56 protein-coding genes and 1 pseudogene (1 of these 57 only partly in view) are annotated in these 55905 nt (G+C 59.4%); 27 read left to right on the top strand and 30 right to left on the bottom strand.

Translation table 11 applies throughout. The annotated features are described in order from the left end of the window. Positions 1 to 183: 183 nt before the first annotated feature. Both GA830_RS17840 and GA830_RS17835 read right to left on the bottom strand, forming a co-directional pair. Positions 184 to 885, bottom strand: a complete 702-nt coding sequence (locus tag GA830_RS17840) for a response regulator (RefSeq protein WP_374939330.1) — start codon at positions 883 to 885, stop codon at positions 184 to 186. 26 nt (positions 886 to 911) lie between these two features. After that, positions 912 to 1412: a MarR family winged helix-turn-helix transcriptional regulator gene (locus GA830_RS17835; protein WP_195163099.1), complete on the bottom strand. Its 501-nt coding sequence runs from the start codon at positions 1410 to 1412 to the stop codon at positions 912 to 914. A gap of 237 nt (positions 1413 to 1649) precedes the next feature. On the opposite strand from GA830_RS17835, the gene GA830_RS17830 reads away from it, so the two are divergent. The 3 genes from GA830_RS17830 (at position 1650) to GA830_RS17820 (ending at position 3767) form a co-directional block, all read left to right on the top strand. Next, a complete protein-coding gene (locus tag GA830_RS17830; protein ID WP_195163098.1) occupies positions 1650 to 2543 on the top strand; it encodes a branched-chain amino acid aminotransferase in 894 nt (297 codons plus the stop codon). A 149-nt stretch (positions 2544 to 2692) separates the two neighbouring features. Further along, positions 2693 to 2992: a hypothetical protein gene (locus GA830_RS17825; RefSeq protein WP_258045498.1), complete on the top strand. Its 300-nt coding sequence runs from the start codon at positions 2693 to 2695 to the stop codon at positions 2990 to 2992. Between the two features lie 133 nt (positions 2993 to 3125). After that, positions 3126 to 3767, top strand: coding sequence for an MBL fold metallo-hydrolase (locus tag GA830_RS17820; protein ID WP_195163097.1), 642 nt, complete (start codon positions 3126 to 3128; stop codon positions 3765 to 3767). A 58-nt stretch (positions 3768 to 3825) separates the two neighbouring features. On the opposite strand, the gene GA830_RS17815 is transcribed toward GA830_RS17820, so the two are convergent. From GA830_RS17815 to GA830_RS17795, 5 genes are all read right to left on the bottom strand, one after another. Next, a complete protein-coding gene (locus GA830_RS17815; RefSeq protein WP_195163096.1) occupies positions 3826 to 4233 on the bottom strand; it encodes a BA14K family protein in 408 nt (135 codons plus the stop codon). Between the two features lie 247 nt (positions 4234 to 4480). Then, entirely contained in the window at positions 4481 to 4696 is a 216-nt protein-coding gene (locus tag GA830_RS17810; RefSeq protein WP_195163095.1) for a cold-shock protein, read from the bottom strand. 318 nt (positions 4697 to 5014) lie between these two features. Continuing rightward, positions 5015 to 5356, bottom strand: a complete 342-nt coding sequence (locus tag GA830_RS17805) for a hypothetical protein (protein WP_195163094.1) — start codon at positions 5354 to 5356, stop codon at positions 5015 to 5017. 195 nt (positions 5357 to 5551) lie between these two features. Beyond that, positions 5552 to 5782, bottom strand: a complete 231-nt coding sequence (locus GA830_RS17800; RefSeq protein WP_195163093.1) for a cold-shock protein — start codon at positions 5780 to 5782, stop codon at positions 5552 to 5554. Positions 5783 to 6040: 258 nt separating this feature from the next. Beyond that, on the bottom strand, positions 6041 to 7063 hold the full coding sequence (locus tag GA830_RS17795; RefSeq protein WP_195163092.1) for a CapA family protein: 1023 nt from the start codon (positions 7061 to 7063) through the stop codon (positions 6041 to 6043). A gap of 214 nt (positions 7064 to 7277) precedes the next feature. On the opposite strand from GA830_RS17795, the gene GA830_RS17790 reads away from it, so the two are divergent. Then, a complete protein-coding gene (locus tag GA830_RS17790) occupies positions 7278 to 8528 on the top strand; it encodes a hypothetical protein (RefSeq protein WP_308460457.1) in 1251 nt (416 codons plus the stop codon). A 236-nt stretch (positions 8529 to 8764) separates the two neighbouring features. Then, a pseudogene (locus tag GA830_RS20080) lies at positions 8765 to 8998 on the top strand (SH3 domain-containing protein); the annotation flags it as partial. Between the two features lie 52 nt (positions 8999 to 9050). Here the strand turns inward: GA830_RS20080 and GA830_RS20075 are convergent. Next, entirely contained in the window at positions 9051 to 9272 is a 222-nt protein-coding gene (locus tag GA830_RS20075) for a hypothetical protein (protein ID WP_258045707.1), read from the bottom strand. A gap of 38 nt (positions 9273 to 9310) precedes the next feature. Further along, a complete protein-coding gene (locus GA830_RS17780; RefSeq protein ID WP_195163090.1) occupies positions 9311 to 10438 on the bottom strand; it encodes a glycosyltransferase family 4 protein in 1128 nt (375 codons plus the stop codon). 197 nt (positions 10439 to 10635) lie between these two features. Between GA830_RS17780 and uvrB the strand changes: the two genes are divergently transcribed. From uvrB to GA830_RS17740, 8 genes are all read left to right on the top strand, one after another. Next, a complete protein-coding gene (uvrB, locus tag GA830_RS17775; protein WP_195163089.1) occupies positions 10636 to 13689 on the top strand; it encodes an excinuclease ABC subunit UvrB in 3054 nt (1017 codons plus the stop codon). A gap of 122 nt (positions 13690 to 13811) precedes the next feature. Further along, positions 13812 to 14246, top strand: coding sequence for a VOC family protein (locus GA830_RS17770; protein ID WP_195163088.1), 435 nt, complete (start codon positions 13812 to 13814; stop codon positions 14244 to 14246). A gap of 69 nt (positions 14247 to 14315) precedes the next feature. Continuing rightward, complete coding sequence (locus GA830_RS17765) at positions 14316 to 14783, top strand: DUF2569 domain-containing protein (RefSeq protein ID WP_195163087.1); 468 nt, start codon at positions 14316 to 14318, stop codon at positions 14781 to 14783. A gap of 92 nt (positions 14784 to 14875) precedes the next feature. Continuing rightward, positions 14876 to 15361 carry a Kazal-type serine protease inhibitor domain-containing protein gene (locus GA830_RS17760; protein ID WP_195163086.1) on the top strand — a complete coding sequence of 162 codons (486 nt, stop codon included), beginning with the start codon at positions 14876 to 14878 and terminating at the stop codon, positions 15359 to 15361. 217 nt (positions 15362 to 15578) lie between these two features. Then, entirely contained in the window at positions 15579 to 16799 is a 1221-nt protein-coding gene (locus GA830_RS17755; protein ID WP_195163085.1) for an NAD-dependent epimerase/dehydratase family protein, read from the top strand. A gap of 6 nt (positions 16800 to 16805) precedes the next feature. Beyond that, complete coding sequence (locus GA830_RS17750) at positions 16806 to 17624, top strand: glycosyltransferase (RefSeq protein ID WP_195163084.1); 819 nt, start codon at positions 16806 to 16808, stop codon at positions 17622 to 17624. After that, the gene (locus tag GA830_RS17745) at positions 17621 to 18529 is read left to right on the top strand and encodes an NAD-dependent epimerase/dehydratase family protein (RefSeq protein ID WP_195163083.1); all 909 of its coding nucleotides are present in this window, start codon (positions 17621 to 17623) and stop codon (positions 18527 to 18529) included. The genes GA830_RS17750 and GA830_RS17745 overlap by 4 nt, the downstream gene beginning before the upstream one ends. A gap of 279 nt (positions 18530 to 18808) precedes the next feature. After that, positions 18809 to 19459, top strand: coding sequence for a 5-formyltetrahydrofolate cyclo-ligase (locus GA830_RS17740; protein ID WP_195163082.1), 651 nt, complete (start codon positions 18809 to 18811; stop codon positions 19457 to 19459). An 88-nt stretch (positions 19460 to 19547) separates the two neighbouring features. Here GA830_RS17740 and GA830_RS17735 read toward each other — a convergent pair whose 3' ends face one another. Genes GA830_RS17735 through GA830_RS17725 form a run of 3 tightly spaced genes read right to left on the bottom strand, consistent with a single transcriptional unit; the run spans position 19548 to position 23334 of the window. After that, entirely contained in the window at positions 19548 to 20471 is a 924-nt protein-coding gene (locus tag GA830_RS17735; RefSeq protein ID WP_195163081.1) for an NAD(P)-dependent oxidoreductase, read from the bottom strand. Next, positions 20468 to 21682, bottom strand: coding sequence for a mandelate racemase/muconate lactonizing enzyme family protein (locus GA830_RS17730; RefSeq protein ID WP_195163080.1), 1215 nt, complete (start codon positions 21680 to 21682; stop codon positions 20468 to 20470). The genes GA830_RS17735 and GA830_RS17730 overlap by 4 nt, the downstream gene beginning before the upstream one ends. 35 nt (positions 21683 to 21717) lie before the next feature. After that, positions 21718 to 23334, bottom strand: a complete 1617-nt coding sequence (locus GA830_RS17725; protein ID WP_195163079.1) for a GMC family oxidoreductase — start codon at positions 23332 to 23334, stop codon at positions 21718 to 21720. A 181-nt stretch (positions 23335 to 23515) separates the two neighbouring features. Between GA830_RS17725 and GA830_RS17720 the strand changes: the two genes are divergently transcribed. After that, positions 23516 to 23911 carry an acyl-CoA thioesterase gene (locus tag GA830_RS17720; RefSeq protein ID WP_195165030.1) on the top strand — a complete coding sequence of 132 codons (396 nt, stop codon included), beginning with the start codon at positions 23516 to 23518 and terminating at the stop codon, positions 23909 to 23911. A gap of 11 nt (positions 23912 to 23922) precedes the next feature. Here the strand turns inward: GA830_RS17720 and GA830_RS17715 are convergent, their stop codons facing one another. Continuing rightward, a complete protein-coding gene (locus GA830_RS17715; RefSeq protein ID WP_195163078.1) occupies positions 23923 to 24351 on the bottom strand; it encodes a winged helix-turn-helix transcriptional regulator in 429 nt (142 codons plus the stop codon). A gap of 83 nt (positions 24352 to 24434) precedes the next feature. Between GA830_RS17715 and GA830_RS17710 the strand changes: the two genes are divergently transcribed. Continuing rightward, positions 24435 to 25037, top strand: a complete 603-nt coding sequence (locus GA830_RS17710; RefSeq protein WP_195163077.1) for an NADPH-dependent FMN reductase — start codon at positions 24435 to 24437, stop codon at positions 25035 to 25037. Positions 25038 to 25095: 58 nt separating this feature from the next. On the opposite strand, the gene GA830_RS17705 is transcribed toward GA830_RS17710, so the two are convergent. The 4 genes from GA830_RS17705 to GA830_RS17690 all read right to left on the bottom strand — a co-directional run bounded on the left by GA830_RS17705 (position 25096) and on the right by GA830_RS17690 (position 28942). After that, a complete protein-coding gene (locus GA830_RS17705) occupies positions 25096 to 26403 on the bottom strand; it encodes a hemolysin family protein (RefSeq protein WP_195163076.1) in 1308 nt (435 codons plus the stop codon). Positions 26404 to 26519: 116 nt separating this feature from the next. After that, positions 26520 to 27482, bottom strand: a complete 963-nt coding sequence (locus GA830_RS17700; protein ID WP_195163075.1) for an extensin-like domain-containing protein — start codon at positions 27480 to 27482, stop codon at positions 26520 to 26522. A gap of 122 nt (positions 27483 to 27604) precedes the next feature. Further along, positions 27605 to 28237: an extensin-like domain-containing protein gene (locus GA830_RS17695; protein ID WP_195163074.1), complete on the bottom strand. Its 633-nt coding sequence runs from the start codon at positions 28235 to 28237 to the stop codon at positions 27605 to 27607. A 279-nt stretch (positions 28238 to 28516) separates the two neighbouring features. Beyond that, positions 28517 to 28942, bottom strand: coding sequence for a DUF3775 domain-containing protein (locus GA830_RS17690; protein ID WP_195163073.1), 426 nt, complete (start codon positions 28940 to 28942; stop codon positions 28517 to 28519). A 398-nt stretch (positions 28943 to 29340) separates the two neighbouring features. Here GA830_RS17690 and GA830_RS17685 point away from each other — a divergent pair, with 398 nt between their 5' ends. The 3 genes from GA830_RS17685 to GA830_RS17675 all read left to right on the top strand — a co-directional run bounded on the left by GA830_RS17685 (position 29341) and on the right by GA830_RS17675 (position 31658). Continuing rightward, positions 29341 to 29874: a tetratricopeptide repeat protein gene (locus GA830_RS17685; protein WP_195163072.1), complete on the top strand. Its 534-nt coding sequence runs from the start codon at positions 29341 to 29343 to the stop codon at positions 29872 to 29874. A gap of 204 nt (positions 29875 to 30078) precedes the next feature. Next, positions 30079 to 30552: a transcription elongation factor GreA gene (gene greA, locus GA830_RS17680; RefSeq protein WP_195163071.1), complete on the top strand. Its 474-nt coding sequence runs from the start codon at positions 30079 to 30081 to the stop codon at positions 30550 to 30552. A 62-nt stretch (positions 30553 to 30614) separates the two neighbouring features. Continuing rightward, positions 30615 to 31658 (top strand): glycosyltransferase family 4 protein, encoded by a 1044-nt coding sequence (locus GA830_RS17675; RefSeq protein WP_195165029.1) that lies wholly within the window; start codon positions 30615 to 30617, stop codon positions 31656 to 31658. Between the two features lie 6 nt (positions 31659 to 31664). Here GA830_RS17675 and GA830_RS17670 read toward each other — a convergent pair whose 3' ends face one another. Both GA830_RS17670 and GA830_RS17665 read right to left on the bottom strand, forming a co-directional pair. Continuing rightward, the gene (locus tag GA830_RS17670) at positions 31665 to 32462 is read right to left on the bottom strand and encodes a glycosyltransferase family 2 protein (RefSeq protein ID WP_195163070.1); all 798 of its coding nucleotides are present in this window, start codon (positions 32460 to 32462) and stop codon (positions 31665 to 31667) included. Then, positions 32459 to 32953, bottom strand: coding sequence for an Lrp/AsnC family transcriptional regulator (locus tag GA830_RS17665; RefSeq protein ID WP_195163069.1), 495 nt, complete (start codon positions 32951 to 32953; stop codon positions 32459 to 32461). The genes GA830_RS17670 and GA830_RS17665 overlap by 4 nt, the downstream gene beginning before the upstream one ends. Before the next feature lie 250 nt (positions 32954 to 33203). On the opposite strand from GA830_RS17665, the gene trxB reads away from it, so the two are divergent. Both trxB and GA830_RS17655 read left to right on the top strand, forming a co-directional pair. After that, the gene (gene trxB / locus GA830_RS17660; RefSeq protein WP_195163068.1) at positions 33204 to 34178 is read left to right on the top strand and encodes a thioredoxin-disulfide reductase; all 975 of its coding nucleotides are present in this window, start codon (positions 33204 to 33206) and stop codon (positions 34176 to 34178) included. A 23-nt stretch (positions 34179 to 34201) separates the two neighbouring features. Then, a complete protein-coding gene (locus tag GA830_RS17655) occupies positions 34202 to 35098 on the top strand; it encodes a LysR family transcriptional regulator (RefSeq protein WP_195163067.1) in 897 nt (298 codons plus the stop codon). Between the two features lie 544 nt (positions 35099 to 35642). On the opposite strand, the gene GA830_RS17650 is transcribed toward GA830_RS17655, so the two are convergent. Beyond that, complete coding sequence (locus GA830_RS17650) at positions 35643 to 36845, bottom strand: pyridoxal phosphate-dependent aminotransferase (RefSeq protein ID WP_195163066.1); 1203 nt, start codon at positions 36843 to 36845, stop codon at positions 35643 to 35645. A gap of 294 nt (positions 36846 to 37139) precedes the next feature. Here GA830_RS17650 and GA830_RS17645 point away from each other — a divergent pair, with 294 nt between their 5' ends. Continuing rightward, complete coding sequence (locus GA830_RS17645) at positions 37140 to 37994, top strand: EAL domain-containing protein (protein ID WP_195163065.1); 855 nt, start codon at positions 37140 to 37142, stop codon at positions 37992 to 37994. 79 nt (positions 37995 to 38073) lie between these two features. After that, complete coding sequence (locus GA830_RS17640) at positions 38074 to 38697, top strand: glutathione S-transferase family protein (RefSeq protein ID WP_195163064.1); 624 nt, start codon at positions 38074 to 38076, stop codon at positions 38695 to 38697. Positions 38698 to 38921: 224 nt separating this feature from the next. Here the strand turns inward: GA830_RS17640 and GA830_RS17635 are convergent, their stop codons facing one another. Further along, entirely contained in the window at positions 38922 to 39131 is a 210-nt protein-coding gene (locus GA830_RS17635; RefSeq protein ID WP_195163063.1) for a cold-shock protein, read from the bottom strand. Between the two features lie 282 nt (positions 39132 to 39413). Here GA830_RS17635 and GA830_RS17630 point away from each other — a divergent pair, with 282 nt between their 5' ends. Continuing rightward, complete coding sequence (locus GA830_RS17630) at positions 39414 to 39743, top strand: hypothetical protein (protein WP_195163062.1); 330 nt, start codon at positions 39414 to 39416, stop codon at positions 39741 to 39743. A gap of 44 nt (positions 39744 to 39787) precedes the next feature. On the opposite strand, the gene GA830_RS17625 is transcribed toward GA830_RS17630, so the two are convergent. Then, entirely contained in the window at positions 39788 to 40342 is a 555-nt protein-coding gene (locus GA830_RS17625) for a methylated-DNA--[protein]-cysteine S-methyltransferase (RefSeq protein WP_195163061.1), read from the bottom strand. Between the two features lie 255 nt (positions 40343 to 40597). Between GA830_RS17625 and GA830_RS17620 the strand changes: the two genes are divergently transcribed. Further along, entirely contained in the window at positions 40598 to 41293 is a 696-nt protein-coding gene (locus tag GA830_RS17620; RefSeq protein WP_195163060.1) for a lytic transglycosylase domain-containing protein, read from the top strand. 47 nt (positions 41294 to 41340) lie between these two features. Here the strand turns inward: GA830_RS17620 and GA830_RS17615 are convergent, their stop codons facing one another. The 7 genes from GA830_RS17615 to GA830_RS17585 form a co-directional block, all read right to left on the bottom strand. After that, positions 41341 to 41712 carry a VOC family protein gene (locus tag GA830_RS17615; RefSeq protein ID WP_195163059.1) on the bottom strand — a complete coding sequence of 124 codons (372 nt, stop codon included), beginning with the start codon at positions 41710 to 41712 and terminating at the stop codon, positions 41341 to 41343. A 108-nt stretch (positions 41713 to 41820) separates the two neighbouring features. Beyond that, positions 41821 to 42045, bottom strand: coding sequence for a hypothetical protein (locus tag GA830_RS17610; RefSeq protein ID WP_195163058.1), 225 nt, complete (start codon positions 42043 to 42045; stop codon positions 41821 to 41823). 103 nt (positions 42046 to 42148) lie between these two features. After that, the gene (locus GA830_RS17605) at positions 42149 to 42874 is read right to left on the bottom strand and encodes a TetR/AcrR family transcriptional regulator (protein WP_258045497.1); all 726 of its coding nucleotides are present in this window, start codon (positions 42872 to 42874) and stop codon (positions 42149 to 42151) included. 615 nt (positions 42875 to 43489) lie between these two features. Further along, entirely contained in the window at positions 43490 to 44611 is a 1122-nt protein-coding gene (locus GA830_RS17600; RefSeq protein ID WP_195163057.1) for a baeRF11 domain-containing protein, read from the bottom strand. 278 nt (positions 44612 to 44889) lie between these two features. Beyond that, a complete protein-coding gene (locus tag GA830_RS17595; protein WP_195163056.1) occupies positions 44890 to 45228 on the bottom strand; it encodes a hypothetical protein in 339 nt (112 codons plus the stop codon). Between the two features lie 131 nt (positions 45229 to 45359). Then, entirely contained in the window at positions 45360 to 48857 is a 3498-nt protein-coding gene (gene carB / locus GA830_RS17590; protein WP_195163055.1) for a carbamoyl-phosphate synthase large subunit, read from the bottom strand. Positions 48858 to 49093: 236 nt separating this feature from the next. Continuing rightward, entirely contained in the window at positions 49094 to 50692 is a 1599-nt protein-coding gene (locus GA830_RS17585; RefSeq protein ID WP_195163054.1) for a BCCT family transporter, read from the bottom strand. A 238-nt stretch (positions 50693 to 50930) separates the two neighbouring features. Between GA830_RS17585 and GA830_RS17580 the strand changes: the two genes are divergently transcribed. Continuing rightward, positions 50931 to 52106, top strand: a complete 1176-nt coding sequence (locus GA830_RS17580; RefSeq protein ID WP_195163053.1) for an MFS transporter — start codon at positions 50931 to 50933, stop codon at positions 52104 to 52106. A 189-nt stretch (positions 52107 to 52295) separates the two neighbouring features. On the opposite strand, the gene GA830_RS17575 is transcribed toward GA830_RS17580, so the two are convergent. Further along, positions 52296 to 53135, bottom strand: a complete 840-nt coding sequence (locus GA830_RS17575) for an AraC family transcriptional regulator (RefSeq protein ID WP_195163052.1) — start codon at positions 53133 to 53135, stop codon at positions 52296 to 52298. A gap of 209 nt (positions 53136 to 53344) precedes the next feature. On the opposite strand from GA830_RS17575, the gene GA830_RS17570 reads away from it, so the two are divergent. Continuing rightward, a complete protein-coding gene (locus tag GA830_RS17570; RefSeq protein ID WP_258045496.1) occupies positions 53345 to 54565 on the top strand; it encodes an MFS transporter in 1221 nt (406 codons plus the stop codon). A gap of 271 nt (positions 54566 to 54836) precedes the next feature. Then, positions 54837 to 55905, top strand: partial view of a bifunctional diguanylate cyclase/phosphodiesterase gene (locus GA830_RS17565; protein WP_195165026.1) — the beginning only. It continues 1505 nt past the right edge of the window; only the first 1069 of its 2574 coding nucleotides appear in the window; it begins with the start codon at positions 54837 to 54839; the stop codon falls past the right edge of the window.

Below are 55905 nucleotides of genomic sequence, written 5' to 3'. Positions count from 1 at the left end.
CCAGCCCGCCCGAAGCTGCTCACGCGGCGTGCGCAGCGTGCTGCGCGGCGTGGCGAGGCCGTCAGGCGGGTCGTTTTTGCTGCCGGCCGTTGCGTCGACCCGGGTCGACGGCAAAAGACCGGTCAATCTCGTCCACAGCACCCTGGCTCTCTCCACAACAGCTGTCTTATGCGCCTTTGGCGCTTATTCCACGCTGAGCTTATAGCCTATGCCGCGCACGGTTTGCAGCCATGTCGGGTTAGAAGGGTCACGTTCGATCTTGCGGCGCAGCCGGTTGATCTGCACATCGATGGTGCGCTCGCCGACTTCTGACTCCTCGGCCACCAGTTCGTGGCGCGGAATGGTCTCGCCCGCACGCTCGGCGAAGATGACGAGGATCTCCTGCTCGCGGTCGGTGAGTTTTAGGGTTTCGCCGCTTCTCTTCAGCTCGCGACGGGAGATCTGGAATGTGTAGGGGCCGAACACGATCTGCTCGACCTTGGGTGTGGTCAGCGGTCCGCCGCGGCGCAGGATATTGTTGACACGCAAGATCAGTTCGCGCGGATCAAACGGCTTTGACAGATAGTCGTCAGCACCGGCCTCAAGCCCGACGATACGGCTGTCGGTTTCCGACAGCGCTGTGAGCATCAGGATGGGCACGTCCTTTTCGGCGCGCAGTGAGCGGGTGAGCTCGACGCCGCTTTCGCCGGGCATCATCACATCGAGGACGATCAGATCGAAATCAAGTCCGGTAAGGCGCCGCCGTGCCTCGTCGGCGTTGCCTGCAACTGTGACGCGAAATCCGTGCTCGGTCAGAAACTGCTTCAGAAGGTTGCGGATGCGGGTGTCGTCATCGACCACCAAAAGATGCGGTGCATCATCGTCAGGCGCGCTCGACCCATTCATTTCGCTGGTCTCCATGTCAGATTCCGTCATGGCAAATTGTCGATCTGCGGCCTCAATTCCGGGTTCACCATCGCTTTGAGAAAGCGCTCCACGGCGTCCCGGTCGTTAGGGCCTGCTTCCTTCAATGCCTCGCGGATGCGGCGCGACTGTGGCCGGGCGAGATCGAGCGCCAATGTACGCCCTTTGGTGGTTGGGTAAAGCTCACGCTGGCGACGGTCGCGCGAGCCCTGAACCTGGATCACGTGGCCGGTATCGATCAGCTGTTTCAACACGCGCGCCAGGCTCTGCTTGGTGATCTTGAGGACATCCAGCAGTTCGGCCACCGTCAGGCCCGGCATCCGGTTTACGAAATGCAGGATGCGATGGTGGGCGCGGCCAAAGCCGTAATCGGCCAGGATCTGGTCAGGGTCCGAAGTGAAATCGCGGTAGGCGAAGAAAACCAGCTCGATCAGCGCAAAGTCGATGCCATCATCGCCGGTCAGTTCGGTGCGCACCGGTCTTGCGCTGGAAGCACTGTGTTCGGACATAGGTCGATGCGAACCCTCATTTATGTCAGTTATGTTGACATATTTTGCACAGACTGGTAATTTTTGCCAAGCTTTTCGGTTAATTGCGAACGAAAAGGCAAGATTGGGCCGGTTATCCGGAACTTCCGAAGGTTTGCCTTCCCAGGACTGCCCGAATACGATCAGAAGGCTACGCGACCGGGGGGAGCGTGGTGATGACTCACGAATTTCGGGCCGCAGCGCCCGTGGGAGATTAGCATGGCATCGGTTCCCTTCGACAAGCTCGATGGTTTTATCTGGATGAATGGCGAGATGGTCAATTGGGCCGACGCCAAGGTGCATGTGCTCACGCATGGCCTGCATTATGCCAGTGCCGTGTTCGAGGGCGAGCGCGCCTATGGCGGTGAAATCTTCAAGCTGACCGAGCATACCGAGCGGCTGCACGAATCGGCACGTATCCTCGGTTTCAAGATACCTTACAGCGTCGCCGAGATTGACGATGCCTGCCGGACACTGTTGAAAAAGCAGGGCTTTCAGGATGCGTATGTGCGCCCGATTGCGTGGCGGGGCAGCGAGATGATGGGTGTTTCGGCGCAGAAAAACACCATCAACTGCGCCATCGCCATCTGGCAATGGCCGAGCTATTTCGACCCTGAGCAGCGGCTTAAGGGGATTCGTCTCGACCTGGCGGAATACCGCAGGCCGGACCCACGGACGGCGCCTTCACGTTCCAAGGCGGCTGGCCTCTACATGATTTGCACGCTGTCCAAACATGCGGCCGAAGACAAGGGTTATGCCGATGCGCTGATGCTAGACTGGCGCGGGCAGGTGGCAGAAGCCACAGGGGCCAATGTGTTCTTTGTCAAAGACGGCACACTGCATACGCCAACGCCTGACTGTTTTCTGGATGGCATCACCCGACGCACGGTGATCGGGCTGGCGAAGAAGCGCGGCATCGAGGTGGTCGAGCGGGTGATCATGCCGGAAGAGATGGAAGGTTTCGAGCAGTGTTTCCTTACCGGAACCGCAGCCGAAGTGACGCCGGTTTCAGAAATCGGGGCCTATCGCTTCGAGGTTGGCGAGATCGCCCGGACCCTTATGAACGATTATCAGGCAGCCGTGCAGCCTGCCCATGCAGTGGCCGCTGAATAGCAGAAATCCAGTTGGCATAAGCCTTCCCCCGAGCGCCCGTTAGCCTTGTGGCGCTTCATCAGCATATACTTATTTGACATTCGCTGGATTCAGCGTCTGATTGTAGCGCCGACTCACCGGAGGTCGGCTGTTAGAGAGGGAAAATCAATATGGAAGCTCTTCTTCCGATCATTATTCAGGTGGTTACGGGTGTCATCGGTGGCCAGGCAGTCGGTGCGGCAATGTCGCAGGCTGCAATGGGCCAGTTGCCGAAGATTCTGTCCGGTGCCATTGGCGGCGTTGGCGGCGGTGCTATCCTTGGCAGCCTGCTGGGTGGCGGCGCTGGCGTTGATCCAGCCATGGCAAGCGGCATGGGCGATATGCTCAGCAATGTCGTTGGCGGTGCTGGCGGCGGCGCGATCCTGACGGCGATTGTCGGCATGGTTATGAAGAGCATGAACAAGGGCTGATCTGGCCTCGGTTTTCAAGCGGGCGATCCGAGAGGGTCGCCCGTTTTGCTTTTGGGGATGTGGGCATGGCAAAAGGTGGGTTCATTCTGCTATCGGGATGAGCGTTATCTTTTCATGCAGAGAAGGCAAACTCATGGGTCAACTCACCGCAGCTATCGTTCCCGTCACGCCGTTCCAGCAGAATTGCACGATCCTGTTTGATCGGGATGACAAGACCGGGGTGGTTGTCGATCCGGGCGGAGACGTGGCGGATATCCTGAAAGCGCTGGATGAGCATGAGGTGGCAGTCACCGCGATCTGGCTGACGCATGGCCATATCGACCATGCCGGCGGGGCGATGGAGCTGAAAGAGCGGCTTGGTGTCGACATTATTGGGCCGCACGAAGATGACCGCCAGATGCTGGCAAACCTCGAGCTGCAGGCCCAGCGCTTCGGGCTGACGGGTGACGTGCGCAACTGCACGCCGGACCGCTTTCTCAAAGAGGGCGAGACCGTCTCTTTTGGCAGCCATGTGTTTAGCGTGTTGCATTGCCCTGGGCACGCTCCCGGGCATGTCGTCTATTTCAATCCGGTAGCCAATTTCGCCCATGTCGGCGATGTTTTATTCCGGGGATCGGTGGGGCGGACGGATCTGCCGGGCGGTGATGGAGAAGCCCTGATCTGGTCGATCAAAGAAAAGCTTCTGCCGCTTGGCGATGATGTCGGATTTATCTGTGGCCACGGGCCAGGGGGCAAATTCGGCGAAGAGCGGCGCAGCAATCCCTATCTGGTTTGACAAGACACAAAAAACCCCGCCGGAGCGGGGTTTCTATTATGGGGCAGGGAAGCCCGTATCAATTGGCGACGCAGAAGTGCTCGTTGCCGTCATAGCCGACATAGGTGCCGGTGCGGGTGTCGAAGCTGCGGTAGCGGTTCTGGCAGTAACGGTACCATTCGCGGCTCCACGGTTCTGCACCACGGCGCACGTAGACAGGCTCTTCATAGACGCGGGTGACGCGACGCTGGCGGTAGACCGGGCGTGGTTCGTAATATTCGTCTTCATAGACGGGTTCACGGTAGCGCGGCTGGGACAATGCTGACCCAATGACCGCACCGGCTGCAAGGCCAAGCACACCGGCGGCAATCGCGTCGCCGTTATGGTGGCGGCGGTAGCGATCCCCAGCATTGGCGGCTGGGATGGCAGTGAGTGTGGTGGCGGCAAGTGCTGCGCCAAGCACGGCAGTTTTGAAGAAACGGTTCATTTCAATCTCCTTCGCGTTGCCTGGTGGGGGACTTGCAGGTTCAACGTAGCTTCGAAATTATGCGGACCGACCTGAACGCAGGCTGAACGGTATTCAGCATCAACGTGCACTCTGCCCGGTCAGTTCCGTGCGGAATCTGGCGATGTCATGAATCAAGGATCGACGTCGACAGCGATGGCGCTGCCGTCAATTATTCAAACCGGAGCATACCACCCTGTTGCGGCGGCGCTCAGGTGTGACCCGAACGTCAGCCGAGGACGGTGAGGTCGACCGCTTTTGGACCTTTGCCGCGTTTATCCGGCTCGGTTTCGAAGCTGACTTTCTGGCCATCCTCGAGACCAGTCAGGCCAGATGCCTGCACCGCCGAGATATGGACGAAGACATCTGTCGCCCCGTCATCCGGCGTGATGAAGCCGAATCCCTTGGCGTGATTGAAGAATTTGACAGTGCCGGACTGCGGCATTGGGAAACTCCTTGTTTCTCCCATTGAAGTCCTCGGGCAGCATTATTGGTTTGCCCGTGGCCGATCATTCATCGGGGGAGAAGAAACAGGTCTCGCGCCGGGGCTTTTGCCCTCTGTTTCTCGTGAGTGCCTTGCTTTCACAGGGCGCACGCTATTCCAGCTCCGGGCCCGCCAAATGCCCGAGAGTCAATTTTGTCCTTCATTTTGGCGTCATGCACAAGAAAAAGTTTAGCGCAGTCCTGTGGCTTTGCTTTATCCGTGAAATTTCCGACCTTGGAGAGACGGGCGCCCGAGCAATCTGCGCGAGCGCAGTCAGCCTCAGCGATAGATGCGGGCGATGCAGCGTGGGCCGACATGGCGGTGTACGACGCGGCCGCGATAGCCGGGAATCTGGTGGCGGCGGACGTCGCGATGGCAATCGCGCGGGCGTGCCGGCGTGACGCGAACCGGACGGCAATTGCGCAAATGCCGGTGCGACAGCGTGCGGCCAAATTCGCGAACACGATGACGCTGCACATTGCTGTGGCAGCCGCGGACCTGCACCACCAGCCCGGCATCATAGGCGGGAGAGGGAACTACTGGTGCCGCAAGGGCGGGTGCTGCGAACATGATACCTGCACCCATGCACAATGCGTGGAGCGCGTTTGTCAGTTTCTTCATCACAGATGCCTCGCTTCTGGACCATGTGATCCGGGTTGGTTTCCTCGCAAACCAGGTTGAAGCTGTGCTTCGTCGTGGTTTCCGCATGGGAACTTTACCGCGCGCGCTGGCGCGTTCAACACCTGAGCAAACAAAAGGCACGGATGGTGCGCATCCGTGCCTTTGAATTGTTGGATAACTGCAGTCGCGAAGTGATTATTCAGCGCGCAGATCAACCGCCTTGGGGCCTTTGCCCATGCGGTCTGGCTCGACCTCGAAGGTAACCTTCTGGCCATCAACGAGGGTGCCCAGGCCGGAGGCCTCGATAGCCGAAATGTGAACGAATACGTCCTTTTGCTCTTTGCCATTTGGATCTTTGCCATCTGGCGTGATGAAGCCAAAGCCTTTGGTTGCATTGAAGAATTTAACTGTACCAGTCTGAGCCATCAGGGGAACTCCTTCATCCGTTTTCGATTTTCCGGTCCCCCTCATCCGAAGCAAGTCCCGGCAGTTCCTTGGCAGACATGCATTCGCGCACAATTATGTTCCCCGCGCCAAGAGCAGGATTGTCAGATATTCACGTTTTCGGGGAAAGGTCGCTCAAACGTTCCAGTCTCCGGGTCAGCAAATGCCCGAACGTCAATTTTATGGCATGGAACCTCTGCAACTGCAAGATAGTCCATAATTTCAGGGGTTTGTGGCCGGCTAATGAGGCTGCCGGATGCTCTGTGGAAACGGTGCGCCATCCCCGGTAATGCGCGCGATGCGCGTAAAAACAATGGTCTGCAACGGAATCGGAAGATCGTGTACCGCTACCAGCTGTTCTCCCCCAACAGTACTCTGGCGGAAGAAAGGGATGAGTGCGTAGCGGAAAATTTCTCCGGCATTTTCCGAATCGGCACTGATATCGGCCACCATGATCGCACCGATTCGGGCGGGCAAGGGCTGCCGCGCAAAGGCGGTACCGAGGAAGTCTCCGAGCCCGTAGGCAGTCAGCGTTTTGGCTCCGACACGCTCGACCGGTTGCAAGACATGTGCGTGGTGGCCAGCGATCAGGTTGGCGCCGGCAGCAGCGATGGTGGCGGCCAGTAGACGCGTTTCGGGCCGGGGGAAGTGGCGAAACTCCCAATCCCAATGCGGAATCACACATCGGATATCTGCGTTCATGGTTCGCAATGGCTCCCAGTCCCGTGCTGCGAGAGCAGCGCCGGTGGAGATGAGAGAATCAAAGGTTTTCGCGGCAGCGTTGCGCCATTGCGTGAAAGCGAGCAGCCCGACCTGCACGCCGCGGATGGGCAGCACTGCACCGGGTCGGTGTTTTGTACCGATGTGGTTGATGCCGCGCACGGCCAACGCGTGCAGCGTTTCTTCAAAGCCTTCAACACCCTGGTCCAGCATGTGATTGTTGGCGAGCGAGAGAACCAGCCTGTCGGGGGCGACACCCATTGCCGCGAGCGCGCCATCAAGATAGGCGCCCTTCATCGCATGGCGCGTGCCAAGCCTGGTGGCCACAGGCGCATGGGGTCTCGCCACAACAGGGCTTTCGCAATTGCCCACCACCAAATCGCCTGAAGCAAGGATGTCGCGAAGCGTTTCATCTATTTCTGGCGGCACCGGGCCTGCTACAGCCGAAATGTCGCCGATGAACACCAGTCGCACAGACTTGTTCGGTGGCGTGCCCAACCATTGCGCGGTGGGCGGTGCAAACCCTGAGGCATCGCCAGCCAAGGAGGGGCGCAAAAAACGCGGCAGCCATGTCAGGCGGTAGCGGAGCGGGAAATTGCTGGACAGGGTGTACGCCTCAGTGAGTGCGTGACGCTATATCACGATTGCTCGTTGGGGTATGTGCTTTGCCTGCCTGCCTCGCTTGCGATTGGAGACGAAACGATCCAGAAAGCCGGGCGGCAGGATGGCAGGCACTTTCCGGAGGGAGACGGTGACGATGATGCTGAACATGTTTCGTACGCTGGCCATCATGGCAGGGTTTTTGGCGGTTGCAGCTACCGCCCGCGCCGATGTCAGCGCAGATGTGAGCGCCCTGTTCGATGCCCGAACTGTCGTGGACCGCGATGCTGCCATCGATGGGCTCGAAAATGCCGACCCAAAAAACCCGCTGGTACCCTATGTGTTGGGAACTGCCGCCTTTACGCAGGCGCTTGAGGGGCTGGGGCAAGCGTTGCACCGGCACGGCCTTGAGAGCCCACACTCTATTGCGTTGCCGCCCATGCGGCTGCCGGTGCCTATCAATGCCGACCCAGAACCCTTGAATTATGAGGGATTTCGCACAATCCTGCTGAACTTTCGTGACGGGCTCGAAGCAGCCGCCGCCCAACTCGGGATGGTGCCTGAGGATGTTGAGATCGGCGTGGTTGTGGATCTTGCAAAGTTGTCGATCGACCTGAATGGCGACGGAATGCTCGCCGCCGATGAAAGTGTCGCGGCTGTGATGGCGGCTCTGAGTGGTGCCAACCCGCATTCCGCAGCAGGTCCGCCCGACCTGACGTTCCGCTTCGATCGGGCTGATGGTTTCTGGTTGCAGGGATATGCGAATTTCCTCATCGCGCAGGTGGATTTTTGGCTGGCCCATGATTTCCAGACCGCCTTCGACAGCAGCTTCCACATGCTGTTTCCGCGTGCCGGTCTTCCCATGCAGGGCGTTTTAGTGCCGCCGGTCGATGCAACTGGCCTGCTGTCGGAATGGCGGATCGCCGATGTTGTGTCGTTCGTTCATCTCGTGAACTGGCCGGTTATCGAGCCCGAGCGGCGCCAGACAGCGCGGCTGAAACTGCTCGAAATGATCCGGCTGTCGCGCCTGAACTGGCAGGCCATCCGTGCTGAAACAGATAATGATCGCGAATGGCTTCCCGGACCGCAGCAGCCGGGCATCAGCAAACTAACCGGTCTGGAAGTTGGTGAGGAACAGGTGGTGGCCTGGCATGATGCCCTGCAAATTGCCGAAGACCTGCTTGAAGGCAGGGTGCTGCTGTCGCACTGGCGCATCGCTGGCAAGGGCATCAATGTGAAGGCGTTTTTTGAGGCGCCACAGACGTTTGATCTCGTTCTTGCGCTGACCGGGCCGGGCGTCGTGCCCTATCTGGAAAACGGCACGCTGATTACGTCCGAAACCTTCGGGCGGGTCCTTCAGCAGTTCGGCGGTCCTGCTTTTCTCGGATATGCGCTGTGGTTCAACTGATCGGGCCAAGGGCACATTCTACGCCTGAGCTCGTGGTGATCAGCGCTGCGGATGCCGCTGCGTCGGCACATCGCGCCGCAAAATAGGTGCAAAAGGGCAGTATGAGTGCGGCCTGAAACCAGCACCCGGTCTTTGACCATTTGTTTGCCAAGAACAGCGAAACGCTTTTGGGTGTCTTTTATTAAAGTACAGCCAGTAGTAGTATTTGATTGGGCGATTTTGAGGAGACGGAATTGATGTTTCGACGAACATTTATGTCAACAATGATTGTATTGCTGGGACTGGCGATACCCAGCATCGCCTCGGCGGCGCAGGCTTATGTGACGGGTAACGTCAATGTCAGATCCGGGCCGGGAACCGGCTACGCACGGATCACAACATTGCCTGCCGGTGCGCGGGTCACGATACGCACGTGCCAGCGCAACTGGTGCCAGATTTCACGCAGCGGCTTGCGCGGCTGGATGAGCGCCAACTATCTCGACAGGGCCTATTCGGGTCGTCCGGTTGTGGTGCAAAGACCCATCATTGTGAACCCGCCCTATTATCGTCCGCATCGCCCGCGTCCGCCGCATGCGCGCCCACCGGGAAACCGCCCACCGCATGTTCGGCCACCAAACCGGCCACGGCCGCCTGGAGCCGGTCGTCCACCGCGTCCGGGTGCCAATTGCCGGATCGCGCCCGGATTTCCTTGCCCGCGCTGATGACCCCGTGAAGGCGCGCCGCATTGTCGGCGCGCTTCTGCATTGAGCATCCTGGCGGGCATTCCAGGCCTGGATACCACTCTAGGTCGGGTGATTCCGTTGACGCCGGGGTGCAACGATGCGCCGGTGCTTCTGACCGGCCTCCAGGAGCGCCAGATCATAGACAGCCTCGATGCGAGGCAGGATTGCTGATGGAGCGAGCAGGCTTTCAACGACGGCCCGACCTGCCAGTCCCTGGTGACGCATCAGACCCGGATCCCCCCGGAAACGGAGAGCCATAGCAGCCATTCCGGCGATGTCTGCGACTTTGAAGATCAGCGATTCCGGGAGCAGATCGGCCATGTTCCCAACATCTGTGGAGATCACCGGAACTCCTCGCGCCATCGCTTCAAGGGGCGCTATCGGGGCCTCTTCCTGCTCGGACGTGCAGAGGTAGACCTCGAGGCCGGCGACAAGATCGGCCGCGTCTTGCCGCTCGCCGAGAAGGTGGATACGGCCGCGCATGGCGGGATCGGCCAATGCCCGTTCAAAGGTTTGGGTTCCCGGTCCTGACCGGGAGTAAGGCCCTATTAGCGCCAGTTCGGCATCACATCCTGCCTGCAGCAGACGATCCAGGATCTGAACCATGTCACTCTGTCGCTTTCGCTGGCCAATGACGCCCACCGATCCGAGAAGAAATGTTTCCGGCGCGATGCCAAGTTTTTGACGCGCGGCTAACCGTTCAGCGTCCGTCGCTATCGGAAGTGCTTGGGCGTCGAACATGTTGGGTATCGAATGGATTCGGGATTTGGCGATCAGGAAGCGGGACGTGTAATACCGTGCCGTGTGATCGCTCAACCCGATCACCTGGTGTGCAAATCTCCATGTTGGTTGAAATTGCCGCGAATGCGCGGTCATCACTGTCGGTGCCGCGACCGCGCAGCGGAAGATCATGGCATAGACGTTGGCGGAGCTTCCATGCGAATGGACCACATCTATTTCCGCATCATCAAGCTGGCGCCCTACCGCGCTCATTTCGGCCGGATGGCGCGAGAATCTGCAAGGGACCATGTTTACCGGAGCGCCGGCAAGCTGGCTGGCAATCCAGGCACCCGGCCGGTGGACCAGCGTGACCTGATGCCCGGCAGATACCTGTTCCTTGATCAGCGTGGCTGTGGTTGTTGCAACACCGTTGAGCCCGCCGTGACTGACTATATGTGCGATCTTCATCGGAACATCTTTGCTTTAGATGCTGCTTCTAGGTTTCCTTTTACGGCTCAGCAAGTGGGGAGGGTCGATGCTTTTGCCACTAGCCTGCGCGCTAGCAGCGGGTGGCGCGGAGGACGGTTATCTCCTGACATGCCGCTGTCAGGAAATGTCGGCACGCCTCTCTTTCCATTCGCGCACTTTGTTCCCATATTGGGTCGATGGCACGCACCCCCGAGCATAAATCGTCCGGCAACAAGGTCGGCGCTGACGCGCCACGCGATTCAAACGAACCGCGCCGGCGCGGCAATCCCGTGACCGACTATCTCGACGCGTCGGTTCCGCTGCATCGCGGTGGTGGTTTCGAGGAAGCGCCACAGTCGGATCTGACCGGCGCGCCGCTCAGCGGCGGCATCGCGTCGTGGGCGGAGCAGATTGCCAAAGAGGCTGAGGAAGACGGTCGCAAGGCTGATTTGTCCAGCGACGGCCAAGGCGCCAAGAAGCCTTCGAAGTCCAAGAAGATACCAGAGCGCTCGTCTGCTGCGACACGCACGGGGCGTGGCACATCCATGGGTGGTGCAGCGACTGCGCGTGAGAGAACGGCTGCCGGGCTTAACCCCGTCGCCGGTCTGGATATTTCGCTGGAAGATGCGGAGACCATGGCCTCCGGCGGCGTGACGGCGACGGTTGCCGCGCTCTCTGCGCTGATCGAAAGCGGCAATCCGCTGCATAAGAATGGCGAGATGTGGGTACCCCACCGGCCTGCACGTCCGGCAAAATCCGAGGGTGGCATTGCCATCAAGATGGTGTCGGAGTTTGAACCGGCAGGTGACCAGCCCACCGCGATCAAGGATCTTGTGGAAGGTGTGAGCGCGCATGAGCGCACGCAGGTTCTGCTTGGCGTGACTGGCTCGGGCAAGACATTCACCATGGCGAAGGTGATTGAGGAGACGCAGCGCCCGGCGCTTATTCTGGCGCCCAACAAAACGCTGGCGGCGCAGCTTTACAGCGAATTCAAAAAGTTTTTCCCCGAAAATGCGGTGGAATATTTCGTCTCCTATTACGACTATTATCAGCCGGAAGCCTATGTGCCGCGCACGGACACCTTCATCGAGAAGGAATCGTCGATCAATGAGCAGATCGACCGGATGCGCCACTCTGCTACACGCTCGCTGCTGGAGCGCGATGATGTGATCATCGTGGCGTCGGTGTCGTGTATCTACGGTATCGGCTCGGTCGAGACTTATACGGCGATGACCTTCCAGATGGAGATTGGCGACCGGCTGGACCAGCGGGCGCTTCTGGCTGATCTGGTGGCGCAGCAATATAAGCGCCAGGACATCAACTTCGTGCGCGGTTCTTTTCGGGTGCGCGGCGACACGATTGAAATTTTTGCGGCTCACCTTGAGGACCGCGCCTGGCGGATCTCGCTGTTTGGCGATGAGATCGAGAGTATCACCGAATTTGACCCGCTGACGGGGCATAAGACCGGCGATCTGAAATCTGTGAAAATCTACGCCAATTCGCACTATGTGACGCCGCGCCCGACATTGAATCAGGCAATCCGCCTGATAAAGGACGAGCTGCGGGGGCGTCTGGTCGAGCTGGAAAAGGCTGGTCGCCTGCTGGAAGCGCAGCGGCTGGAGCAGCGCACGCGGTTTGACATTGAGATGCTGGAAGCGACCGGCTCATGCGCCGGTATCGAAAATTATTCGCGCTATCTGACCGGGCGCCGGCCGGGCGACCCGCCGCCGACGCTGTTTGAGTATATCCCCGACAATGCGCTGGTGTTTGTCGATGAAAGTCATGTCACCATTCCGCAGATTGGCGGCATGTATCGCGGCGACTTTCGGCGCAAGGCGACGCTGGCTGAATATGGCTTCCGTCTGCCCTCCTGCATGGACAATCGCCCGCTGCGGTTTGAAGAATGGGATGCGATGCGCCCGCTCTCGGTCGCGGTTTCGGCCACGCCGGGTGGCTGGGAGATGGACGCCGCAGGCGGCGTGTTTGCCGAACAGGTGATCCGCCCCACTGGCCTGATTGATCCCCCGGTCGAGGTGCGTCCGGCCAAGCATCAGGTGGATGATGTTGTCGGCGAAATTCGCGAGACGACGGCCAAGGGCTATCGCACGCTGGCCACTGTTCTGACCAAGCGCATGGCTGAGGATCTGACCGAATATCTGCATGAGCAGGGTATTCGGGTGCGCTATATGCATTCCGACATCGACACGCTGGAACGGATCGAGATTCTTCGCGATTTAAGGCTTGGTGCATTTGACGTGTTGGTGGGTATCAACCTTTTGCGCGAGGGGCTGGATATTCCCGAGTGCGGATTTGTCGCCATTCTCGATGCCGACAAGGAAGGCTTTCTGCGGTCCGAGACCTCGCTGATCCAGACCATTGGGCGTGCGGCGCGTAATGTGGATGGCAAGGTCATTCTCTATGCCGACAAGATTACCGGCTCGATGGAACGCGCGATGGCGGAGACCAGCCGGCGCCGCGAAAAGCAGGTGGAGTGGAATGAGGCCAATGGCATTACGCCGGAATCGGTGAAATCTCGGATCTCGGACATTCTCGACTCGGTCTATGAAAAAGACCATGTGCGCGCTGACATTTCGCAATTCACCGATGGTGCAGGCGCGATGATGGGCAATAATCTGAAAGCCCATCTGGAAGCGCTGACCAAGCAGATGCGTGATGCGGCTGCCGATCTGGACTTTGAAAAGGCTGCCCGGCTGCGCGATGAGGTGAAACGGTTGCGCGAGATGGAAATGATGATTTCCGATGACCCGCTGGCCAAATATGCCGATGGTGAAAGCCCGGTTTCCGGCCGCGAAAAGGGCAAGCACAATAAGGGCCGGGCGGTGCATCGCACAGTTGATGAGACTGGCAAGGTGCCGGCTCCGTATGAGGCGCCGAAGCGCACCAACATGTTCGCCAAGCCGTCACTCGACGATATGGGGCCGGGTACTGATGCGACGGTGCCGGCGGGTGCCGTGTCGCGCGCGATGTTCAAGAAACAGTCGCATGATGAGGCGCATGGCTCCGACTATGGAACACCGGCTGAGGAAAAAGCGTCCCTTTTCCGCAAGAATTCGCTCGACGAAATGACGGTGCGGAGGACTGAAAAGCCGGTCGATGGGGCAAAGCCCGCCAAGCCGGATGATGTGCGCCCGATACGCCGTGAGAAGGCTGGCATTGGCTCTTACGAGGACGCCTCGGACCAGCGCAACGCATCGCGGCGAACTGGCAAGACTGGTCGGCCTGGAAAGTAGCTTTGCTGACATCGACGCCGCACCATCGACGTTGAAATTTTTGTGCAGGTCCTTGTCGGCACTGGCGGTGCTCAAGCGTCCTTGGGATAACCGCATCCGCGGTTTGAACATGGAGCACAGACATGAATGACATGGCTAAAATGCCGGAAGTTCCGGCGGTTGAGGTTAAAGGCGGCCTGACGGCCTATCTGCAGGTTGATGGCGCACAGAAGGCGGCTGAATTCTACAAAAAGGCGTTTGATGCAGAGATCGCCGTGATGATGCCAGCGGATGAGCAGGGGCGTACAATGCACCTGCATCTCTACATCAATGGGTCGTCGCTGATGCTTTCGGACCCCTATCCCGAGCATGGAATGCCGGCTGTCACGCCGCAAGGGTATTCCGTTGTGTTCAATCTGACGAACGATGACATCGACGCCTGGTACCAGCGGGCGGTCGATGCTGGCTGCGAGGTGAAAACGCCCTTGCAGATCATGTTCTGGGGCGACCGCTACGCCGACATGGTCGATCCGTTCGGAGTCCGCTGGGCGATGAATGCCCGGATGCCCAAGGCCTGAAGCCTGGACTGAATACTCGACACGCGCACATATCGATGTTTCCCTGCTTGAGAGCGGGGGAACAGAACCATGACAGGACAGATAGACGGTGCCTCGGACAAGAAGCGGCTGGAGGGCATCAGCGGCTGGCTTGGGCTTTTGGCCATCGGCCAGATATTGGGCCCTGTGCAGATATTGAGGGGGATGTTCCAGGAGTATTCCTCCCTGCCCGAGGGAACGGCATCTGCGTTTCCTACCGCTGTTGTCGGAGACGCGGTGCTGCGGCTCGGCTTTGTTGCGCTCTTGATCTATACGTCCATTCTGTTCTTCAAAAAGCGCATCGAATTTCCCAAGATGTTCGTCCGAACCTACGTGGCTGGCCTCGTATTACCCTTCGCTGTGGGCATTTGGGTGACGGCAACGTCCAGCGTCAACACGATGGCCAATCTGGCTACCAGTGAATTCTTGTTGCCTTTTCTGGTGCTCGCAGGGATTGGCGGCGCGTGGGTGGGCTATGTGATGAAATCCGAGCGCGTTAGGAACACATTCGTCCGCTAGCGAGCTCAGACGGCGATACAGACTTGCCTTCGGCGCGAGAATCGCGATTTTCGGCTTTGCATCTGTGCAAGCGGCGGGGAACGAGGAATATTATGGATAAAAGCATTTCGTGGATACGATTGGGTGGGCTGACGCTCGCATTTGGCCTGCTGTCAGCCTGTGTTGTTGAAGAAAGCTCCGGCCCAGGGCCCGGACGGCCTTTTCCGCCGGATCGCCCGCAATATTGCACCCGCCAATATGACCCCGTCTGCGCGCGCCGCGGCGGCGAGCGCCAGACGTTCTCGAACTCCTGCGAGGCTGAGCGCGCTGGGTTCCGCATTATCGGCGACGGCCAGTGCCGCGCTGATGGCGGCGGCCGCCCTGATCGCCCCGGTCGCCCGGATCGTCCCGACAGGCCAGATCGCCCAGGGAGACCGGATCGTCCTGATCGCCCCGACCGCCCGGATGAGCCGCGCATGTGCACGATGCAGTATCAGCCCGTATGTGCGCGTCGAGGCCGTGAAGAGCGGACTTTTAGCAATTCCTGCGAAGCCGACAATGCGGGCTACCGCATCATCGACGGGGGTGAGTGCGAGTAAGTCGCTACAGACATTTATGTTCCACAACCCTGGCGCCTGTGCGCCGGGGTTTTTTGTTGGCCTGACGGATTGATACACGCCCCGCTTCAATCGTGAGCAGCTATCCTCTTGTTTTTATAACGGCAGTACTCCTCCATAGAAGGATATTGCGCTATGGTACGGCTGTCACATAGTCGCGCTAAAGCAACCGTGACGATAGCTGGACGGAGTGATTCTGATGAAGATTGCAGTTCTGGGTGGTGACGGATTTGTCGGCTGGCCGACAGCGCTTCATCTGTCTGATCAGGGCCATGAAATTCATATTCTCGACAATCTGTCGCGTCGTTGGATTGATACCGAGCTTGGCGTGCAATCTCTGACGCCGATGGATTCCATTCAGGAGCGCACCCGCATCTGGCATCAGGAAACCGGGCGGCGCATTCATTTCCATCTCATTGATCTGGCACGCGATTACGAGGTGTTGAAGACATGGCTGGCCGACAACCGGCCAGACGCCATCATCCACTTTGCCGAGCAGCGCGCCGCGCCTTATTCGATGAAGAGCGACCGGCACAAAAACTACACGGTGAACAATAATGTCAGCGCCACGCATCATCTTTTGAACGCGATGGTGGAGATCGGTCTTGATGCGCATCTGGTGCATCTGGGCACGATGGGTGTCTATGGCTATTCGACCGTTGGCGCGGCGATCCCCGAAGGCTATCTGCCGGTCGGCATCGAGACCGTGGCTGGCGAGACGGTGAAGCAGGATATTCTCTATCCGGCCAATCCGGGCTCGATCTACCACATGACGAAATGTCTCGATCAGTTGCTGTTTCAGTTTTATGCCAAGAATGACGGATTGCGGATTACCGATCTGCATCAGGGCATTGTGTGGGGCACCCATACCGAGCAGACGCGGCGCCATGAGCAGCTGATCAACCGGTTCGATTATGATGGCGATTATGGCACGGTGCTGAACCGTTTCCTCATTCAGGCGGCGATAGGCTATCCGCTGACAGTGCATGGCACGGGCGGGCAGACGCGCGCCTTCATTCATATTCAGGACAGTGTGCGCTGTGTGGATCTGGCGTTGAAAAACGCGCCTAAGCGCGGCGATAAGGTGAAAATCTTCAACCAGATGACCGAGACGCACCGGGTGCGCGATCTGGCCGAAATGGTGGCGCGGATTGCAGGTGCCGAGGTTGCCTATCTGCCGAACCCGCGCAAGGAAGCGGCCGAGAATGACCTTATTGTCAAAAATGAGCAGTTTTTGGCGCTTGGGCTCGACCCGATCACGCTGGAGCAAGGGCTGCTGGGCGAGGTGATGGAGGTGGCGCAGAAATATGCCTATCGTGTGGACCGCAGCCGCATTCCCGCTGTTTCGGCATGGACGAAAGACATTGCGCCGACCATCGAGCGCGACCCGGAAGGCAAGCGCCTGAAAAGCGTGGGCTAAAGCTGCATGAGCAGGCGCTTTGCCTATGTGACGCTGGTGACCAATGCCGATTACGCCAAGGGCGCTTTGGCCTTGGTGCGCTCCTTGCAGCATAGCGGCACTGAGGCTGATATTGTGGTGCTGCACACAGGCGGGGCGACAGAGCAGGACCTTGCGCCGCTGGCAGAGCTGGGCGTGCTGCTGCTGCCTGCAGACCTGCTGCCGACTTCGGACGGTTTTAACCAACGTCACCAGCGCGAGCGGCTGCATGCGGCGGCGCCTTTTACCAAGGGCAACAAGCCGGCCTTCCACACGCCACTCGATAATTTTGCCAAGCTCAGGCTCTGGGAAATGACGCAGTATGAGCGCTGCGTGTTCATTGATGCCGATGCGGTGGTGGTGAAGAACATCGACCGGCTGTTTGCCTATCCGGAATTTTGCGCCGCACCGAATGTCTATGAGAGCGTTGCTGATTTTCACCGGCTGAACTCGGGCGTGTTTGTGGCGCTGCCCAGTGCGGCAACCTTTGCAGCCATGCTGGAAAAACTTGATGCGCCGGATGCTTTTTGGCGGCGCACGGATCAGAGCTTTCTGGAAGCCTATTTTCCGCATTGGCATGGGCTGCCGGTGTTTTTCAACATGCTGCAATATGTGTGGTTCAATTTGCCGGAATTGTGGGATTGGAAGTCCGTTTGCGTGGTGCATTATCAGTATGAAAAGCCGTGGGAGAACGACCATCCCAAGGCCGCGCAACTGGCGCCATTGATCGCGCTTTGGCAGGCGTTTTTCAGCGGCGAGCGGATCGACGAGACGCTGGCCGGGCTGACCAATCCGGAGCCTGTGTGAGCCGCCATGTGCTGATTTCAGGCGCGACCGGCTTTGTCGGGCGCTTTATTGCCGAGCATTTTCTGGCACGCGGGGACCGCGTGACGGCGATGGGACGCACGCCGCCTGTGCCTGGGTTTTTCTCCGCGCCGGTGGTTTTCGTGGAAGGTGGGCTTGATCCAGCCCGCGACTTTTCTTCAGTGTTTGCTGGTGTAGACGCATTTGTCCATGCAGCTTTTGACCATGTTGCGGGAAAATACCGTGGCGGGGAGGGCGATGATGCGGCGGGCTTTCGGCGCCGCAATCTGGATGGCAGCGTTGCGCTTTTTCAGGCTGCGAAGACCGCTGGCGTGGCGCGTGTCGTGTTTTTATCCACGCGCGCTGTCTATGGCACGCAGGCTGCGGGAGCAATGTTGCAGGAGGATATGGTGCCGCAGCCGGATACGCTCTATGGCGCGGTGAAGCTTTTGGGCGAACAGGCGCTGGCGAAGCTCAGCGATGAAGCGTTGTGCGGAGCGAGCCTGCGGGTGACTGGGGTTTACGGGCCTGCGGGACATGGCCGGGCGCATAAATGGCAGACATTGTTTGACGATTATCTGGCTGGCCGACCGGTTGCTTCACGCGTGGCGACCGAGGTGCATGGCGCGGATGTGGCGGCGGCAGTGGCTCTGATGCTGGACGCGCCGGCTGATGCGGTTTGCGGGCAGGTGTTCAATGTGTCGGATCTGGTCGTGGATCATCGCGATTTGCTGGGGCGGGTGCGGGCGTTGATGGGTGTCGAGCGCCCGTTGCCGGAGAGGGCGGATGCTGCGGCGCTCAATGTGATGGCGACGGAGCGGCTGCGGTCGCTTGGCTGGCGGCCGGGCGGGGCGGATGCGCTGGATGCGTTTGTGCGGGCAGTGGTTCGAGGGCTGTTGGCGCGGTAGCCCCCTCTCCGCCTCGCTGCGCTCGGCACCTCTCCCCCCTTCGTGGGGGCGAGGAAATGGCAGTCGCAGACGTCGCCGCCTCCACTTTCGTGGGGCGAGGCAAGTGTCCAGCTTGGGTTCCTCGCCCCACGAAAAGTGGGGAGAGGTGGCTTGGGCGCTAGCCCAAGACGGAGAGGGGGCAGCCGCAAAACTGACAGCGCCGCGACCGAGCATGTCGCATCACGCTGGTCACCTGACCGCCTCCTGCGTAAAATGCTTCTACGCAGGAGGAGGCCGCCCATGATCAATAGCGACGATGACCCATCAGGCAGCTATGCCTCGCCGCCCTGTTTCGCGCATGAGCTTGAAGGTGGCGCGCCGGTGGATGCGCAGACGCGCAGCGATATTATGCGCTGGCGCAAGGCGGAGCGTGAGCGGCAGATTGCAGCGCGGCTGGCCATTCCTGCAGACGTGCGCGCCGCTATGGCGGTGAAAATCGGCGAGGGTCTGGACCGTGTGATTGGCGATGTATCGGGCCACATGATTAGTCTCTATTGGCCCTTTCGCGGTGAACCGGATTTGCGGCCGTGGATGGAAACAGTCATCCAACGTGGTGGCTATACGGCACTGCCTCTGGTGGTGGAGAAGGGCGCGCCGCTGATCTTTCGGGCGTGGAAAAAGGGTGATCCGCTTGAGAAGGGCGTGTGGAATATTCCGGTTCCGGCGGATGGGCCTGCGGTGATGCCGAGCATTGTCATCTCGCCCTTGGTGGGCTTTGACGCGCAGAATTTTAGGCTGGGCTACGGCGGTGGATTTTTTGACCGCACGCTGGCTGCGATGACGACGAAGCCGCTGGTGATCGGCATCGGATATAGCGCGTCAGCGCTGCCGACGATCTATCCGCTGCCGCATGATATTGCGATGGACGCGATCGTGACCGAGGCAGGCTGAGCGGGTTAAAGCGTTGATTCAACGTGATGTGACGCTGAGTCAGGCCTGCATCCTATAGGTTTGAAAATAAAGCCGTCTTAGACATAGCTCATGCTTCCAGTTTGGCCGGAAAGCCGGCTGCGCGCAGGTCGGTGCCGGTGGCGTCTTCCAGGAGCTTGACGATCTGGGTCGACCAGGCGTCGCCGCCATAGGCCGCTTTGCCGCGCTCGAAAATCTCTTCCACATGGGTGGCGAGTTCCAACGGGGCACCGAATTCATTGCCCATCGCGGCGGCAAATCCGAGGTCTTTCAGCGCAAGATCCATAGTGAAGCCGATGTCATAGCTGCCGTTCAAAACCAGCTGGCTTTCGGTTTCGTGGACGAAGCTGGTGCCCGAGGAAGCGGCGATGGCGTGGTAGGCCTGGGCGAGGTCGAGCCCGCCGCGCCGGGCCAGCATGAGTGCCTCGCCGGCGGCAACGAGATGAATGAAGGCCAGCATGTTAGTGATGACTTTTATCACTGCAGCAGAGCCGAGCGGACCCATGTGAAATGCCCGCGCGCACATTGCGTCGATGGCCGGACGATGCGTTTGCAAGAGAGCGGCGTCGCCGCCCACGAGCGCGGTGATCTGGCCCTTGGCGGCGAGATGCACGCCGCCCGTCACCGGGCATTCGAGGACGGAAATTTCTTTCGCCGCCGCGATGCCGGCGAGCCGGATCATCTCGTCGCGGCCATTGGTGGACATCTCGATCCAGGTGCCTCCTTGCGGCAGGCCTTCAAGCAGGCCGCCGGGCCCAGCCAGCACAGCCTCGCTCACCTTGGGTGAGGGCAGGCAGGTGATGGCATTGCCGGCGCGGGAGGCGGCATCGGCGGCCGAGGCCGCGCCGGTTGCCCCGAGCGACACAAGCCGCGCCACGGCGTCCGGGTCGCGGTCGTAGACCGTGATCTCAAATCCGTGACGTAGAAGGCAGCCGGCAAGGTTGCCACCGAGATGGCCAAGGCCGATGAACGCATAGGCGGGACGTTTGTTCATGGGACCAGCGCTGTCGGTGACATTTGCAGGTGCAGTTGATCGCCGGTCCACGGGTGTGCCTCGCACACGGCTTCGTTCAATTCGACGCCGAGACCGGGTTCCTTTGAGGGGATGACATGGCCATCCTGCCACTCGATTTTTTTGGTGAGAAGCTCGGCGTGGAAGCCGTCCCATTGCTTGATCGCTTCAAGGATGAGGAAGTTGGGCAGGGTGGTTGCGAGCTGGATATTGGCGGCACCGACGATGGGGCCGCAATAGCAATGGGGGGCGATCTGAATGTGATAGGCCTCGGCCATGGCGGCGATTTTCTTGGTTTCAAGAATGCCGCCGGAGCGCCCAAGATCCGGCTGGAGGATGGTTGCCGCGCGGTTTTCGATGATGCGGGCAAACTCCCATTTGGTGGTGAGCCGCTCGCCGGTGGCGATGGGGATGGATGTGCCGCGCGCCACTTGCGCCATCACTTCGGGCATGTCCGGCGGGACGGGCTCTTCAAACCAGAGCGGATCATAGGGCTCAATGGCACGCGCCATGCGCAGCGCGCCCGATGCGGTGAACTGGCCGTGGGTGCCGAACAAAATGTCCGCGCCGGTGCCGACAGCCTCGCGGATGGCTTTCATCATGCGGGCTGACAGGTCGATGTCGATCAGGCGCGGCTGGTGGCCGTCAAAGGCGGTGTAGGGGCCGGCGGGGTCCAGCTTCACGGCGTTAAAACCCTGGCGCATATAGTCGAGCGCGCATTCGGCTGCCATGTCGGGGTCGTTGTAGACATTTTTCGCGCCGTCTGCCTCGTCGGGATAGACGCTGCCGGTCTGCGGATAGAGGTAGGTATAGGTGCGCAGGGTTTCATGGACCTGGCCACCGAGCAGCTTGTAGACCGGCTTGTCGGCTTCCTTGCCGATGATGTCCCAGCAGGCCATTTCGAGCGCCGAAACACAGCCCATCATGGAAATATCCGGGCGTTGCGAGAAGCCGGAGGAATAGGCGCGGCGGAAGAAGGTTTCGATGTCGTGCGGGTCCTGGCCGACCAGATAGCGCTCGGCGCAGTCCTCGATCATGCGCGCGGTTATGTGCGGGCCGAAGGTGGCATTATAGGCTTCGCCATAGCCGACCACGCCGCCATCTGTGGTGAGCTTGACGAAGATGAAATAGCGGCCGCCAGCCTGGGGTGGTGGGTTGGCCACCACGAATGTCTTGACGTCGGTGATCTTCATTTTTCTTGCTCTCCCGGTGGACGGCGTTTCAGGATCTACCCTTGGTCTTCCAATATAAGCTGGGCCCCCTTGGCGCCGGTCATGATCGACGGGGCGTTGGTATTGCCACTGATATTTTCGGGAAAAACCGAAGCATCAATCACCCGAAGTCCTGCCACACCATGCACCTTCAGGCGCGGGTCGACCACCGACTGGCTGGGGTCTGGTCCCATGCGACAGGTGGAGACGGGATGATAGACCGTGCCCGAGCGACTGCGGAAATCGGCGATCAGTTCGTCGTCGGTGCTACAGGAAGGTCCCGGCAGCACCTCTTCCACGATGATACTCGACAGTGCCGGCATAGCAGCGATGCGGCGCACAAACTTCACTGCGGCAAGCATCTCGGCAACATCTTCCGGCGTTGAGAAGGCGTTGGGCATAATTTTCGGCGGATCGGTGGGATTGACCGAGCGGATCATGATCGAACCGCGGCTCGACGGGCGGCAATTCGACAAGCCAATGGAAAAGCCTGGCCACGGATCGGGGGTAAGGAGTGGCCGCTCGCCCTTGCGCGGAATGACGGTGGACAGGGCCTGAAAATAGAGCTGCATGTTGGGCCGCGTCAGCGCGGGGTCGGTGCGGAAAAAACCGCCGGCATTGTTGAGACTGCGCGACAACGGGCCGTCGCGCAGCGCCAGATAGCGCATGCCTACCAGCATCTTGCCCCACCACGGCCGCAGCATCTGGTTCAGCGAGGGGATTTTTGCCTTGAACGTGTAGTTGATGCCGACATGATCTTGGAGGTTGGCGCCGACATGGTCGTTGTCGTGGCGGATCTCGATGCCAAGCTGGCGCAGGTGGATGGCGGGACCGATGCCTGAAAGCTGTAGCAATTGGGGTGTGTTGACCGAACCAGCGCTGACAATGACCTCGCGACCAGCTGTTGCCGTGTGAAGAGTGCCGTTGCGGAGATACTCGACACCGGTGACGCGGCTGCCCTCAATCAGAAGGTGTGTTGCCAGCGCGCCGGTTATGACCTGCACATTGTTGCGCTTCATGGCGGGACGCAGGAATGCGCGCGCGGCTGACATGCGGCGGCCGTTGCGGGTGGAGATCTGGTAGGTGCCGACCCCTTCCTGTGCTGCGCCGTTGAAATCAGGATTGAGGGGCAGACCAGCCTCGACACCTGCCTTCAGGTAGAGGGCAGTCAGCGGGTGGAGGCCGCGCGAGCAATCGGTAACATGGACCGGCCCGCCGACGCCGCGCCATGCATCGGCGCCGGCTTCATTGTCCTCGATTGCCTTGAAGACCGGCAAAACATCGTCAAAACCCCAGCCGGGATTGCCGGCATCGCGCCAGGCGTCATAATCTTCACGCTGGCCGCGAATCCAGACCATGGCATTGATGGAGCTGGAGCCGCCAAGAACTTTGCCGCGCGGCCAGTTGTCGGCATTGCCGGCAAGGCCGGCGTCGGGTTCGGCTTTGTAGTTCCAGTTCACAGTGGGATCGAAGAATGTCTTGCCGTAGCCGAGCGGCATCTGGACATAGAACCGGCGGTCGCTGCCGCCGGCCTCCAGAACAAGCACCGAATATCGGCCTGAGGCGGACAGGCGTTCTGCTACCACGCATCCTGCTGATCCCGCGCCGACGACAATGAAATCATAGGTCTGCATCGAGAGCGCCCGGTCATTTCTCAGTCAGTGCAATTGATAGCGCAGACATGGGCGCGCGATAGTGCGGCTACCGGCACCGCTTGTGGAAAATGCGACTGACGTGTCGCTGCAGAGACATGGGTTGCAGGACGCTGCTTCACCTGCCATCGATGCTGCGCAGAATCTGGCAGCGAGGGAAATCATGGTTCAATACGCTGAAGGCAGTCCAACGGGTGAATTGACACTGAGGACGCTTGCCATGCCGTCGGACGCCAATGCGGCTGGCGACATTTTTGGCGGCTGGGTCATGGCGCAGATGGATCTTGCCTGCGGCATTCGTGCGGCCGAGCGCGCGCGCGGACGTGTCGTGACCGCAGCGGTGAAGGAAATGTCATTCGCCAAGCCGGTGAAGATCGGCGACACGCTGTGCATCTACACCCATGTCGAGCGCATCGGGCGTACCTCGATCACGCTCAAGGTCGAGGCGTGGGCGCAGCGCTATCTCAGTGACCTGATGGAGCGCGTGACCTATGCCGATTTCGTCATGGTGGCGCTGGACGGCGAGGGGCATCCCAAGCAGGTGCCTACCGAGGGATAGGTTTCAGGACCTCAGGCGCTGACTTTCCTGAGGGTTCCAGGTTCCAGCGGCGTGCTGCGCACCGGAACAGGGGCGGCATAGTTTTCGTCAAACCGCTTGCGGGCGGATTTGACCCTGTCCATATTTATTCGCGCCCACTCGCCCAAAGCGTTGACCGGCACCTGCAATTCGCGGCCAAGGTCTGTCAATTCGTAATCGACGCGCGGGGGGATGCTGGCAAGCACGGTCCGGGTGACAAACCCATCGCGCTCCAGACCGCGCAGGGTGGTGGTCAGCATCTTTTGCGAAATGCCGCCGACCTGACGGCGCAATTCGGTAAAACGCATCGGTCCGTTGGTCAGGTAGCCAACCACGAGCACAGTCCACTTGTCGCCGACGCGACCCAGAATATCGCTGATAGCGCGACAGTCTTCCGATTCATAGCGCAGTGCCGGTTTCAAAAAAGTGCCTCCTTGCGAGGTGTTATCGCTCTCTTATATGGAGTTGGTACCTAAAAGTTACCAGAACCCCATAGGAGACAACCATGACCAAGCCCAAGATTGGTATCATAATTGGAAGCACACGCGAAGGGCGCTTTGCGGATCGCCCAGCCGCATGGATCAACGATATTGCCAAAGCGCGCGGCGATATTGATGTTGAACTGTTGGATTTGCGCGATTTTCCGATGCCGTTCTTCGACGAGACAGGCGGGCTTGCCTATACGCCGACCACCAACGATGTTGCCAAAAAGTGGCAGCAGAAAATTCAAGCGCTCGACGGATTTGTGATCCTGGCAGCTGAATATAACCACGGACCGACCGGTGTTTTGAAGAACGCGCTCGACTACGCCTATACCGAGTGGAACAAGAAGGCGGTGGCCTTTCTCGGCTACGGTGGTGTCGGTGGCGCACGCGCGGTTCAACAGTTGCGCGTGACTGCGGTCGAGTTGCAGATGGCGCCGACGCGCGCTGCTGTTCACATTCTCTGGCCCGACTATGCCAAGGTGCTGGAAGGCACGCCGCTCGCCGAGATGGGCCACCTCAACAAAACAGCATCCGACATGCTGGATCAGCTGGTCTGGTGGACCAAAGCGCTGAAGCTTGCGCGTGAAGCCGATGCGCAGGCAGCTGAAACGAAGGCCGCTTAGGTCCAGACGCGCGTACCAGCGCAAGCGGGAAGGAGCGCGACGGCGCGCCTTCCTCTCGCTAGCGGATGATTTCGCGCCGTCCGCCAGGCAATTTGCTAGCCAGCACCTTGTCGATACGGCGGCCGTCGAGATCGACCACTTCAAAACGCCAGCCATGGGCATCGACCCATTCGCCGGTGGCGGGCAGGTGGTGCATTTTCGACAGGATAAAGCCGGCCAAAGTCTCGTAATCCCGGTTTTCGGGCAGGACGAAATGCAGATGGTCGGCCAATTCGTCGGCCTGCAGGGAGCCTGGAAGCAGCCATGACCCGTCTTCGCGCTTGACCGTTTCCTGATCGCCGACCTCGATATCGGCGCGGAACACGCCGGTGATCGCTTCCAGAATGTCGGCTGGCGTGACGATGCCTTCGAAGTGGCCGTATTCATCGTGGACCAGCGCCACGGGCACATTGGATTCCTTCAACGTCGTGAGCACATCCAGCGCATCAGCCTGATCGTGGACGATGGGCGCGTTGCGCACATGCTTTGTCACGTCGAATTTCTGCCCGGCCAAGAGGGCGGCCAGCACCTCGCGCGTCTGCAAAACACCAACCATGGCGTCAACGCTGCCATCGCCGGCGGGCAGGCGTGAATGCTGGGTTTCCATCAACAATTTGCGGGTCGTCGCGTCGTCTGACTGGACGTTGATCCAGTCAACATCGGTGCGCGGGGTCATCAGCGCGCGCACGGCGCGGTCGCCCAGACGCATGACACCGGCGATCATGCGCCGTTCGTCGGATTCGATGGTGCCGTGATGCTCGGCCTCGGCAACCAGCATCTTGATTTCCTCGTCTGTGACTTTGCTTTCGCTCTCTTCCTTCTGGCCAAGCAGGCGCAAAACGCCACGGCCGGAAATGTCCAGCAGCCAGACCAGCGGTGACGCGACCTTTGCAATGATCATCATGGCAGGCGCTGCCTTGACGGCTACCGCTTCTGGATTTCGAAGCGCGATCTGCTTTGGAACCAGCTCGCCGATGATCAGGGAAGCGTAAGTGATGAGCGCCACGACGACGCCAACGCCGAGAGGATCGGCGACGCTAGAGGGAACGCCATATTCGACAAACTGACGGGACAGCCGCAGCCCGAGGGTGGCGCCGGAAAAGGCACCGGAAAGCACGCCGACAAGGGTGATGCCGATCTGGACACTGGAGAGAAAGCGCCCCGGGTTGGCGCCGAGCGCCAGGGCACGCTTGGCTCCCTTGATGTGGCGGTCGATCATACCTCTCAGCCGCGCAGGGCGGGACGACACGATGGCCAGTTCGGACATGGCCAGAAGGCCATTGATCAGGATGAGGACGACAACGGTGGCGATCTCGATATAGAGCATGATCGCTCCCATAGCATTGCAAGCTGCGAGATTTGAAGAACAAATATCACTTGATGAACCGATTACCGGTGCTTTGTGTTCCCTGCGTCAGCTTTTCGGCAGAACATGCATGCCACCTATTTGCAGGCGCGGTAGCCGTTCCTGCGTGGTTTGATGTCGAAATGAAAATGGTTGCGGTGGTCGTAATTGTAGCCGGGGCCAAGCACCGTGCTGAAATAGTCGCAGCCATCGGCCCGGACTGTATTGAGGAAGCCGCGTTCGCGGAACGAGAACCAGCCTGGCTTCTTCACGTCAATGTCGCGGCCGTTCTTGAGCTCGATGCGCATGATGTCGAGCGCATTGCCGAGCGAATGTTCAGACGGAGTCGACGTGCCGTTGATGCGGCGGCACGAGTAGCTTGACCCCTGATGAATTGTTTTGATGCCGGAGAAATAGCGCTTGCGCGATGCGGGAGCGAGCTCGTTTTTGGTCCAGCGTGCGAAGGTTGCAGCCATCTGGCAGTTCAGCGTCGCGGCGGGCTTCATCACGATGCCGCCGGACAGGCCGGACACCGATACTGGATTATCTATCCTGCATGAGCTGCCGTCGCGGATCGGCGCCAGGTCTTTAAACGTCACGCCAAGGCGTTTCAGGTCACGTCGGCAGGCCACTTCATCGGCGGGCATTGCCGGTGCCTGCTCTGCGCGGGGTGTTTCCATGCGCGGATAGCCGGCCATATAGGGGTTTGAAGGCACCAGCCGCTGCATGCCGCTGCCAGGAAGAACCGCCACGCGGGGTTCTTCCTGCTGGGGTTCCTGTTGTTGTGGAAAGGCTGACATTTCAGGGTCGAGGTCTGGCCCGTCAACGCGTGGCGTCACATAGCCAGCATCGGGATCGGACATCGGGACGGCATAAGCGGGTGCCGGGCGGACAGGCGCCATGGCAAGTGCTGACGTGGTGCCAACATCGACGTCCGGACGCATCGAAAGGACGCTATCGGTCGTACAGGACGAGACAAGGACCAGTGTCAGCGCCGATAGCGCGGCAAAAGCCGGCCGCGCAGGTGCGGTCTTCGAGGTCTGGTTTGGTTTTTGCGGCATGATTTCTTGAAGCTTGCGTCCTGTCCCGCAGCTACTTTAGTGGCCAAGGGTAAAGGAAAGCTCAGCGCCCGCGTTCATCCCTGTGGCGAAAATCTGGCCTATGGCAAAACTTTGGCGCCAGACTAGTCGCAGACGGTGCCGCCGTTGCGGCGCTGGTCGAGATCAAAATGAAAATGCGTTGCGTGGTCCGCGTTGCTGCCCGGCCCCAGCACGGTCTTAAATGGCCCGCAAGCGGCAGTTCGCACGTGCGACAGAAAGCGAGAGTGCTGCGGGTTACGCGTGGCTGCTACATCGATGCGGGTACCATCCGACAGGGTGAACGCGGCGATGTCGAGGGCGTTGCCGAGCGCATGTTCAGACAGTTTCGAGCTGCCATTGCGCACCCGACAGACATAGCCTGATACCTGTTCAACCGCTGTCAGAGTGCGGCCTGGAAATTCCTGTGCGGCGAATTTTGCGGTCTCTTCGCTGACAAATTTTGCGGCGGCCTCTGCGATCTGGCAATTCAGAAGCGCTTCCGGATTTAGCACCACACCGTTGCCAAGACCTGTAACTGCAATGGGATAGGGCAGGGAGCAGCCACCGGATGCGTCGGGGGGAGTGGGGCGCGGGTCGAACGCGACGCCGCGTTGAGCCAGGCGCCTGCGGCAGGCAAGTTCTTCAGCCGGCAGTTCTGCCGGATTGGCTGCATTTTCGGATTTCTTGGGGGCGGGCGTGGCGGGCTGCTTTGGATCGGCATAAGGCAATGGTGACATCGCAGGGCGGGGTTCTGGAAGCGGCACGTCGGCTGGCAGCGGGGGACGTGCCGCTTTTGACTGATCCTGTGGCTGAGCCGTGGGAGCCGGAGCCTTGTCGGGCAATGGCGCGGTGTGAGCCTGCGCAGCGAAACAGAGCAACCCCGCCAGGACAAAAAGGCGACAGGCCGGCCTTTGCAGGCGATGTCGTGATGGGGTCCACATGGGTATGAAATGGTGCGGTGGGGCAAACTGGCAACCGGTGGAGCGATCACGCTTGCTTACGCTTGATGTCACGGTTCATGCACCGAGCGTTTCAAGACCTTCTTCGAGCCAGGCACCCAGCGTTGGCATGCCGAGCAGATATTTGGCAACGCGCTTGTTCACGCGCGGGCGCGCATCGGCCACTGCCTGCGTCCATTCCGTCCGGTCATAGTCGCCCCGACCGAGCCAAGCGAGTGCGATCAGTTCGGCGGCCTCATCGACATTCAAATCGTTGATGAGTTCACGCAGTTCTTCTTCGGTGAGGTCTTCTTCCTCTTCCTCGGCAAGACCGTCATGGCGGTGGCCATCGCGGGACTGGCTGTCGAGTTCGACCTCATGCTCATGGCCGTCGTCGTAATCATCGGTCATAGCGGCGCTGATGGCCTTGGCCTTCAGAATGAAGAAGCGCACCGTTTCCGGATCGATGGTGAGGTCCCATTCCTTTTCAGGCTTTGTGCGCATGTCCGGCTCCCGAGACAAAACTCTCGGCTTTTGTAGGCGTGATGACAACCGCAAAATGAAACTCTGTGTTGCCCAGAGATGGCGCGGTACATCCAGGCAGCCACGCAGCACGCGCACTACGATAATTTCGGTGGAGAGCTCGCGACTATAGATCGTATGGGCGCCTATAGCGTAGCGCCAGCTGCACAAGATCGCGCTCGGCGGCGAGAGAAAGCCGAAAGCCCCGATTTCTGGCCGTGTTCAGCGCGCAATACTCCACTGGCAGAATCAGACCGATCCGTTGGGCCCAGACCCATCACGCCAAAGTGTTATTTCCCGCCTGCAAAAATGATAGTGTTGGAAGAATATTGGTGCCGACAGCGGTAGCCTTGGCACAATCACCTGATGGAGATAGCGCAATGCGTACACGTTTGGTTGGTGGACTGGCTTCGATTCTGGTCACAATTCCGCTTCTGGCTGGCTCGGCTTACGCGATGGGCGAGAATACCGGGCCGGCAGACACTGTGCCCACGTGCAAGAACGGATCTGTCTGGGACAAGAACAAGAAGAAGTGCGTGCCCAAGACGAGCGCGCTCGATGATGACAGTATTTATGAAACGGGACGGTCGCTGGCCAAGCTTGGCCGCTATGGCGAGGCAATTACGATCTTGAGCCTGGCGAACAACAAGGCGGACCCGCGCATTCTCAATTATCTTGGCTACTCGCACCGCAAGCAGGGACGTGTTCAGGTCGGGGTCGGCTACTATCGCGAGGCGCTGCGGCAAGACCCCAACTATACGCTTGTGCGCGAATATCTCGGGGAAGCCCAGCTTCAGCTTGGCAATGTCGCTGCCGCACGCGAGCAGCTTGGCGAGATTGAGAAGCGCTGCGGCAAGGCATGTCCAGAATATACCGAGCTGTCCGGGGAGATTGCAGCGCACGTCAAGGGGTGACTGGAGCGCTCACTCCTGACTGTGCGTCGGTTTGCCCCTACGTCGGCAAAATTTGACGTGAAAATCGCCACGGACTTGCTATATTGAATAAAATTCAGGTGGAACGGTTCCGTTGGCTGAAGGGCTGCGGGCCGTTTTCTTTTGTCCTTCACCGGTGAATTTGCATTGAGCCCGCGGGGAGGCCGCGGCAGGAAGGAAGATATTATGGATAAGGCCCCGATGACCGCCAACGGGCTGGTAGCGCTAAAGGAAGAACTGCGCTGGCGCCAGCAGGAGGAACGTCCCCGTATCATCGAGGCCATTTCGGAAGCACGCGCCCACGGCGACCTTTCCGAAAATGCGGAATATCACGCCGCAAAGGAACAGCAGAGCCTCAACGAGGGTCGCGTCAACGAGCTTGAAGACCTGGTTGCGCGGGCCGAGGTCATCGACGTCTCCAAACTTTCGGGCGATACGGTGAAGTTCGGCGCGACTGTGGTCCTGGTCGACGAAGACACCGAGGAAAAACGCACCTACCAGATTGTCGGTGATCAGGAAGCGGATGTGAAGGCAGGGCGGATCTCGATCTCCTCGCCTATCGCGCGGGCACTGATTGGCAAGCAGGTAGGCGAAACCATCGAGGTCAACGCGCCAGGTGGCGCGCGCGGTTTCGAGATCAACAAGGTGCAGTACATCTGAACACCACGAACGACAGCGTTATGACCGTGAAAAACAAAACCGGGGCGGTGGCCCCGGTCGACATGGGCTCAGTCGACGTCATTGCGCTGAACTTTAAAAAGCGGCTGTCAGGTGTCACCAGCACGGTTGTGCAACTGGTGCCCTTGCAGGCGCGCAAGATTGGCATTGCCACGCTGGGGCCTGGGCTACCGGACACGCTGCCGAAACTGCGGTGGGGCCAGCTTTTCAGCGGCTTGTGGACGCGACCGAAAGGCCGGCCTTTCCGAATCTGGCACGCGCGGCGAAATCCCGAAATGCTGGCCGGCATCGTGCTGCGCGATGTGTTGCGGGCGCCGTTGAAGCTGGTGTTTACTTCGGCTGCGCAGCGCGATCACACCTCCTATACCAAATGGCTGATCCGGCGCATGGATGCGGTGATAGCCACCAGCGCGCGCTCGGGCAGTTTTTTGAAAGTGCCGCATACAGTGGTCATGCATGGCATAGACCTTGATGCATTTCGCCCCGCCGCCAGCCCCGATGACGCGTTTGGGGCCGCCGGAATACCGGGGCGCTATGCGGTGGGATGTTTTGGCCGCGTGCGGCATCAAAAGGGCACCGATCTTTTTGTCGACGCGATGATTGCGCTTCTGCCTGAATTTCCAGACTGGACGGCGGTGATCTCCGGGCGGGTGACCGCTGAACATCGCGGCTTTGCCGACCAGTTGCAGGCCAGGATCGACAATGCCGGTCTCGCCCAGCGGATAATTTTCCTGGGTGAGGTGCCTGACATCAAAATCTGGTACCGCCGCGTTTCGCTTTATGTCGCGCCGTCGCGCAATGAGGGTTTTGGACTGACTCCGCTTGAAGCGATGGCTTCCGGCACGCCTGTAGTGGCAAGCGATGCGGGAGCCTATGCGGAGCTTATCGTGCCGGGAAAAACCGGGGCGGTGGTACCTGCCGGCGATGGAGCGGCCTTGCGAACGGCCATTCGCCCCTATCTGGCTGACCCGGAAATGGCACAGCAATTTGGGAAGGCCGGGCTTGCCGATGTGCATGAGCGGTTTCCGCTGCAGCGCGAGGCGGACGCCATTCTGGCAGTGTACGAGCGGCTTTGGGCAAGCGGATAGGTTAGCCTATTCAGCGGGCGCATCCTTGCCGAGCCCGAGGCGAAACATCTTTGCTTCTGTCAGGAAAGAATAGTGCGCCAGCATCGCGGCATAAATGAAGCCTGGCGCTCCGCATAAGAAATAGCGGTGTCCTATATAGGTTTTTAGAAACCACCCAAGCGGCTTAAGCGCGATCTTGGCAAGATTGCTGCTTTTGCCACGTGCAAACTGCTGCTCAGCCTTCAAGGTGGCGTAGCGGTTGGCCTTTGCGGCTTCTTCGCTGAGCGAGAGATTACGGAAATGCAAAATCGTGCCGGCCTTGAGTGTGTGGACCGGGCCGGCGCTCCGCAGGGCTTCGTGGATCAACCGGGTTTCATCGTAGCGCGCGCTGCCGCGACGGACCAGGCGCACATGGGCCTTGGCGCGCACCGCTGCCGGCGGATAGCCGTAGCCGGGCAGATAGTCTCGGCCGGCCAGCGCATAGGCGGAAAGCGCTGCATCTTCGAGCGGCATAGTTGAGATAGCGGCCCTGAGTTCGGGGTCCAGACGCTCGTCGCAATCGAGGTTGAGGCACCACGCTTCAGAACACTGGTCGAGCGCGAACTGTTTCTGACGTGCGAAACCCAGCCATTCCTGCTCGATCAGCCGGATCGGAAATCCCTTGTCGATATAGGCGCGCACCAGATCGAGCGTGCCGTCGGTGGAACCGGAATCGACGATGATGATCTCGCGGCAGAAGTCGAGGCTGTCGAGGCATTCGGCGAGGACCGCAACCTCATTTTTCGAAATAACGAAGGCCGAGACTGGCTGGTGAAATCTGTTCATCGCGCAGCAGTGTCCGCAACATCGATAGTGACCAGACCTTGTTCCTTAATCTGCCGAATGGTCAGCGCGGTGCGGACAGTATCGACATTTGGTGTCGAGGTCAGGTCTTCGATGACAAAAGTCTGGAAGGCGGTCAGGTCGCTTGCGACGCAATGGAGCAGATAATCGGATTCGCCCGAAACCATCCAGGCGGAGCGCACGATTGGCCAATTGCGGGTGCGGTCGGCAAAGGCCTTGAGCTCGACTTCGGCCTGATGATGCAGGCCGACCAGACAAAAGGCGACGACGTCAAAGCCAAGCGCGCGGTTGTCGAGCAGGGCGCGGTAGGAGCGGATGATCCCGGTTTCTTCCAGCTTTTTCACCCGACGCAGGCATGGAGGCGCAGAAATGCCCACACGTTTGGACAGCTCGACATTGGTCATGCGGCCATCATCCTGCAATTCCCGCAGGATTTTCCAGTCGATGGCATCAAGGTCTGCTTTGAGAGGCATGGAATTCTCCGGGAACGCGCAAGAATCTGTCGCATACACGAAATTAAACTAGCTTAACATGCCCGACCGGCCAAGCTTTGAACGCCATTCGGGAAAACATTCGGGCATCGCAAGCGGCAAATGGAAGCTTTCCGGGGAGGAAGCGCGCTACTGCCTTGCATCCTGGGTAGCGGAACACCTAAATTATTGGCAACACAGTTTTATCCGCTGCCCGGCATATCACCTGTCGCCCGGACGAAGAGGCATCCCGATGACCACCAGACACGCGCCCGTTCTTATCGTGGGCTCCGGACCCGCCGGCTACACTGCCGCGATCTATGCCGCGCGCGCCATGCTCAAGCCGGTGCTGGTGGCCGGGATGCAGCAGGGTGGGCAACTGACCATCACCACCGATGTCGAAAACTATCCCGGCTTTGCCGATCCGATCCAGGGTCCGTGGCTGATGGAGCAGATGCTCAAGCAGGCCGAACATGTCGGTACCGAAATCATCAACGACCTGATCGTGGAAGCCGACCTGCAAAGCCGACCGTTCCGGCTGACGAGCGATTCCGGCACGGTTTACAGCTGCGATGCACTGATCGTTGCCACCGGGGCACAGGCCAAATGGCTTGGGCTGCCTTCCGAGCAGACCTTTATGGGTTTTGGGGTTTCTGCCTGCGCCACCTGCGACGGCTTTTTCTACCGGGGCAAGGATGTCGTGGTGGTCGGCGGCGGCAACACGGCGGTGGAGGAAAGTCTCTATCTCTCCAACATTGCGCGGCATGTGACGGTCGTTCACCGGCGCGCCGAGTTCCGGGCCGAGCGCATCCTGCAGGAACGTCTGTTTGCCAAGGAAAACGTCACGGTTGTTTGGGACAGTGCGGTGGAGGAAATCACTGGCATCGAAGCCAAAAAACCGATGCCGCCTTCGGTGACCGGAGTTCGTATCCGAAACACCCGCGACGGATCTATTTCGGAGCTCGCAGTGGATGGTGTGTTCGTGGCGATTGGCCATGCGCCGGCAGTTGAGCTATTCAAGGGAAAGCTGAAGCAGAAGCCGAACGGCTATCTGTGGACCGCGCCCGATTCGACCAAAACCGATGTTCCGGGTGTTTTTGCCGCCGGCGATGTGACCGACGATGTCTATCGCCAGGCGGTGACGGCTGCCGGACTGGGCTGCATGGCCGCGCTGGAAGCGGAAAAGTATCTCGCGGAAATGGACGTGCATCGCGAAGCGGCTGAATAGGTCGCCAGGACTGAGGGGTCGGCATGTCACTTGATTGGGATAAATTACGCGTGTTTCACGCCGCGGCGGAGGCCGGGTCGTTTACGCATGCCGCACAGAAGCTGAGGCTGTCACAGTCCGCGATTTCGCGGCAGGTCAGCGCGCTGGAGCTCGACGTCGGGGTGGCGCTGTTCCACCGCCATGCGCGTGGCCTGGTGCTGACGGAGCAGGGGGAGATTCTGTACCGCACGGCCCATGACGTGCTGATGAAGCTCGAGAATGTGCGGACCCGACTGACCGAGGCCAAGGACAGGCCATCGGGCGTTCTGCGGGTCACCACTACCGTCGGGCTTGGAACAGGCTGGCTGACAGACCGGGTGCTTGAGTTCACCGATCTTTATCCCGACATCCAATTGCAGCTCGTCTACGTGAACGAGGAGCTTGACCTCACCATGCGTCAGGCGGATTGCGCCATCCGGCTCAGACAGCCGCAGCAGCCTGACCTGATCCAGCGGCGGCTGTTTACGGTGCATCTGCATCTGTTTGCAGCCCCGGCCTATCTGGAACGCTACGGGCAGCCGCATAGTCTGGCAGAACTGGACAAGCATCGCCTCATCACATTTGGCGAGCCGGTGCCGAATTTTCTGCGCGAACTCAATTCGCTGGAAACGATCGGTCGACCAGAAGGCGACCGGCGCCCGGCCAATGTCCAGATCAATGATCTGATGTCGATGCGCCGTGTGGTCAAGCGCGGCGTCGGTGTCGCTCTACTGCCCGACTACATGGCGAATGAAGATTCGGGCCTGGTGCAGATTCTGCCGGAGATCGACGTGCCGTCTTTTGATACGTTTTTCTGCTATCCGGAGGCGATGAAAAATCAGGCAAAATTGAAGGCTTTTCGCGACTTCGTTTTTTCAAAAGCCCGCACATGGTCATTTTGACGGCGCTAAGTGCTTATTTTATTTGCATGATTTTTCGTGTAACCGTTTCATGCAAAAATGCATGGGTGAAATGCAGTCACGAAGCTTGCGTTTTAAGCAGTGCACGCTCATATCTCAGTCATCTCCTGGGCGCGTTCCTCCTCCCATTAGCGCCCTCGAGTGTTCCCCTCTGGAGGTTCGCCTTAACAGGCCACTTCCATTCAACTTAGCCGGATCCTTTCGATCCGGCTTTTTTGTTTTTGGACTTCTGGTTTTGCATTCGGTTGGGCTAATTGAGCGCAAACTAACATAGCCGGCTGGGATGTAACCCCCGGGTAACCTATTGGTGACCGACCTACTCACGTACCGTCTTTTATGGACGCGACGGATCAGTCCGGTGGTGGGGGCACTGCCTGGCTGATGGTCTCAGCAATCGTCGCGTCTTTTCAATTCGCCCAGGCTCACAGGGCGTATCTTGCGGCGGACCTGCCGTCCCGCCTCGTGCGGAGCGGTCCGCAAAAACGGCGTCTGGAAACCGGACGCCGTTTTTCTTTGGAGATTGCGCTCAGCTCAGGCTGGCCGTGAAACGCTGGATGCGGGTGCAGGCTTCTTCGAGCAGCTCTTCAGACGTTGCGTAGGAGATGCGGAAGTTGGGTCCGAGCCCGAAGGCCGAGCCAAACACAACCGCCACGCCCTCGGCCTCCAGCAATTCACTGCAGAAGGTCTCGTCGCTGTCGATCACGGTGCCAGCTTCAGTCTTCTTGCCGATCAGGTCCTTGCAGGAAGGGTACACATAGAACGCGCCCTCGGGCGAGGGACAGGTGATGCCGCGCGCCTGGTTGAGCATGGAAACGACGAGGTCGCGCCGCCCCTGGAAGATCGCTTTGTTCTTTTCGACGAAATCCTGCGGGCCGTTCAGCGCTTCGACTGCCGCCCACTGGGCGATGGAGCAGGCACCAGAGGTCTGCTGGCCCTGGATCATGTCCATTGCCTTGATCAGCGGCAGAGGGCCTGCAGCATAACCGATGCGCCAGCCGGTCATGGCGTAGGCTTTTGACACGCCGTTCATGGTGAGCGTGCGTTCGTACAGCTTAGGCTCAACCTCGGCCATGGTCTTGAAGACGAAATCGCCAAAGATCAGATGCTCATACATGTCATCGGTCAGCGTCCAAACATGGCTGTGCTTCAGCAGAACATCGGCGAGGCCGCGCAGTTCCGCTTCTGAATAGGCGGCGCCCGAAGGATTGGATGGCGAGTTGAGCAACAGCCATTTTGTCTTGGGCGTGATTGCTTTTTCCAGCTCATCGGGCGTCAGCTTGAAGCCGTTGTCCATCGAGGTTTCCGCGAAAACCGGTGTGCCGCCGCAAATCGCCACCATTTCCGGGTAGCTGACCCAGTAGGGGCGCGGGATAATGACTTCGTCGCCGGGGTTCAGCGTCGCCATAAAAGCGTTGAACAGGATCTGCTTGCCGCCGGTGCCAACGATGGTCTGTTCGGGCCGGTAGTCGAGATTGTTCTCGCGCTTGAACTTTTTGGAAATCGCATCGCGCAATTGTGGGATGCCTGAGACTGGCGGATATTTGGTTTCGCCGCGGTTGATCGCGTCAATGGCGGCGGTCTTCACATTGTCCGGCGTGTCGAAGTCCGGTTCGCCGGCGCCCAGCCCGATTATGTCGCGACCGGCGGCTTTCAGCTCGCGCGCTTTCTGCGAGACCGCGATGGTCGCGGAAGGCTTTACGCGGGAAAGGGCATCGGCAAGAATGGCCATATCGAACGGTCTCCGGTCAGGGTTAACAGTGCCATAAGCGGCGGGTCTTCATGTCTGAACTGCGCGATTTCCGCAAGGGCTATGCCCCAGGAACCGGTTCTGCCAGCCGTCAAAACCCAACCTGAACGGGCAAACCGCTACAATCTTCGCGATTGAATTAACCGGCAGTCAAACCTGTCTTGCTAGAGTTTTCTCAACAGCCGAAGAGCTGAATACGGGGCAGGCAGTGATGATCTTTTTTACACCGAGGTGCGCAGGCGTGCCGTCAATGTATGCGCCGCAATGGCTTTTGCCATGAGCGGTTTCAGCGCTGATGGGGACGATTTCGGCGGGGGGATCTTCGCCGACGAAGTCGGGCTTGAATACGCAATCTATGGCCAGACGCGGCTGAAGACGGCTTTCCAGCCGATCTTTCGGGCGCAGGGGCTGGCTCTGCTGCCCTTCGCCGTCGAGGCGCGGGTGGCACCACGGCTTCAAGGCGTTGCGGTTGCTGCCGGCGAATTCCTGGCGCAGGCGCCACGGGGTGACCGGGCGATGATCGAGGCCGCCTGCCGCACCATCCATGTCCGCAACCATGCCCAACTCGGCGTGGATGATCCGTCGACATGGCCGCTCTACATCAGCGTCGACGCACGCCACGGCCTCGATGCTGTCCAGTTTGCGTCTATCGCGGCGCTGGCGGATGAAGCAGGCATTCCAGTTGGCAACGTGATCTGTGAAATCGCCGATGCGGTGAGCATTGAGGACGCACAGCTTGCGGCCCTTGCCACCAGCGCCCGGTCAGCCGGCCTCAAGCTTTCGGTCGCCGCCTTCCGCGCTGACAGGGCTGCTATCGAGCAGGTCGCGCGTATCGAGCCCGATGTCATCAAAATTGACGGTGCGTGGTTCCGCAATGTTCAGGACAGGGCTGAGACGGCATTGCTATTTCCAGCCGTTGCCACCGCATTCAAGGGGCTCGGCTCGACGCTGCTGGTTCAGGGCATCGAAAATGGGGCTGAGCTTGCCGCTGCTCTCGACGCCGGTGCCGACTGGATGCAGGGTAATCTCCTGGCCGAAGCTGCGCTTGCGGGAACCATCGTCGATGAGACATCGATATCCATCGACCGTCTGGTTTTAGGCGACGTTCAAAAAGCCCATCAGCGGGGCTGATGTACCCTCAAGAATTTGTCACTGGATAGGCCTACGTGACAGCGCTAGCCATAGAGCTTGAGCTGGAGAGGGGGCTTTGATGGTCACGCTTTATGGCATGAGAGACAGCGGAAACTGCTACAAGCCGCGGCTGTTGCTGCACAAGCTGGGACGCCCATTTCGCCATGTCGAGGTGAACGCGCTTGACGGATCGACACGGCGCCAGGAATTTCTGGCACTCAATGCCAATGGCCGGGTGCCGCTGCTGGAGATCGAGGATGGCCGACGGATTGCAGAATCCAACGCTATCCTGCTCTACCTCGCCGAGGGCACCCAATTCATTCCCGCCAATGTCTATGAGCGCGGGCTGGTCTATCAATGGCTGTTTTTCGAGCAATATAGCCATGAACCCTATGTCGCGGTGCGGCGTGCCTTGATGCGGTTTCCCGAACGCCAAAAAGATGCCACTCCGGAGCGGCTGGCGCAGACGCTGAAGCTGGGTACGGATGCGCTTGCGGTGATGGACAAGCAGCTTGGCGCGACACCGTTCATGGCAGGCACGACCCTGTCGGTCGCTGATATTGCGCTCTACGCCTATACCTATGATGCCCATCAATACGGTTTTGAACTGGAACAGTTCCCAGCGGTCAGTGCTTGGTTGCAGAGGGTGGAGGCTGATCCGGGACATGTGCCGGAAGACTGGGTTCCGACCGAGGAGGCATAGGCCTGCCGGAGTTGCTGCGGGCGCCAGACGCAAAAAAGGCGGGGAAAACCCCGCCTTCCATTGCTCATTTAAACCTGACTTAAAGTATGGTCGTTTCCGGTATCCGGCAGCAATCTGCTACATCGGGACCAGTTCGGCATCACACATTCGCGCGCGCTTTCACGCGGCTGCCAGTACTTCCGTGACTTGCCGCGCGCTTCCGTTAAACGGGGCGCGCGAAAAAATCAGGCCTTGTTGAGCGATCCAGCGGACGACTTGCCAGTGCGGCGGTCCTGCTCGATTTCGAAGTTGATCTTGTCGCCCTCATTGAGGTTCGACATGCCAGCGCGCTCAACAGCGGAGATGTGAACGAAAACGTCCGCGCCGCCGTTATCCGGCTGAATGAAGCCGAAACCTTTGGTGCTGTTGAACCACTTAACGGTACCAGTAGCCATATGCGTATTCCTTGCAAAGTTTGCAACGTGAAGAAGTCTGGCCGTTAGACCAAACCAGTTAGTATCGAGATTTTTGGGATAGACGTCAGCAAACGCGAGTTCCGCGGGGCCACTAGATCGATCGGCCGAAAATTTCAACAAGCCGTATCTAGGCGCAATTGACGCGAAAAGCAAGAGGCTTCGTGATTTGTCTGCTGAAAAGGTGCCGTACCACTGCCGCAATCCCTTGCGAAGGTTGAAAAACACCCACTGAAAAGGCGCTGTTTCGCCGTTCGAGGTCCCATGTTGCGCTATGTCTTGTCGGCACTTCTCATCACCGTAGCGCTGCCTGCGATGGCGCAGCCACGCTACACATCCACGAGCCTTTCCTGCGCCCAGGTGACGGCAACGATAAAGCAGGATGGCGCTGCCCAGATGCGTTACCGCTCGACGCGCAATCCGTCCCTGCCGCTCTATGGCCGCTACGTGCGCGACACCCGCTTCTGCCGCAGCGGCGAACGGGCCGAGACGGTGTTCATTCCGTCCGCCGACCGAAAATCTTGTCCGGTGCTGGAATGCAAGACGGTAGACCGCGACGATGATTTTCGAATTTTGAGACTGCGGCGGGATTAGGGGCTGAACTGGCCCAGGGTGACTCGCTTGGTAGGTGAGGCACGTTAAAACCCGAAACTCTCCTGCGCCGGTGGTGGCGGGGCAATCTGTACACCTTCCATCGCCAGCAGCTTTTCCTTGGTGACAGATCCGCCTGGGGCGGAAAACCCACCGATTTTGTTGCCTGCGGCGACGATGCGGTGGCAAGGCACGATGATGGGAACCGGGTTCTGGCCAAGCGCCTTTCCGGTTTCACGCGCCAGACCGGGATGGCCGGCCTGGATGGCCAGCGCGCCATAGGTGGTATTTTGGCCGAAGCCAAGCCCGCGGGCCGCAGCATAGATGGCGCGCCGGAAGGGATCGATGCCTTCGAGACTGACTGGAACATCTGTGAAATCAATCGGCTCGCCGGCGCCATAGCGCTTCAGTTTTTCGCAAACCTCGGCCACCCATACATTTGGTATTTGTTCCATCATGGCAGACTCGCGCCGCAGCAACATCCTTTCGGTCGACGCGCGATCGCTGCCAGGAAGCTGTAGCTGCGTAATGCCGGTCTCATTCCAGGCGAGGCCAAGCCAACCGATCCGAGCTTCGACAAGCGTATAGAAAGTGGCTTGCATGGGTGTCTCACAGGCGCATCTTTGCGCATTCTTTGCGGGAACATCTTAACAGCGATCGGCGTTGGGTCGAGCAGGGAGGGCGCTTGAAACCCGCTCTCCTGACACCTGATACGATCCGCATCACGCGCGCCACCCGAAAGGCGATGGCTCACAATCTGCGTTGTCGGGCGGTTCTGGCTCCTGTAGAGGAAGGTCGGGCAAGGGCAGTTTTAGATATGTTGGAGTGGGTATTTGCCCCGATTACGCAGTTTTTTGATGTTTTTAGCGGGTTCCGCGAGCTTCGCGCTCGCTGGGTGTACCACGCCCAGCCCGGATGCGGGCGCGAGCGTGGCGCTCGCCGAGACAGCCGACCTGACACTGCCTGACAGTGTCTCGATCCTGCCCAGCCCCAGCATTGCTGCTGTGGCTATCGCGGAAGGCGTTGCAGAAGCGCCAGCCGAGGTTGCCAAGGCACGCGACCCGGAAATTGTCGCCGTTGCCGAGCTTGCGATGCAAAAGTCTGCCGCTGCCGAAAGCGACGTGCCTGAGGTTCAGCCTTCTGCGTTTGCCACATCTGACGCGCCGCGCGGCGATGTGCACGCGCTGATCGCCAAATACGCCGCGCTCTACGATGTGCCGGTAGATCTTGTGCGCAGCGTGGCCAAGCGCGAGAGCAATTTTCGTCCAGCTGCCTACAATAATGGCCATTGGGGCCTGATGCAGATCAAGCATGCGACGGCGCGGGGCATGGGCTACAAGGGCAGCGCCAAGGGCCTGCTCGACGCCGAAACCAATCTTAAATATTCCGTGAAGTATCTGCGCGGCGCGTGGCTGGTGGCCGACGGCAACCCGAGGCTTGCCGACCGGCTCTACCAAAGCGGCTATTACTACCACGCTAAGCGCAAGGGCCTGCTGGAAGAGACCGGACTTGGCAAGGATCGCCGCCGACGCAGAACCACCCCAGGCGCCTGATTTACTTCGCAGCGTACAGCGAATACCCAGCTGCCGGTACGGTTCGGCTAGGCAAACAGCCCGAACGAGTTTCCATCCGGGTCCATGCAATAGGCAAACCGGCCATCGGGAATTTCGACAATATCGGAAACGACCTGGCCGCCTGCAGCTTTCACGCGCTCCAGTGAATCCTCCAGCGGCGTGGGTGCTGCAAAATGCACCGTGGCTCCGGTTCCAGGCGATGCCGGTTTGCCAACATATAAATGCCCCGCGACAGAGTCTTTGCCGCTTTTGGGGAAGACCGCAGTCGGGAAGGGCCCCATTTCCTGATCGGTCAGTTCGCTCTGCAAAACGGCGGTGTAAAATGCCTTTGCCATAGCAAGGTCAGTTACCGGGACCTCGGTCCAGACAATAGCATGCGGCGGGGTGAAGTTGGACATTGTGCGGTGTATCCCATGTTTTCGATGGGGGCACCCTGACACAGGCGTACTGACACCATCCCGTCAGCAGGGTTTGATCCGCTGCTGACGGGTTCCAACACCTTTGACCTAGCGCTTCTTGGCGCCGACGGTCTTGTCCTGATGCTGCTTTTTGCTTGTTTGGACAGAAACCGGATCGCGGGAGATCGACCCGGTGGAAAGCTGGTCGAGATTGCGTGTCTGGGCGACGGATTTGGGGGCATCTGGATAGTGCAGTGTGGCGGCGAAATCATTGGCCAATGCTGGCGCCGAGAATGCGGCGAGAGCAGCGAGCACGAGGATAGGCTTTTTCATCGGAAGCTCCATGTACATGTACGATAGTTGTACAGATACGGATATTGAGCAGCGGTTTCAAGATAGAAAATTGTACGCGTACGAGATTCTTTTGATGGCTGCTTCAGCAGCAGGTGGCGTCATTGCAGATTGGCGGCACCTTGCCAGCTTTGACAGCGGCAATTGCCAGATCGATGACAGTGTCGGCGTAGCTCAGCCCGTCGCCAAACGGATAGTGCGGAAAGCTGATGACAGCCGAGATCGCGCCATGCGCGGTAGTCCACAAAAACGTGGTGATAGCATGGGCGTCGCCAGTCAAAATGCCCGCGTCGAGACAGGCGAGGACGCAACCGCGCATGCCGGCCAACGCGGGGTTGTGCTTCAGATGCTGCTCGGCAGTCTCGGCGTCCATCGCCTTTTCAGTCATGAAGATGATGCGGTATTCGTTGGGGTTTTCGAACCCGAAGGCTGCGAATTCGTGCATGCCATGGATCAGCGACGCCAGCGGCTCTGTGGGTTGGTTGCGGGTTGCGCGCTGTGCCAGTCGCTCGAACACGTCTTCGGCCAGGGCAAAAAGTATCGCCTGCTTGTCGGCGAAGTAGGAATAGACCGACATCGGCGCATAGCCGACCTTTTGCGCCAGCTTGCGGATGGTGAGGCCATCATAGCCCTGCTCGCGTACCAGGTCATGCGCGGCGGCGACAAGTTCAGCGCGCAGTTCCGCCTTGTGGCGCTCTCGACGAGTGGTTTCTGTGGCTTTCGGGATGGTTCGGCTCCGCGTTGCTGTACGAAATATATACGCTGTACGGAGATTTTGGAAGCCGCTTTTCAGGGTGAGCGCGGCTTTCATAGTGGTATTTTGGACGGGGTCTTCACGGGCATGATGCTGGACCAGCGGGACGCGTAGACCCAGTATCGGAGGTCAATGCGAAGTGCTATATCACTCTTCGCAGTCGGAGTTTCTTCAACAGGAGAACCATGATGCTGTACTTCGTTCGTAAGTGCTGGGGCGTCACAGCGGTATTTGGTGTGATCGTCGTGGCCTCGCTTATTCAAAACCCCACGCTCGCTCTTGCCAAAGAGAAGAGGCCCATGAAGGCAGGCGTGGAGGAGTGCAAAGCTTGGTGCGATCGCAACAACAAAACTGTGGCTTCGCAGCGTTCCTGCTATTTGAATTGCGAGAAATACTGGCTTTGCAACGGTGCTGACGCAACCGCTTCAACATGCGCGGATGGGAAGGCACTCTCAATAGAGCAGTCTCAGCCATCTGATCCCGCACCAAACCCCCGGAAACCGGTGGGCAGAGCCAAGGCGCCCGCAGCGTCCATCAACTAGGTTGGCGCCTAGGTGATGCGTGAAGCGGAAAAAACGTCTGCCTCCAGAGGCTGCTGGCGGCAGGCAAACCCCGGCGTGAAGTGGGGCCTTCTTTCGCCCACAGCCTTGATATACCGGCCTGCCGACAGTGTCACATCGGGTAGCGCAGGATCGCGGCCAGTTCGCCGCCGCCTGGGATGTCTTCGCGGCGCACGCCCATGACACGCGCGCCGGCGGCAAAGGCTCTTGCCGCGATCTCATCGACAATGCCGTAGGCCTTTGCATCATCCTTTTCGACTAAGGTCACTGCGCCGGTTTCGTCATCGACATATCCGGGGATGACTGAATCTATATCGACCAGCAGGGTTTGGATCGCGCCGAAGGTTGCGGCGCGTGCAGCATCGGAAATGTCGGTGGTCGTGCGCCGGTCGCCAGCGCGCTTTTCGAACAATGCCTGCATCTCGCCGATTTCTTTGGCATAGGCATTGTCCAATATGGGCCGGGCGCGCGTGGCAAGTTCAGCATCCTTGAACCTGTCCGGGCTATCGCTGATCGTCTCGGGCAGAAGATGCGGATAGGAATTGATCTGCGCAAACACCGATTCCAGCCGGCCGGTCGCGGCCACAATCAAGGGTGTCTCTCGGCCGGCAAGAATGGGACGCAGCGCGGCATCTACGCGTCTGGCATATTGCTGCAGGCGAACATTATGGCCTTCGGCCCCATGAATGCGCCCGCTGAAGGAGCGATCATTGAGCGTGGATTTGCCAGCAGAAGAGGCCGCGTCTTTGGGCATTCCTGGCACACTGACTGTTTCTGGCGGCAGGTCTGCGTGCATCTCCACCAGGCGGGCAGCATTTTCAGATAACGCCAGGATGAAGGCAGAATGGGCGAATGTGCTTGCCCGAAACAGCGGCTTCAGGTGCATGCGGTCTGAGACCTGAACCATTGAGGCGAGATCATTGGCGAGGCGAAAGGTCCAGATTTTTTCAGGCGTGGCGAAAATAGCCAGGCTGTTGGCCTGCAAACGCCAAAAGTCCGCATCATCGAGCAGATCGTTCAACTGATCGAGCAAGCTGGCAAGGCGCCTTTTGTCGAAGCCCGCACTCTCAAGCTGGGTTTGCGCCTCGCGTACAAGGTTGCCCATATCGATCCGGGATGCATCCGTCTTTTGCGTGAGCGGCGTTGTCTTCACGTAGATCGAGACGCAGGCATCAGCCCTTATTGCAGCCAGCGAAGCAAATTCAGGGCGCGTGGGGTTGTCGATAAAGAGCATGGGATGTCCTTCAGCCTGAGAGATTTCAGTTTGTTTATTAGGCATTCTAGATATGCTTCGGAAATATAAAGAGCACCAAGAAAAACAAAAAAACACATTGCATAGGCGAGAATTTAGCGTGCTACATCTATGTATCGCGGCTGCTCATCCGTCTAGGGCGCGACATGCAAAGAGCCGGTGATTTGCGGCTCATGGTTCACATCTGGTGAGCAACCGGAAAATCTGGTGCCGGCGCGCGTCACTTCACGCGTGTGTGCAGGGGAGTTTGGCGTGACCGCTCAGCCGATATCGGGTGCGTTGCCGATGCGCTTTTTGAGCTCGATCGCCCAGGCGCGGCCTTCGTCGCCGCCCCACAACATCCAGGCGATGTAGCCGGCGGAGGGGTTTTCCGCGTTGAAGAAGTTCTTGCCCTTCTTGTCGACTTCATGGCGGGCGAAATAGCTGACCATGCGGCGGATGGTGGACGGAGGGAGTGTGCGTCGCTCGGAGAGTTCCATAGCGCGCGCGACGCCGACTTCGGTGCCGCCACGGCCGAATTGTTCACGCAGCCGCAGCGCCTTCGCCGCATTTTGGGCGACGATTTCTGGCGGTCGCAGTGAGAGATCCTCGGAAGACATGGTGTATCCAGCTACGTGTAGCGGGGTATTTAGCGCGCAAGAGTGGCACGGTAAGGGCAGTGCCGATTACCGAACGGAAGGCGTTTCCGTGAAAGGATCGCCTTTAGAACCATCGCGATGCCTGGATTGCATCACGCGTCCAGGAAATACTCCTGCAGCGGTCGCACTTCCAAACTTCCAGCCTTAAGGGCTGCGATGGCTTCGGCTACAGCACCGGCCCCCGACAGGGTGGTGTAGTAGGGCACCTTCTGCATCAGGGTTGCGCGGCGCAGGGACTTAGAATCGGACAGTGCTTTCTGGCCGTCTGTCGTGTTGAAGACGATCTGGACCTGCCGGTTGCGGATGGCGTCTTCAATATGGGGACGGCCTTCCAGCACCTTGTTGATCTTTTCCGCATTGATGCCGTTTTCAGCCAAGAAGCGTTGTGTGCCGCCGGTTGCGAGCACCTTGAAGCCGAGGTCAGCCAGGCGTTTGACCGCTGGCAGCACGCCCTTCTTGTCCTCGTCGCGGACCGAGACGAATACGGTGCCATCACGCGGCAGGTCAACACCGGCGCCGAGCTGGGCCTTGGCGAAGGCCAGCGCGTAGTCATAATCGAGGCCCATGACTTCGCCGGTGGAGCGCATTTCTGGCCCAAGCAGAATGTCAACGCCGGGGAAGCGGGCAAAGGGGAACACTGCTTCCTTGACCGCAATATGCGGGCGGGCTGGTGTTTGCGGGCGGCCACCATAGGCAGCGAAGGCTTCGTCGAGCGTTTCGCCAGCCATGATGCGGGCGGCAACTTTTGCTATGGGGCGGCCCACTGCTTTCGCCACAAATGGCACGGTGCGCGAGGCGCGTGGATTGACTTCCAGAATGAAGATCGTGCCGTCCTGAATGGCGAACTGAACGTTCATCAGGCCGCCCACATTGAGTGCCTTGGCCATTGCGGCTGTCTGGCGTTCGAGTTCAGCTACGATTTCTGGCGAGAGCGAATGGACCGGGAGTGAGCAGGCGCTGTCGCCCGAATGGATGCCTGCTTCTTCAATATGTTCCATGATGGCGGCAACATAGGTGTTTTCGCCGTCACACAGGCAATCGACATCGACCTCGATGGCGCCTGCAAGATAAGTGTCGAACAGTAGCGGGTTCTTGCCCAGTAGGGTGTTGATCTGGCCAGTCTTGTCGTTCGGATATTTTTGCTTGATGTCTTCTGGAACCAAGCCCGGAACGGTGTCCAGCAGATAGGTTTGCAGCATGGTTTCGGAATGGATGATCTGCATGGCGCGGCCACCCAGAACGTAGGATGGGCGTACAACAAGCGGGAAGCCAAGTTCACTGGCGACGACACGGGCTTGTTCAACCGACCAGGCAATGCCGTTCTTTGGCTGAAGCAGGTTCAGCTTGTGCAGCAGTTTCTGGAAGCGGTCGCGGTCTTCGGCCAGGTCGATCATATCGGGCGAGGTGCCGAGGATCGGGATGCCGGCAGCTTCCAATGCGGCGGCGAGCTTGAGCGGGGTCTGGCCACCAAACTGCACGATGACGCCGACCAGTTCGCCCGATTGCTGTTCGGCGCGCAGGATCTCCAGCACGTCTTCAGCGGTTAGCGATTCGAAATACAGGCGGTCCGACGTGTCGTAATCGGTCGATACAGTCTCGGGATTGCAGTTGATCATGATTGATTCATAGCCGGCATCAGCCAGCGCGAAGCAGGCATGGCAGCAGCAATAATCAAACTCGATGCCCTGGCCGATGCGGTTTGGACCGCCGCCGAGGATGACTACCTTCTTGCGATCTGAAACCTGCGCCTCAGAGCGCGTCTCGCCAGCGAAGGGTGTTTCATAGGTCGAGTACATATAGGCGGTGGGCGAGGCGAACTCGGCGGCACAGGTGTCGATGCGCTTGTAGACGGGGTGAACGCCTAGCTTTTCGCGCGCAGCGTGAATCTCTTGCTCGTCTTTCTTCACCAGTGAGGCGAGGCGGGCATCGGAGAAGCCCATGGCTTTCAGCATGCGCAAATTCTGCGCGTCATCAGGGATGCCATGTTCGCGCACGCGCGCTTCGGTGTCCAGAATGCCAGCGATCTGTTCGAGGAACCATGGGTCGATGCGGCACATTGCGTGGACATCTTCCAGCGAGGTGCCCATGCGGATGGCCTGAGCCACCATACGCAGACGGTCTGGTGTCGGGGTGCCGAGGGCTGCACGAATGGCGTTGCGGTCATCGCCGCCGCCATTGACGCCGAGGCCCGGGATCTCGATTTCATCCAGGCCGGTAAGGCCGGTTTCGAGACCGCGCAATGCTTTTTGCAGGCTCTCCTGGAAGGTGCGGCCAATGGCCATCACTTCCCCGACAGATTTCATGGCGGTGGTAAGCGTCTGTTCTGCGCCAGGGAATTTCTCGAAGGCAAAGCGCGGGATCTTGGTGACGACATAATCAATCGAAGGCTCGAAGGAGGCTGGTGTCGCGCCGCCGGTAATGTCGTTTTCGAGTTCGTCCAGCGTGTAGCCAACCGCCAGCTTGGCGGCGATTTTTGCGATTGGGAAACCGGTCGCCTTCGAGGCAAGCGCAGAAGAGCGCGAGACGCGCGGGTTCATTTCGATAACGACGAGGCGGCCATCAGCGGGGTTGACGGCGAACTGCACGTTGGAACCACCGGTCTCGACACCGATCTCGCGCAGTACCGCAATCGAGGCGTTGCGCATCATCTGATATTCCTTGTCGGTCAGCGTCAGGGCTGGCGCGACAGTGATGGAATCGCCGGTGTGGACGCCCATCGGGTCAATGTTCTCGATGGAACAGACGATGATGCAATTGTCCGCCTTGTCGCGAACAACTTCCATTTCATATTCTTTCCAGCCCAGTACGGATTCTTCGATCAGCACTTCGGTGGTTGGCGAGGCGTCGAGGCCGGACTGTATGATCTCGTAAAACTCGGCGCGGTTATAGGCGATGCCGCCGCCGGTTCCACCCATGGTGAAGGAGGGGCGGATGATCGCGGGAAGGCCGACTATGTCCATGGCCTGCGCTGCAATTGCCATGCCGTGGCTGATATAGCGCTGCTTGCGGTCACCTTCACCAAGGTTCCATTTGGTCTCCAGCGCATCGAGTGCGGTGTCTAGGTCTGCCGGCTTTTTCGCTTTCAGCTCGGCACGTTCAGCCTCGTGCTTCTTGCGGTCTTCTTCCTTCACGGCTGTGGCGTTGGCCAGCATGGATTTTGGCGTTTCCAACCCGATGCGGGCCATGGCCTCGCGGAAAAGCGCGCGGTCCTCGGCCATGTCGATGGCGTCGGCATCAGCGCCGATCATCTCGACATTGTAGCGTTCCAGCACACCCATGCGGCGCAAGGAAAGGGCGGTGTTGAGTGCTGTCTGGCCGCCCATGGTGGGCAAAAGCGCATCCGGGCGCTCGCGGGCGATGATCTTGGCGACGACTTCCGGTGTGATCGGTTCGATATAGGTCGCGTCGGCCAGTTCCGGGTCAGTCATGATCGTGGCCGGGTTGGAATTGACCAGAATGATGCGGTAGCCTTCGGCGCGTAGGGCCTTGCAGGCCTGGGTGCCGGAATAATCGAACTCACATGCCTGCCCGATAACGATGGGTCCGGCGCCAATGATCAGGATGGATTTGATATCGGTGCGTTTTGGCATCGTGGCTGTCCGTTCGCGCATGCTTGCGCAAAAACCCGGCAAGGGGATTGACCCGGCCGGTGCAGCGCAAGCGATTAATGATGTCAGGCTAAGGGCGCCTTATAGGGAAGTTTGGCGCTCGCGTAACCCCAAAAATGTGGCGTTTCCAACGGTTGAATGCGTCATTTCCAGCTTACCAAAGGTCGCTTCGCTGCCGCTCGATGAAAGAGGCCGGGAATTTCCCGGCCTCTTTCGTTTTACTTCGGTTCGGTGCGGAGCGCTTTCCACGTCGCAACCATCATCAGCATCAGCAGTATGGCAAAGGGAAAGCCGGTTGCGATCGCACTTGCCTGAAGTGCCGCAAGCCCGCCACCCAGCAGCAGGGCAATGGCAACCAGACCCTCGAACGTTGCCCAGAAGACGCGCTGTGCCACCGGGGCATCGACCTTGCCACCGGCCGTGATCGTGTCGATGACGAGTGATCCTGAATCGGACGATGTGACGAAGAATACAATCACGAGCACGATGCCGATCAGCGATGTGATGCCGGCCAAAGGCAGAGGCTCCAACATCCGGAACAACGACAGTTCAGGCTTGTAGGCTACTACCGTTTCCTGAACACCCTGGTAGCCGTTTGCAATGAACTCATTCATCGCCGTGCCGCCAAAGGCGGTCATCCAGACGATGGATGCCAACGACGGAACAAGCAGCACGCAGACGATGAATTCGCGCACGGTGCGACCCCTGGAAATGCGGGCAATGAACATGCCCACAAATGGCGACCAGGAGATCCACCAGGCCCAGTAGAAGGTGGTCCAGCCATGGACGAACTCGTCGTCGGTGCGGCCAAACGGATTGGACAGGGCAGGCAGGTTTGTGACGTAGGCTGCGGTGTTGGCAAAGAACCCGGTGACCAGTTCGCCAGTCGGGCCAAGCAAAATGATGAAAGCCAGCAGCAACACAGCGAGCACCATGTTGATCTCCGATAGCCGCTTGACGCCGGCATCAAGCCCGGCAACCACCGAAAGGAGCGCGATGCCGGTGATGCCCGCAATCAGGATCACCTTGGCGGTGTCGGTTACCGGAACGCCGTACAGGAAGTTTAACCCTGCAAGCGCCTGTTCAGCACCGAAGCCGAGCGAGGTTGCGAGACCGAACAGGGTTGCAAAGACGGCGAGAATATCGATGCAGTGGCCGATCCAGCCGCGGATGCGGTCGCCAAAGATCGGATAAAATGCAGAGCGGACCGAAAGCGGGAGACCCTTGTTATAGGCTGCCAGAGCCAGCGAAAGCGCCACGACTGCGTAGATGGCCCACGGGTGCAAGCCCCAATGGAAGATCGTTGCAGCCATCGCGGCTTCACGGGCGGCTTCCACATTTTCAGCGATCAGCGCACCATCAGGCCCAATCGGGCTGGCAATGCCGAGGGGTGGATTGTTGAAGTGATACATCGGCTCCAGCACGCCGAAGAACATGAGGCCAATGCCCATGCCTGCGGCAAACAACATCGCAAACCAGCCGCCATAGCCATAATCGGGGACCGCGCCGGCGCCGCCGATACGGACTTTCCCGAGCGGGGAAACGACAAGCACCAGGCAGAAAAGGACGAACAGGTTGCCGGCGATGATGAAAAGCCAGTCAAAGGTAGAGGTGAGCCAGACCCGAAGGGTGCCAAGTGCTGGTCCGACCGATTCACGAAAGATCAGGGTGACGATCACAAAACCTACGATAACAATCGCCGAGATGAAGAACACAGGGTTGTGGATGTCCAGGCCCATAACCTGAACATTGTCCTGCCCCGCTTCCAGATTGTGCTCCGGTTCTTCCGTCGCAACCGACGTCTTTGGTTCTGTCATTGTTTTTCCTTTTTCTTACGACAGCGTTGCCTGCCATAAAGTTACCTTGTGCCTAGGGTGAAACACTTTGGGTGCAGGCACAACAGCCTGTACTTATTTTCGCGATCGCAACGGGGTTCGCCGGGATTCAGCCTCCTCCTCAAACATGTTGGCAGGAGGTTTCGTCGAGGCATATTGACTTGTTGTTGCGCTGCACCCAAATAGTTCAAAATATTTTGAACTATGAAAGCAGAGTTCCATGGACATGCGTTTGATCTGGCTTGCGGTTGGCTCGTTTGCCATGAGCACCGTCGGCTTTGCCTTTGCCAGCCTGTTGCCGCTGATTGCCGCCGACACGCATATCAGCGTGCCGATGGCCGGCTATCTCATCATGACGTTTTCACTGTCCTATGCGGTCGGCGCACCGGTGCTTTCGGCGGTTGCCGGCACTGTCGACCGGCGGCGCGTTCTGGCGTGTGCGATGCTGATATTTGTCGCTGGAAACCTCATCGCAGCCTCCAGCTCATCCTTTTTCACGCTGCTTGCCGCGCAAGTGGTGATGGGTGCGGCGGCGGGATTGTTCGCTGCCACCGCGCAAGCCACCGCCGTTGCGCTGGCAGGACCCGAACACCGGGCTTTTGCCATCTCCATTGTCGTTGGCGGCACGACCTTCGCTGTCGCAGTCGGGGCGCCTATCGCATCGCTGATCGGCACTTTATGGGGCTGGCGTGGGACATTTTTTGCGATAGCCGCGCTTGGCGTGATTTGCGCAACTATCCTGTGGATATGGCTGCCACACGGCCTACGCGGCATGAAACTGACACTGAGCGAGCGGTTCGCTGCTGTGGGAAAGCCGGGCATATTGCCGGCGCTGGCGACAACGTTGCTCTACCTTGCAGGCGGATTTATCGTGATTTCCTATCTCGGGCCGCTGGCACTTGAAGGAGCTGGCCTGCCGCTTATTGCGTTGCCGGGCATGCTTTTGTGCTTTGGCGTCGGGGCAGTGATCGGCAATCTTGGCAGCGGGTTTCTGGCCGACAAGATCGGTGCCACACGCGTCGTGGTGCTGTCGTTGGTGTTCTCGCTGCTGGTGTGCCTGATCATTGCACTTGGCCTGAAATTCCTGCCGCAATCGCTTTCGGGCCCGCTTTTGATCGGCATCATGGTGCCATGGGGCATCATCGGCTGGTCGTTCCCGCCGGCGCAGGCCAGCCGCATCGTCGGCTATGCACCGGAGGTGGCGCATCTGACATTGTCGCTCAACGCCTCGGCGATGTATTTCGGCATTGCCATTGGCACAGTGGTCGGTGGCCGCGTGCTGGAATTTGCCAAGCCGTCCGATCTTGGCCTTGTTGCCGCGCTCTTTGCGGCTGTGGCGCTGGTGCTGATGTGGGCAACGCGGAGCAAGACATCGTCTGTTGCGATGCCCGCGTAGCGATAGTCACCGCATCATCGGCGGAAGGCCGCGCGCCAGCGCATCGATCAGCACGCGGACGCGTGTGGGAAGGTGCGTTGTCCGGCCAGTTCGCCCAGCTTTCGAAAAAAATATCCGGGAGGCTGGTCAGCACCTGGACCAGCCTGGCAGCCCACTGGCGCGGGGCGTTTTGGCAAAGTGGTGGTACGCTTATGACAATGCCTGCCGCACGCGAAAATAGCGTTGCGGTGGCTGGCCGAGCATACGCTTGAACATGGTGGTGAAGGCAGGCACGCTCTCATAGCCGAGGTCGAGCGCGACACTGGTGACAGGTTCACCTTCGGCGAGCCGGGGCAGGGCAGCAAACAGGCAGGCCTGTTGGCGCCAGGTGGAGAAAGACAGTCCCGTCTCGCGTGCAAAGTGGCGGGTAAAGGTGCGACGGCTGGCGCCAAGCGCGCCGGCCCAGTCGTCAATTGTCGCATGAGGTGCCGGGGCTGCAACGAAGCTCCGGCACAGTGCCGCCAACCTCGGATCAGCGGGGAAGGGCAGGCCGAGCGGTCGTGCATGAAGGTTAGGGATTTCGTGCAAGATGAGATCGAGGATCAGCGCGCCACGAGGGTCAGGCTCTGAAGCTTGGGGCAGTGCGACCGCTTCGATGATCAGGCTGCGCATCAAAGTGCTGACGGCGACCACGCGCAGGTCTGCCGGCAGGCTGTCCAGCGCGCGGGGCTGTACATAGATCGAGCGCATGGAGACTTCGCCCAGCATTTCTACCGCGTGGTCGACGCCGGCGGGCAGCCAGATGGCGTGTTCGGGTGGGACCATCCAGCGGCCATGGGCGGTCGAGACCAGCACTACGCCTGAAAGCGCATGCAGCAATTGAGAGCGGCTGTGGCGATGCACGGGCACCCGATAGCCATCGGGATATTCTGATGGCGAGGCGACGACCTGGCCCGCCAGCTGTTCCAGCCAGGCCAACCGTTCATCGTGGCGCAGGTCGAGTTCGCGCTGGCGACGCGCCCTGTCTGTGATGAATTGAGTTGCATCCATTGTTGTGGCCCAAATGCGTAAGAATGCCATTCAACCCATCAATCAGGACATGGCGAGGGCCAGATAGCACGGGTGGTTGGCGCAGTATTTGACGTCCTTGGGACAGGCGGATGTGGCCCAGTCGCGAAAGGAATGGGCCGATCCACGAAGGATAGGCGCAGCGCGCAGGCGTATAAGCGGGCGGCAGTCGCCTACAGCAGGAGCCAACCGTGAGCCAGACCACCACTACCGGATCGGCAACCGCTCTGCCGGTCCAGACGACGGCCTATGCAGTTATCCTTGCGGTAAGCTTTTGCCATCTGCTCAACGATATCATGCAGTCGCTCCTGTCAGCCATCTATCCGATGCTGAAGGCAGATTACGGGCTCGACTTCTGGCAGATCGGGTTGCTGACCATGACTTTCCAGGTCACGGCATCGCTTTTGCAGCCGGTTATCGGCATCTATACCGACAAGAAGCCGTTGCCCTATTCGCTGCCGTTCGGCATGGGCTCAACGCTTATCGGGCTCGTGTGTCTCGCCTACGCCACCCAATATGGCATGCTGCTGGTCGGGGCAGCGCTGGTGGGCTTTGGCTCGGCGGTATTCCATCCGGAATCCTCACGCGTGGCCCGGCTGGCATCGGGTGGGCGCTATGGGCTTGCGCAATCGCTGTTCCAGGTTGGCGGCAATTTCGGCCAGGCGCTTGGACCCCTTCTGGCCGCCTTCATCGTGGTGCCAAACGGACAGCGCAGTATCGTCTGGTTTTCCGGCGCAGCACTGCTCGGGATGATGATCCTGTGGCAGGTCGGCACCTGGTACAGCAACCACCGCCAGGCCAATGCCAAGCGGCCGGTGGAAGTGCGGACCTCGCCGCTGCCGCGCCGTACCATCGTCGTGGCGCTGGCGGTACTGGCGGCGCTGACCTTTTCCAAGAACGTCTACATGGCGAGCATATCGAGCTACTATACCTTCTATATGATCCACAAATTCGGGGTCACGGTTCAGACGTCGCAGATCCTGTTGTTCGTTTTCCTTGGCGGTGCTGCGGTGGGAACGGTTCTGGGCGGGCCCATTGGAGATCGTTTCGGCGCCAAAACGGTGATGTGGTTCTCGATCCTCGGTGTCCTGCCGTTCACCTTGGCAATGCCCTATGCCGATTTCACATGGACCATCATCCTGTCGGGCATCATCGGGCTCATCATGGCATCTGCGTTTCCGGCCATTGTGGTGTTCGGTCAGGAGCTTTTGCCTGGCCGCGTTGGCATGGTCGCAGGCATCTTTTTCGGGTTGGCGTTCGGGATGGGCGGCATCGCAGCAGCAGTGCTGGGTGTGGTTGCGGATGCACGAGGCATCGATTTCGTCTATGTCGTCTGCTCGTTCCTGCCGATGCTGGGGCTGCTGACGGTGTTTTTGCCGAGCAATCGCGCGCTCAGGCCGGCGTCCTTGTGAGCCGGCATATTAAAGGGTCGCAGCACAGAGAGACACGTCGAAACCAGTTGGAGAGAACCAAACATCAATAAATTGAAATGCTTGAGGACCTCAACGCAGGATAGGTGAAAGCCAAATTTAAGTACTCGCTGGTAATATCTTTTCACGTGAAAAAGAACGACTGCGTGAAGGTATAATTTTGCAGCTTTTCGGCGCCAATCTGCGGACGATACGCAAGAACGCTCTTACTGCGACGAACATCCCCGCCGCGATTGCGTTGATCGTCATCGTCATGCTCGGTATGTACGCCGATCACCAAAACACCCAGGTATCGAAGCAGTCCTCGCGCGCCGTCGTGCTGGCGCAGGTCAATCTCATCCGCTCCAATCTGGAAGGCAGCATCAACGGTACGCTGCAACTGGTTCGCGGGCTGGTGGCTACTCTCGCCACTGAGCCCGATATGAGCCAGGAGCGGTTCAATCGATTGGCCAGCGGGCTGTTTACGGGTGACAACCAGCTCCGCAATATTGCGGTCGCACCGAACCTGGTCGTCAGCATGGTTTATCCGCTGTCCGGGAATGCAAAGGCAATCGGGCTCGATTACCGAACCAATGACAGCCAGCGCGAGGCCGCTTTGCGCGCACGCGACACTAAAGAGCTGGTTCTTGCCGGGCCGGTCGACCTGGTGCAGGGCGGACAAGGCTTTATCGGGCGGTTTCCGGTATTTACGAGCGAACCCAATGGGGAAAAGCGCTTCTGGGGCATTGTCTCGGCCGCCATCGATGCGCAATCGCTTTACCGTAACAGCGGTCTTCTTGACGGCAATCTTCCCGTTCATATTGCAATTACCGGGAAGGACGGGCTTGGTGCGACCGGATCGCGATTTTTTGGCAGTGTTGCAGTCATGGAGGATGATCCGGTCACCGCGGACGTACTCCTGCCGGCCGGATCGTGGCAGATTGCCGCGATACCAACGGGCGGCTGGGCAAATGCCGGTACCGCCACATGGCTTTTCCGCGTGTTTGTCGCACTCGCCGGTGCGCTGGTGGTCATCCCGATACTTATCGCCGGGCGACTGGTCGAAGAACGTCACAAGCACTACCGCCAGTCGCGGCGTAGTGAACGCGAATTGCGGCGGGTGTCGCAGCGGCTCGAATTGGCGCTTGAGGCATCCCAGATCGGTGTCTGGGAGCATAATCTGGTCAGCCATAGCCTGGTCTGGGATGAGCGTGTCGACGAGCTTTTCGACAAACCCCAGGATGGCAAAGTCCGAGGATATGACGACTGGGTAAGTGTCATCCACCCCGATGATCTGGAACGCGCCCTCCGTGATTTCGACTACGCAATCGAGAAGCGTGACG

It is taken from the genome of Mesorhizobium sp. NBSH29 (assembly GCF_015500055.1).
Classification (GTDB): domain Bacteria; phylum Pseudomonadota; class Alphaproteobacteria; order Rhizobiales; family Rhizobiaceae; genus Neomesorhizobium.
Note: the sequence above shows the minus strand (reverse complement) of the source record. Positions and strands in the feature narration are given on the sequence as shown.

Bases quoted from the DNA above. Each gene is read 5' to 3' on its own strand.
- GA830_RS17760 (WP_195163086.1), top strand. From the start codon at position 14,876: ATGGATAAAAGCATTTCGTGGATACGATTGGGTGGGCTGACGCTCGCA.
- GA830_RS17840 (WP_374939330.1), bottom strand. From the start codon at position 885: ATGAATGGGTCGAGCGCGCCTGACGATGATGCACCGCATCTTTTGGTG.
- GA830_RS17830 (WP_195163098.1), top strand. From the start codon at position 1,650: ATGGCATCGGTTCCCTTCGACAAGCTCGATGGTTTTATCTGGATGAAT.
- GA830_RS17800 (WP_195163093.1), bottom strand. From the start codon at position 5,782: ATGGCTCAGACTGGTACAGTTAAATTCTTCAATGCAACCAAAGGCTTT.
- GA830_RS17700 (WP_195163075.1), bottom strand. From the start codon at position 27,482: ATGCCGCAAAAACCAAACCAGACCTCGAAGACCGCACCTGCGCGGCCG.
- GA830_RS17665 (WP_195163069.1), bottom strand. From the start codon at position 32,953: ATGCCTCTCAAAGCAGACCTTGATGCCATCGACTGGAAAATCCTGCGG.
- GA830_RS17690 (WP_195163073.1), bottom strand. From the start codon at position 28,942: ATGCGCACAAAGCCTGAAAAGGAATGGGACCTCACCATCGATCCGGAA.
- greA (WP_195163071.1), top strand. From the start codon at position 30,079: ATGGATAAGGCCCCGATGACCGCCAACGGGCTGGTAGCGCTAAAGGAA.
- GA830_RS17695 (WP_195163074.1), bottom strand. From the start codon at position 28,237: ATGTCACCATTGCCTTATGCCGATCCAAAGCAGCCCGCCACGCCCGCC.
- GA830_RS17705 (WP_195163076.1), bottom strand. From the start codon at position 26,403: ATGCTCTATATCGAGATCGCCACCGTTGTCGTCCTCATCCTGATCAAT.
- GA830_RS17710 (WP_195163077.1), top strand. From the start codon at position 24,435: ATGACCAAGCCCAAGATTGGTATCATAATTGGAAGCACACGCGAAGGG.
- GA830_RS17835 (WP_195163099.1), bottom strand. From the start codon at position 1,412: ATGTCCGAACACAGTGCTTCCAGCGCAAGACCGGTGCGCACCGAACTG.
- GA830_RS17650 (WP_195163066.1), bottom strand. From the start codon at position 36,845: ATGGCCATTCTTGCCGATGCCCTTTCCCGCGTAAAGCCTTCCGCGACC.
- GA830_RS17740 (WP_195163082.1), top strand. From the start codon at position 18,809: ATGATCAATAGCGACGATGACCCATCAGGCAGCTATGCCTCGCCGCCC.
- GA830_RS17620 (WP_195163060.1), top strand. From the start codon at position 40,598: ATGTTTTTAGCGGGTTCCGCGAGCTTCGCGCTCGCTGGGTGTACCACG.
- GA830_RS17755 (WP_195163085.1), top strand. From the start codon at position 15,579: ATGAAGATTGCAGTTCTGGGTGGTGACGGATTTGTCGGCTGGCCGACA.
- GA830_RS17685 (WP_195163072.1), top strand. From the start codon at position 29,341: ATGCGTACACGTTTGGTTGGTGGACTGGCTTCGATTCTGGTCACAATT.
- GA830_RS17780 (WP_195163090.1), bottom strand. From the start codon at position 10,438: ATGAAGATCGCACATATAGTCAGTCACGGCGGGCTCAACGGTGTTGCA.
- GA830_RS17640 (WP_195163064.1), top strand. From the start codon at position 38,074: ATGGTCACGCTTTATGGCATGAGAGACAGCGGAAACTGCTACAAGCCG.
- GA830_RS17600 (WP_195163057.1), bottom strand. From the start codon at position 44,611: ATGCTCTTTATCGACAACCCCACGCGCCCTGAATTTGCTTCGCTGGCT.
- GA830_RS17625 (WP_195163061.1), bottom strand. From the start codon at position 40,342: ATGCAAGCCACTTTCTATACGCTTGTCGAAGCTCGGATCGGTTGGCTT.
- GA830_RS17610 (WP_195163058.1), bottom strand. From the start codon at position 42,045: ATGAAAAAGCCTATCCTCGTGCTCGCTGCTCTCGCCGCATTCTCGGCG.
- uvrB (WP_195163089.1), top strand. From the start codon at position 10,636: ATGGCACGCACCCCCGAGCATAAATCGTCCGGCAACAAGGTCGGCGCT.
- GA830_RS17655 (WP_195163067.1), top strand. From the start codon at position 34,202: ATGTCACTTGATTGGGATAAATTACGCGTGTTTCACGCCGCGGCGGAG.
- GA830_RS17765 (WP_195163087.1), top strand. From the start codon at position 14,316: ATGACAGGACAGATAGACGGTGCCTCGGACAAGAAGCGGCTGGAGGGC.
- GA830_RS17815 (WP_195163096.1), bottom strand. From the start codon at position 4,233: ATGAACCGTTTCTTCAAAACTGCCGTGCTTGGCGCAGCACTTGCCGCC.
- GA830_RS17735 (WP_195163081.1), bottom strand. From the start codon at position 20,471: ATGAACAAACGTCCCGCCTATGCGTTCATCGGCCTTGGCCATCTCGGT.
- trxB (WP_195163068.1), top strand. From the start codon at position 33,204: ATGACCACCAGACACGCGCCCGTTCTTATCGTGGGCTCCGGACCCGCC.
- GA830_RS17750 (WP_195163084.1), top strand. From the start codon at position 16,806: ATGAGCAGGCGCTTTGCCTATGTGACGCTGGTGACCAATGCCGATTAC.
- GA830_RS17645 (WP_195163065.1), top strand. From the start codon at position 37,140: ATGAGCGGTTTCAGCGCTGATGGGGACGATTTCGGCGGGGGGATCTTC.
- GA830_RS17605 (WP_258045497.1), bottom strand. From the start codon at position 42,874: ATGAAAGCCGCGCTCACCCTGAAAAGCGGCTTCCAAAATCTCCGTACA.
- GA830_RS20075 (WP_258045707.1), bottom strand. From the start codon at position 9,272: ATGCAGAAGCGCGCCGACAATGCGGCGCGCCTTCACGGGGTCATCAGC.
- GA830_RS17720 (WP_195165030.1), top strand. From the start codon at position 23,516: ATGGTTCAATACGCTGAAGGCAGTCCAACGGGTGAATTGACACTGAGG.
- GA830_RS17790 (WP_308460457.1), top strand. From the start codon at position 7,278: ATGATGCTGAACATGTTTCGTACGCTGGCCATCATGGCAGGGTTTTTG.
- carB (WP_195163055.1), bottom strand. From the start codon at position 48,857: ATGCCAAAACGCACCGATATCAAATCCATCCTGATCATTGGCGCCGGA.
- GA830_RS17770 (WP_195163088.1), top strand. From the start codon at position 13,812: ATGAATGACATGGCTAAAATGCCGGAAGTTCCGGCGGTTGAGGTTAAA.
- GA830_RS17635 (WP_195163063.1), bottom strand. From the start codon at position 39,131: ATGGCTACTGGTACCGTTAAGTGGTTCAACAGCACCAAAGGTTTCGGC.
- GA830_RS17725 (WP_195163079.1), bottom strand. From the start codon at position 23,334: ATGCAGACCTATGATTTCATTGTCGTCGGCGCGGGATCAGCAGGATGC.
- GA830_RS17825 (WP_258045498.1), top strand. From the start codon at position 2,693: ATGGAAGCTCTTCTTCCGATCATTATTCAGGTGGTTACGGGTGTCATC.
- GA830_RS17575 (WP_195163052.1), bottom strand. From the start codon at position 53,135: ATGGATGCAACTCAATTCATCACAGACAGGGCGCGTCGCCAGCGCGAA.
- GA830_RS17595 (WP_195163056.1), bottom strand. From the start codon at position 45,228: ATGTCTTCCGAGGATCTCTCACTGCGACCGCCAGAAATCGTCGCCCAA.
- GA830_RS17730 (WP_195163080.1), bottom strand. From the start codon at position 21,682: ATGAAGATCACCGACGTCAAGACATTCGTGGTGGCCAACCCACCACCC.
- GA830_RS17670 (WP_195163070.1), bottom strand. From the start codon at position 32,462: ATGAACAGATTTCACCAGCCAGTCTCGGCCTTCGTTATTTCGAAAAAT.
- GA830_RS17580 (WP_195163053.1), top strand. From the start codon at position 50,931: ATGGACATGCGTTTGATCTGGCTTGCGGTTGGCTCGTTTGCCATGAGC.
- GA830_RS17820 (WP_195163097.1), top strand. From the start codon at position 3,126: ATGGGTCAACTCACCGCAGCTATCGTTCCCGTCACGCCGTTCCAGCAG.
- GA830_RS17630 (WP_195163062.1), top strand. From the start codon at position 39,414: ATGTTGCGCTATGTCTTGTCGGCACTTCTCATCACCGTAGCGCTGCCT.
- GA830_RS17810 (WP_195163095.1), bottom strand. From the start codon at position 4,696: ATGCCGCAGTCCGGCACTGTCAAATTCTTCAATCACGCCAAGGGATTC.
- GA830_RS17585 (WP_195163054.1), bottom strand. From the start codon at position 50,692: ATGACAGAACCAAAGACGTCGGTTGCGACGGAAGAACCGGAGCACAAT.
- GA830_RS17615 (WP_195163059.1), bottom strand. From the start codon at position 41,712: ATGTCCAACTTCACCCCGCCGCATGCTATTGTCTGGACCGAGGTCCCG.
- GA830_RS17675 (WP_195165029.1), top strand. From the start codon at position 30,615: ATGGGCTCAGTCGACGTCATTGCGCTGAACTTTAAAAAGCGGCTGTCA.
- GA830_RS17805 (WP_195163094.1), bottom strand. From the start codon at position 5,356: ATGAAGAAACTGACAAACGCGCTCCACGCATTGTGCATGGGTGCAGGT.